The organism is Armatimonadia bacterium (genome assembly GCA_039679385.1).
Classification (GTDB): domain Bacteria; phylum Armatimonadota; class Zipacnadia; order Zipacnadales; family JABUFB01; genus JAJFTQ01.
Map to the genome: position 1 here is coordinate 1 of JBDKVB010000173.1, position 45,662 is coordinate 45,662.

Consider the following 45,662-nt stretch of genomic DNA (forward strand, 5'->3'; position numbering starts at 1 on the left):
CCAAGATCGTCAAGACGATCGACGAGATCGCCTTCCAGACAAACCTCCTGGCTCTCAACGCAGCCGTCGAAGCCGCTCGCGCCGGAGACGCAGGCAAGGGCTTCGCCGTTGTCGCCGAGGAGGTGCGCAACCTCGCGATGCGCAGTGCCGAGGCGGCCAAGAACACCGCGAACCTCATCGAGGAGTCCGTCGCGCATGCCGAGAGCGGCGTTGCGATGAACCGCGAGGTCTTCAGCCAGCTCCAGGAGATCAACGAGCAGATCCGCAAGGTCGGCGAGGTCATGGCCGAGATCACTGCGGCCTCCGAGCAGCAGAGCCAGGGCGTGGAGCAGATCAACGTGGCTGTCGAGCAGATGGATCAGGTCACCCAGCAGAACGCTGCCAACTCGGAGGAGTCAGCGAGCGCCGCCGAGGAGCTCTCGAGTCAGGCGGAAGAGCTGCGCAGCATGGTCGGCCGCTTCCAGATGACGGACAGCCAGGGCGGTGCCGCCAGGCCGCAGGCACGTCCTGCCGCTGCCGCACCCGCAAGCAGCAGAAAGACCGAGCCTGGTGCGGCCTCCCGCACGCGCCCGGCCCCCGCGAGGTCTGGACGCGAAGCCACAGCACAGATCCCGTTGCCCGACGACGCCGCCGGTCGACGCGACGGACTGACGCTGCAGGACTTCTAGAGCCTCTCAGGCATGGGGCTCGGAAGGGTACCGGGTCCCATGCCGATACAGCAAACCCGAACGGGTGAGAAGGCCGCACCAGTCTGAGCGCAAGGATGTAGACTCCCTGTGACCATAGTGCAGTCACCCAAAGGACTAACCCGGGAGCAGTTCGGTGCCATCTGCCGCCTCACTCACGAGGTCTGCGGCATCAATCTGCATGAGGGCAAGGAGAGACTCGTCGAGGCTCGACTGGCACGGCGTCTTCGCGCTCTGGAGCTCGTCGACGTTGACCAGTACCTGGACTACCTGCGCGGCCCCTCCGGAGACACCGAGATCCTCCATATGGTCGATGCCCTCACGACCAACAAGACCAGCTTCTTCCGCGAGCCGCAGCACTTCGATTTCCTGGCTGAGAGGGTGATCCCCGAAGCGACTGCTCGCGGCTCGCAGTTACGCCTCTGGAGCGCCGGCTGCTCCTCCGGAGAGGAACCCTTCACCATCGCCATGGTGGCGCTGGAGACTCTCGGAACCAACCGGGCAGCCTCCGTGCGCATCCTGGCAACGGACATCTCCGCCGAGATGCTCGACAAGGCCTCTGAGGGCGTCTACACCGAGGCCGCACTCGCCGAGGTGCCGCGCCCGCTCCTGACCCGCTACTTCGAGCCGATCAAGGGTTCGGCGCCCCGCTCCTGGCGGGTTGGTTCGCTCTTGCGCCGGACGGTGACCTTCGCCCAGCTCAACCTCATGGAGAAGTGGCCGATGAGGGGACCCTTCGACGCGATCTTCTGTCGCAACGTCATGATCTACTTCGACCGCGAGACGCGAGATCACCTGGTCGAACGCTTCCGTCGGTTGCTGCACCCGGAGGGTTACCTGCTCGTAGGCCATTCGGAGAGCCTTACGGGAGCCGAGACCGGCCTGAGCTACGTCCAGCCCGCGGTCTATGCGCGATGAGACCGACCGCCGCAGAGGTGCGCAAGTGAAACACATCGTCGGCGTGGCAGATATGTGTGTGTCCTCAACCTCCGGGGATGTCATCGTCACCTATGCCCTGGGTAGTTGCCTCGGCCTGACGGTCCACGACCCTGTGGCGGGTGTCGGTGGGATGCTGCATGTCATGCTCCCGCTCTCGACAATCGACGCGGACCGCGCCCGCGAAAACCCCTGCATGTTCGTCGATACAGGAGTTCCACGCCTGTTCCTCGAGTGCTACAAGGCCGGCGCCGAGAAGCGTCGACTCCGGGTGAAGGTCGCAGGCGGAGCCTGGGTCCACCAGGGCGATGAGAGCGGAGACTTCTTCCAGATCGGCAAGCGCAATGTGCTCGTGCTGCGCAAGCTGCTGTGGCGTAATGGAGTGCTTCTGGAGGCGGAAGACGTGGAGGGAACGTGCTCACGGACGATGTCGCTGGAGATCGGCTCCGGCCAGGTGCTGATACGGTCGGAGGGGCAGCAGCGGGACCTGTAAGGGTCGCATCAAGCGGTCTGCGTACTCGCAGGTTCAGTCTCGGCTGGCCCTGCGTCCCCGGGTGAGGCGATAGGCACGATGCAACTGAATGTGATGATCGTCGACGACAGCATGGTGATGCGCAGCATGATCCGGCGCACCTTGCAGCTCAGTGGGCTGCCACTGGGCGACCTTCACGAGGCGGCTAACGGGGCCGAGGGGCTCGAGACGCTCGAAAACCACCCCATCGACCTGATCCTTGCCGACCTGAATATGCCGGTTATGGACGGCGAGACCATGATCGAGCACATCCGCGCCGATGCCGCCTTCTCGCACCTGCCGATCCTCATCGTATCCACCGAAGGCAGCTTCCGGCGCATCAGTCTTCTTCGCAGCAAGGGTGCCGAGTTCGTGCACAAGCCCTTCACGCCCGAGGCGATCCGCGAGGCCGTCTCGGACCTCACAGGAGTCGACTATGACCAACTCACTGGACCTGAGGCTGTATCGGGCAGCGGCCCAGACTTTTGAGGAGCTCGCCTTCCTCTTTGCCTATCCCCAGCAGGCGGAGGCTCAGAGCGCTGCGCCCACCGACGTCATAGCAAGCGCTTCCTTCCGCGGCCCGCTGCAGGGCCGTGTTACAGTGGCCTGCCCGCGCTCGATGCTGCCGGCGATCGCCCGCAACATGCTCGGAGAGGCAGAGGACCCGCCAGAGCTGCAGCAACTCGATGCCCTCAGCGAGATGGCCAACGTCGTGTGTGGCAATCTGCTGCCGACGCTTGCCCCTGAGGGGTCGGTCTTCCACATGGAGGCCCCGCAGGTCTTCGAGGGCGACCTCCTCCGCGCCGAGGACACCCCGGCCGCTCGCACCCGCCTAGAGTTCGACGAGGGCTGGGCAGAAGTGGGGTTGCACTTGCAGGACACCCGTACCGCCGACGGAGGGTGCCGATGATCAGGGTTCTGGTGGTCGATGACTCCGCTATCGTGCGGCGGGTCCTCAGCGAGCAACTGAACGCCCTCGACGACGTAGAGGTCGTCGGGACAGCCGTGGATCCCTACGTGGCCCGCGACCGGATCATGCAGCTCAAGCCTGATGTGATGACCCTTGACGTTGAGATGCCACGCCTGGACGGCCTGTCCTTTCTGGCGACGCTGATGCGACACCACCCGATCCCGGTCGTGATCGTCAGCTCGCTGACGCCGCGCAACAGCGACACGGCCTTACGTGCCCTGGCGCTGGGGGCGGTGGAGGTCGTGCCTAAGCCTGGGTCCTCCTACTCAGTGCCCGACGTCGGTCGCGAGTTGGCTCGGGCGGTTCGGGTCGCGGCTCGAGCCAAGCTGCGTCCACAAGCAGAAACGGAAGCAGGCCCAGAGCTCCTCCCGAGCACGGGCCTGCTCACTACCCACAAGGTCATCGCCATAGGCGCATCAACTGGTGGGACTACAGCCATCGAGGACGTGCTGAGGCGGCTTCCTCGCACAACCCCGGGCATCGTCATCGTCCAGCACATGCCCGAGTACTTCACAGGCCCCTTCGCAAAGCGTCTCAACCAGTTCTGCGAGATGGAGATCCGCGAAGGCGAAGACGGCGACCCGGTTGTTCCCGGGGTGGCAATCGTCGCCCGCGGAGCCCGGCACATGGTTCTGCAGCGCAGCGGGGCCAAGTACGTCGTGCGCATCAAGGACGGCCCGCCGGTGCATCACCAGAAGCCGGCCGTCGATCCGCTCTTCGAGTCCGTGGCCCAGGCCTGTGGCCCCAACGCTGTCGGAGCGCTTCTCACCGGCATGGGAGCCGACGGTGCACGAGGTCTACTGAGTATGCGCGAGGCCGGAGCGCAGACGATTGCCCAGGATGAGGCTACCTGTGTCGTCTTCGGGATGCCCAGGGAAGCGATCAAGCTCGGGGCGGCCCAGGAGGTCGTGCCACTGCCCAATATTGCCCAGCGCATCCTGACCTCTCTGGGCAGCGAGGCCGGCAAGCCCGCAGCAAAACACTGAACTCCCAGCGCCCCTCAGGGCTGCTTCTTCAGCTCCGCGATGCGGTCCCGAGCCTGCTGGATCACCGCTGCGTAGCTGCCCGGGGCGTTGTCCACGAAGCCCTGGTAGGCCTCGATGGCCTCCGGAAAGCGCTTGAGTTCCTCGCACACGAGGGCCTTGTTGTAGTACGCCTCTGCGAAGCTGGGCTTAAGCTGCAGAGCGCGATCATAGTCGACGAGAGCCGCCGGGTACTGCTTGAGGCCCTGGTGCGCAGCCCCGCGAGCATTGTAGTAGCGGGCGTCGTTGGCCTTCAGTGCCAGGGCGCGGTTGAAGTCCGCGAGAGCCTGCTCGTTGTGGCCATCGGCACTGTAGGCGCTTCCGCGGCCGTAGAGGGCCTCCGCATGGGACGGGTTCAGCAGCAGCGCCTTGTCGAAGTCCTTGATTGCTCCCGCGTAGTCTTGCTTCCCCTCTGAACGAGCGATGCCGCGATCTGCGTACAGGTCTGGGGCCGACGGGTACAGCTCGATCGCCTTGTCATAGTCGGCGATGGCGCGGTCGAAGTCCTGGGCGCTCTCAACATACGCCAGGCCCCGGTGATGGTAGGCCTGGTAGTTCGACGGGTCGCGGCTGATCGCCTCGGTGAAGTCGGCGATGGCGCCGGTGAGGTTCTGCGTCGCCATACGGGCATTGCCGCGACAGTGGTACGCGTAGGCAAGTCCGGGGTTGAGTGCGAGGGCACGGTCGTAGTCGGCCAGCGCTTCACCATAGCTGCCCAGCGCATAGTGAGTGTTGCCGCGGCTGACAAGCGTCCAGGCACTGTCCGGCTGCAACTGGATCGCACGATCGTAGTCAGCCAGGCACCCCTGGTACTCGCCGCGGGCATACCGGGCAGTGGCTCTCGCTGTATAGGTCGTCGGGTCCTTCGGGTCAGCAGTGATCGAGGCGTCGTAGTCCGCGATGGCGCGCATGTAGTCGGCCTTCGCGTAGTAGGCGTTCCCCCGGTTGCGCAGAACTCGCGGTGACTTCGGGTCGATCGCAAGGGCCCTCGTGTAGTCGATCAGGGCGGCGTCCATCTTGCCCTGCCGGTAGTACAAGTCACCACGGCGTGCCACAGCCCCCGACTTGGGGTCAAGCTCGATCGCCCGGTTGTAGTCGGCCAGGGCTTGCGGGAGCTGGTTCATCGCGGCATACACGTTCCCGCGTGCCAGGTAGATGGCCGCCAGGGACGGGTCCAGCCCTGCTGCCCTGTCGAGGTCGCCCATGGCCTTCTCATAGTCCCCTGCATCGTAGAAGGCGACCGCTCGATTGGTGTATTCCTGGGCCGTCTGGGGAGCCTGCTGGGTCTGGGCAAAGCCTGGACCCAGACACAGGGCCAGGCCTGCCGCAACCAGGATCGAGCACAAAGCCTTCGTCTTCAGCATCAACTATCACCTGCACAGTAGTGAACCGGGTCCTGCCCGTTTCTCCCCCGCCTCCGCAGAGACCTGCGGGCTGAAGGTAACGGCTGTCCCTCGGGCGAAGGACACCCCAGCCGTCTACTGCCCGGGTATCCCACGAAGGGTTAGGTGGTCAAGATGCTCTCTCGAGCCGTCCTCGCCACACTTCTCCTGCTGTCGATTGGAGGTGCTGCGATGGCCGCCGACGCGCAGTCCATGGCGCTGTATGTCTCCCCCACGGGTAACGACGCCTGGTCCGGCAGGTACCCAACGCCTCGCGATGGAGACGGGCCACTGGCGACCCTCACCGGTGCCCGTGACGCCCTTCGCCGCCTCAAGGCAGCCTCAGCCTTCCCGGTAGGCGGCATCAGCGTCGCAGTCCAGCCCGGTACCTACGAGCTATCGTCCCCTCTGGAGCTCACCGATGCCGACTCGGGCCTTGCGCAGGGCGACGTCATCTACCGCGCCTGGCCGGAGCGCCAGGTTCACCTCGTCGGCGGGAAGGTCGTCCGCAACTGGACGCCGGTTACCGATCCGACTGTGCTTTCAAGACTCGACCCATCGGCACGCGGCAAGGTCATGCAGGCCGACCTGCGGGCTGCCGGCGTCACCGACCTCGGTGAAGTCGTCTCCGAGGGCAGGCGACTTGAGTTCTTCTTCAAGGACGAGCCCATGACCCTCTCCCGCTGGCCGAACGAGGGCTTCGTCAAGATCGTCGACGTGCTCAACCTGAACCCGGTGGATGTGCGAGGCACCAAGGGCGACCGCGGCGGCAAGTTCGTCTACGACGGCGACCGCCCCAAGCGCTGGACCACAGAGAGCGACCCCTGGCTGCACGGCTACTGGTTCTGGGACTGGGCGGACCAGCGCATGAAGGTCGAGTCCATCGACACCGACAAGCGCATCATCTCTCTTGCGCCGCCGCAGCACAGCTACGGGTACCGCAAGGGCCAGTGGTACTACGCCCTGAATCTGCTGTGCGAACTGGACAGCCCGGGCGAGTGGTACCTCGATCGCCAGACCGGGATACTCTACTTCTGGCCACCTTCACCGATCACCGACGGCTCCGCCGTGGTCTCAGTGCTCGGCGACATGGTCAAGCTGAGCAACGCCTCCAACGTGATCTTCGAGGGCTTCACCTTCGAGGGCTCACGCGGGTCTGGAATCGTGATGAGCGGCGGCGAGCACAACCAGGTGCTCGGCTGCACCTTCCGCAACCTCGGCTCCTGGGCTGTGAAGGTCTCCGGCGGCGCTGCCAACTCGGTGATCGGCTGCGACGTCTACAACGTCGGTAACGGCGGCATCTCCCTCAGCGGGGGCGACCGCAACACCATCACTCCGGCAGGGCATCTGGCTGAGAACAACCACATCCACCACTACGGCCGCTGGAACCGCATGTACCAACCGGCCATCTCCCTGTCCGGCGTCGGGAATCGCGCTGCTCACAACCTGATCCACAACGCTCCACACGAGGCGATCGCCTTTAGCGGCAATGAGCACGTGATCGAGTACAACGAGATCCATAGTGTGTGCTACGAGTCCAATGATGCCGGCGCCATCTACGCGGGCCGCAACTGGACCATGCGCGGGACGACCATCCGCTACAACTACCTGCACGACATCAGCGGCTTCGAGGGACGAGGCTGCGTCGGCGTGTACCTTGATGACATGTACTGCGGCACCGCCATCAACAACAACCTGTTCTATCGCGTGACCCGGGCTGCCTTCATCGGCGGCGGACGGGACAACTCCATCGAGAACAACGTCTTCGTGGACTGCCGTCCGGCGGTGCATGTTGATGCTCGGGCCATGGGCTGGGCCAAACCCGGGGCCGAGAGCTGGGTCAAGGAATCCAGCGAGAAGGGCACGCACCTGGGTCTGCCCTACCTCAAGCCGCCCTACAGCGAGCGGTACCCGCAGTTGCTGAACATCGTCTCCACCGACCCCTTCGCGCCCATGGGGAACCGCATCGACCGCAACATATGTGTGGGTGGTCGTTGGGACGAGATCGAGGGTAAGGGGCGGCCCTTCCTCACAATCGGGGACAACCTCCTCGACCAGGATCCGCTCTTTGTGGACGCCGAGCACCTCAACTTCCAGCTCAAGCCGCAGTCCCCGGCGTACCAGATCGGCTTCGAGCGTCTGCCCATCGAGAAGATGGGACTGTACAAGGACCCGCGACGGGCTTCCTGGCCGGTCACCCACAGCGTTCGACCTGCCCAGATTCCGCCGGCACCGGCTCCGCGGGCCGCACGCACCAACCCCGTGGTCTTTCGCGTTCCTGCTCGAACTCAGGCAGTGAAGGTGGATGGGACGCTGAACGCCGAGGAGTGGTTCGGCCTGGACACCACTCGTGGGATCACGGTGGAGCAGGGCATCAACGGCGAGAAGCTCGCCCGCAAGAGTCAGGCATGGCTGGCCTATGATGCGCAATACCTGTACCTTGCGATTGACAACGCTGTGGACCCGCTCCAGGCTCTTCGTCCCGGTGATACCTGGGGCCAGGACGATGCGGTCGAGGTCTCGCTCCAGAACTCCGCAGCCGGCAAGACCGCACCGATCCTCGTGCTCCGAGGCTTCCCTTCCGGTCACTTCGTGGGTTCGGACGAACCCGGGACACCGAAGGCCGTCGTCGATACGGCTGCACAGGGCGTGCTCTATGCTGCCCGTGCGGTCAACGCTGCCCGCTGGACTGCGGAGTGGCGGATTCCCTGGGCATCCCTCGGGATCGACCCGTCAACCCAGACACGCTTCGCCTTCAACCTCTGTGTGCGTAAGTCGGCTGAGCCCCTGTGGGTCGAGTGGCAGGGAACCGGCACCTACACCTGGGAAGTGAGCCAGGCTGGCGTGATCGAACTGGTCAGATAGCCTTCGTGTAGAGGGCCCCGGACACAGCCGTGCCGGGGCCCTCTTTCCCTGTGCGACCAAGCGTCTCATACCGACCTCAGACCTCCACCGAGTACACGGTCCCGTCCTCCACCTCCAGCCGCAGCGCGAGGGTGTCGTAGCGGAACTCCTCGCCCGTCTTGCCACCTTCCCAGGTCAGCACGTGACACGAGCTGTCACCGTGAACCGGCACGGCACTGTTGAGCTCATACCCCGGTAGTGGACGCCCAAAGGGATCACGCAGCTCAGCCCGCAGCACTCCTCGCACCTCGGCGTTCACAACGAAGTGCTCGCCGACGTGATTGAAGGGCTTCAGCAGCAGACGGCCTATCATGCGCTCCGTGCTCTTCAGTCCTGCGAACCGCCCCTTCGGGACCTGTGCCGTCATGATCTCGCTGTGGGCCGCTGCGACGCCTTCCGGCAGCTTCCCGTTGTGCATCGAGTTCACGCCCTGGTACAGGACGATCCAGTTGTCCCCGCCGTCGATCAGGCGGTTTGTGGCGTAGGCCCCCATGCAGTCAGGCTCCGGTACCGGACCCCTTGGTATCCACCCGCCGCGCAAGGGGCGGAGCCAGTGATGGGTGTCGCGGCTGAAGCACAGCTCGATGTCCATTGTCTGCTCCCAGCAGCGGTAGTGGCCCAGGAACCCCAGATTCCACTCACCCTCCGGCTGGACGGCCAGGTAGTAGAACTGCTGGTGGAGCGGGTCGTTCTCATCAGCGAGGATCAGCATCTCGGGATCCGACCACTCGATCCCGTCGCGGCTTTCGCGCCGGTGGATGGTTCGCAGAACCCGGGGTGCGTTGTCATGGGGTGTCATGCGTCGGGTCTCGGCGTCGATCGGCAGCAGCCACACCGAGTACATCTCCAGCATCCGGGTGCGCTCGTTGTAGTACACATAGGTCGCATCGTTGCTGCGCAGTCTCTTCGCTGCCCACCAGTCCATGGTTCTCTCGGCGGCGAATCGGTTCTTCGGGTCGGCGGCCGTCAGCCCGGCGACGAGTGCATTCTGCCCGAGCTCCAGGTCCGCCGGGTGCATGATGTGGGGCATCTTGAGGTCGATGATCCGCCAGCGGATCCCGTCCTCGCTCTCGGCCACGAGGTAGCGCATCCGGCCGATGTGGTGGCCGTGCCACCAGAACCACATCAGCCAGCGCCCATCGGGGCACTGAACCACCTGCGGCTGCACGATGCTCTCACCGGCCGGCATCCCCTCCGGCCAGATCCAGTTGGTCTCGAGGCCCTCGTGCTGCACCTGTCCCAGGTCGGGCTTCTCCCAGCGCAGGCCGTCCCGGGACTCGGCCAGAGCCAGGTTGTACGAACGGGGCTCGGCTCTCCGCGTGGCCGAGTAGTACAGCCGGTACGTGCCGTCCGGCATCGGCACGACACTCCCGGCGAAGCACAGGGCCCGCTCCAGATCGCTGGGACGCAGATCCATGTCGGCGACCCCACACTTCTCCACCGGTCCAGGGGTCAAGTGTAGGTTCCAGCGTGCGGCAACGTCGCGGTCATCGAAGAAGTAGAGCCTGCGAGACATCCTGACACCTCACTGCGTGGATTGTGTGAAGCGACCAGCCACTCGCCCTATACTACACTTTTCCCGACGCCCCTGGGCCCCCGAAAAAGGTCACCCTCAGAGGGTTGACGGGTGCCGATTCGTCTGCTATACTCGCACCCGTTCTGTGGGGCAGTGGCGCAGGGGGAGCGCGTCTCCTTGGCATGGAGAAGGTCGGGGGTTCGAATCCCCCCTGCTCCACCACATGAGTCTTTCAAAAGGTTAGCGCAGGCATCTCCCAGCTTGCGCTACTTTTGTATGTGCTGAAGGTTTGCTGGTAACATGAAGGTAATTCCCCGGGCATGTCGAATAGTCCTCGCGCTATGCTGGATGCCGGCACTCGCAGTCCCCGTGTGGGCAGCGCCGGCAAAGGACGCTTCTGCCGACGCGCGAGACGATGTGGTCGTCGTGGTCTTCTCCGACGCCGGTGGCCACCGGGGCACGGTGACCCTCTCGTACCCTGAGGGCGTCTCGCAGTCGCAGGTGCAGCAGGATCTGGTCGCGATGCAGACCGTTTCGGACTGGCGCTTCTCCCCTGCCGGCGTGAAGAGCGGGGCGCAGGAGAGCCAGGCAACGGCCGTCATGCGGCCCGCCGCCCATATCGGAGCCTACGGAGAGCCGGTCTGGCCTGCAGTCTGGGCTCTGCGTCGCTTCAACCGCGTCACCGTGGTGGTCATGGGAAGCAACTACCAGGGGCGGACCGGCAACCTGGAGAACAAGTATGTGCGGCTGGTGCGGAGTGGCGGCGGGATGCTGTGGTCGTACGACGCAACGGTCCTGGACCGCACCTTCGCAACCATGGCCGACCTTTGCACCGCGAGACCGGAGGCCACCACTCCTGAACCGGCAGCGCCGACCGCACCGCAGCCCAGACGGAACCTGTGGCCGCTGGCGCTGATAGCGCTCGCCGTCGGTGGTGTGGCCTACTTTGTGACAGCGCGTGCCGGCCGTGGCAAGGGTATTACCCAGTCCGAAGCGAAGCACCGGGCGACTCTGCGGTCACGTCGGGCACGGAATATGCGTTAACAAATGAGGGTACCTAACCCCACCGGGGTGGGTGCTGCGGTGGAAGAGCGGAGACGAGAGGGCGGTCCAGCCCTTGACGGGAGTCTGGGGCCTTGCCCCGAGGACTTCCCAACCCAGGCCAAGCAACTGTGCCCTAGCAGGTGTGAGTAAGGAGGCCCTTGCGTTGAGTGAATGGAAGCTCGAGATGTGGCAGGACGTGATCCGGGCGGCTGCGGCGGTCAAGGCTTCGGACGTCTTCTGGAAGCCCGGCACCCCTCCCCACGCGAAGATGAAAGGCGTCGTTGAGATGGCGCCCGAGGGCGACAGTGGCCCCTGGCCCGTGATGAGGCAGGAGGACACTGAGGCTATCGCCCGCAGCCTCATGAGTGATCGCGCCTGGGAGCGTTTCCTCGAGTTCCCCGAGAAGGACATAGGTCTCAGCATCGAGGGCGTCTGCCGCCTTCGTATCAACATCTACCGCGAGCGGGGCAACGTCTGCGGGGTCATGCGTATCATCCCCCTGGACATCCTCACGATTGACGATCTGGACATGCCGCCGGTCCTCAAAGACATCTCCATGAGCCCGCAGGGGCTTGTCCTCGTTACCGGGCCCACCGGCTGCGGGAAGTCCACCACCCTGGCGGCGATGATCGACCACGTCAACCGCAACCGCAAGGCCAACATCATCACCGTCGAAGACCCAATCGAGTACGTTCACAGGGACCGGAACTCGATTGTCAGCCAGCGCGAGGTCGGCATCGACACCGAGGACTTCCAGCCTGCCCTGAAGTACGCCATGCGCCAGGCTCCCGACGTGATCCTCATCGGCGAGATGCGCGACACGATCACCATGAGCGTCGCCATGCAGGCAGCCGAAACCGGCCACCTGGTCTTCTCAACAGTTCACACCACGAGTGCTGCCGAGACCCTCGAGCGTATCGTCAACATGTTCCCGCCCCACGAGAAGCAGCAGATCTGCATGCGCTTGAGCCGCACACTGCGCGCCGTCATCTCCCAGTCACTGGTTGCCCGCAAGGAGAGCCAGGGACGGGTAGCTGCCATGGAGATCATGGTGGTCACGCCGACGATCCAGAAGTTCATCGAAGATGGCAAGCCTTCCGAAATGTACGAGGCCATTGTGGAAGGCGGCCACTGGGGTATGATGACCAAGAACCAGTCGCTGTTGTATCTGTACCGCGACGGGTTCATCAGCGCCGACCAGGCCCTGTTCTGGGCCGGCAACCGCACCGAGATGCGCCAGATGATCCGGCGCCTCGATGGGGAACGCTCCGATGCCGCCAGGAAGGCTGCCGAGGCTGCTGAGGCCGAGGAGCGGCTGCGACGGACACGGCAACGGGCTGCGCAGCAGCAGGCCGCTGCCCAGGCCGCCCAGGCCGCTCAGGAAGCCCAGGGCAACGGTTCCGCTCCTCCTCCGCCCCCCGCGGGCGAGAACGGGTAGCAGACCTGTTGTGACCTGGCGCACGGGCTTCAGAGACATGCGCCGAGCCCGCAGCGCGGACGACACAGTGCCTGGTCGACCAAGCTAACAGTGGCGCCCAATCAGGAGGTAGCTAAGATGGCGAGTTTTGCCTTGCCGGACCTGCTGAGGCTCATGCCGGACATGAATGCGTCCGACCTCCATATCCGCGCTGAGGAGCCTCCGGTCATGCGCGTGAATGGCAAGCTTGGACGGCTCACGGACTTCCCGGTCATGACCGCTGACGACACCCGTGAGCTCATGACGGCGATCATGACGCCAAGCCAGGAAGAGCGCTTCGAAGAGACGCGGGTCCTTGACATGGCCTACGAGATGGAGGGCGTCGCCCGCTTCCGGGTCAACGTCTTCCACCAGCAGCACGCCGTCGGCGCCGTCATGCGAATGATCCCCATCAAGATCAAGAGCGTCGAAGAGCTCGGCCTGCCGCCCATCCTCAAGGAGTTCGCCATGCTCCCCCGTGGTCTCGTTCTCGTTACCGGGCCGACCGGTTCCGGCAAATCGACCACGCTGGCTGCCATGATCCACCATATCAACGCCACTCGAGCGGCTCACATCATCACCATTGAGGACCCGATCGAGTTCGTGCACGAAGACGTCAAGTGCGTTATTGAGCAGCGCGAGGTCGGCCAGGATACCCACACCTTCAATGACGCCCTGCGCCACGTTATGCGCCAGACGCCTGATGTCATCCTCGTCGGCGAAATGCGTGACCTTGAGACGATCCAGCTTGCGATCACTGCAGCTGAAACCGGCCACCTTGTTTTCGGAACCCTGCACACTACCGACGCGATGCAGACTGTCGACCGCGCCGTCGACGTCTTCCCACCGGCGCAGCAGCAGCAGATCCGCATGCAGTTGTCGGTTACCCTTGCAGCCGTAGTCTGCCAGGCCCTCCTGCCTATCAAGGACCGTGCCGGGCGCGTACCTTCCTTCGAGATCATGAAGGGCTCTCCAGCCATCCGCGCCGTCATCCGCGAGGGCAAGACCCACATGCTCTACAACCTGATCCAGTCCGGCGCCGAAGAGGGTATGATCGTTCTGGACCAGTACCTCGCAGAGATGGTGCGTCGCGAGGAGATCGCCTACGAGGCAGCGCTGTCCAAGTCTTCCTATCCCGGGGAATTCGCCAAGCGCTGCGGCGAGTTCGCCGTCCTGCCCGAGGATGAAGAGGCACCACTAGTCCTTGGCCATGCAGACGCGCCTCCACAGGAAGCGCCTGGCGGCTATGTCCATGGTCAGGCCCAGAGCGGCCAGCAGTAGCCCCGCAGGGCAAGGAGCGAGGTCGGCGCGTCGCCGACTATCCGTTGCGTACTAAGGGGGATCCCCCATGGCGAAGATGGACATCAACAAGCTCCTTGAGTTCGGCGTGAAGCAGGAGGCCTCGGACCTTATTCTCAAGGCCGGGCAGCCCCCGATCTTCCGCATCCACGGTGACCTCGTCCGGATGAAGACCGAGGTCGTGACCAACGCCGAAGCTCGCGAGACTGCCTTCCCGATCCTCAACAAAGGGCAGATCGAGAAGTTCGAGGAGGACCTCGAGCTCGACTGGGCCCACGAAATCCCCGGTCTGGCTCGCTTCCGCGGTAACATGATGATCCAGCGTGGGCGCCTGACGTGCACCTACCGGACCATTCCCATCACCATCAAGACGATGGCCGACCTGGGACTTCCGGAGATCTGCCGCAGACTCTCCGACTACCCGCGTGGCCTCGTCCTGGTCACCGGGCCCACGGGATCGGGCAAGACTACCACCCTGGCCGCGATGATCGACTACATCAATGAGTCGCGCCCAGAGCACATCCTCACCGTCGAAGACCCAATCGAGTATGTGCACCCATGCAAGAAAGCCCTCATCAACCAGCGTGAAGTCGGAGTGGACACGCCCGACTTCGCCGCTGCGCTTAAGTATGCTCTGCGACAGGACCCCGACGTCATCCTCATCGGGGAAATGCGCGACCTTGAGACTATCAGTCTTGCGATCACCGCAGCGGAAACCGGTCACTTGGTCTTCGGCACCCTGCACACCACCGACGCCGTCCAGACTGTCGACCGCGTCATTGACGTGTTCCCTCCCCACCAGCAGCAACAGGTGCGTATGCAGATGTCCGTTAACCTTGTCGGAGTGCTTTCGCAGGCTCTGGTGAAGACGCGTGACGGCCACGGACGTGTCGCCGCCTTCGAAAGCATGGAGGCCGTCCCGGCTGTCCGCAACCTCATCCGTGAGGGCAAGACCCACCAGATCGGTTCGCAGATTCAGACCGGCTCCAAGCGCGGGATGTACACCCTCGACCAGTCCCTTGCGACGCTCGTCAAGCGTGGTATCGCCGATGAGGACAGCGCCAGGTCCAAGTGCATGAGTATCGAGGAGTTCGACGAGTTGCTCGAGCAGGACATCGTCATGGAGGGTGCGACTACCGTCCAGGACGGCGGACCGCGCACGGCAACGGCCGAGGCTCGCGAGACGGCACACCGCCAGGAGTTCCAGCGGCGCCTGCAACAGCGTCGCGCAGGTGGCGGACACGGTGGACACGGTGGTGGCGCAGGCGCCGGCGGCGGAGCGGGAGATGGTGGCGGGCAGTAGTCTCCACCGCCCACCGCGGTGGCCACAATAGACAGCTCCGCGCGCGATACCGGCTCAGGGGGTATCGTCCAGGGTCAGGTCGTCAAGGAGCCTCGCCGCGCGCAGCAAGAAGACGGCAGCAGGCAGCGCAGGGGCTCGTGTCCTGGGAACTACTTGCTGCCGTTGCTGCTAGTTCAGACAGTATCCGCCGGCACACATTCTCTGTTCCGGGTAAGGGACACGATGAGGACCCAATCGCGGCCACACCCACCAAGGCACGAGGCAGCATCCATCGACGTTGGCGACCTCCTGACGCGGTACGGGGCTGTCCTGGTTAGGCTCGGCGGCCTCGGCTTCCTCGTCTGCGTCGGCTACTTCATCTACGCGATCTATGGGGGCGTCCTGCAGGGCGCGGACCCGCAACGGGCCCATTTCCTCATCAGTAGCTTTGGGAAGGGCCTGGTAGTCTCCTCCATCGTCCTCGCCCTTGGCATGGTCACCGTCACCATCGATGAGGTCGCCTATTCGGTGCTGGTTGGCCTCGGTGGCGTGGCGCTTATGCTCGGTGTCCCCTATCTCGTTGCCAGCAACCTGTCCTCGCAACTCACCGCTGAGTACCAGAACGTCACACGCACCCTGTCGAGCTCGGGCACCAATGCCGGCCTTGGAGTACTCGTCGTCGTCGCTCTGCGCATCCTCTACGAGCTGTACATACAGATCCTCGAGGCGCCCGAGCGACGTCGCGTCAAGCTCGAGAAGGAAACCACGGAGGGTGTCGTCAAGAAGGGCAGCAAGTCCTTCGTCGGTGGCAACATCACCAGTCGGTGCTGGCAGATGCCCTTCTGCCACGAGCGCATCAAGGAGATCTGCCCGGCCTTCAAGGCGCGCAAGACCTGCTGGCGCTACGGCATCGGCTGCAACTGCGACCCCAAGCTCATCGAGACCCTCATCCGCATGGGGGCACCGGGTAGCGGGAAGCAATCGAACGAGATGCGCGTGCGCCAGGGCGACTACATACGGTCCGACCTCCAGGCCGACGCCAAGCTGACGGACAGGCAGGACCGCACCATCGCCTGCTCCAAGTGCCCGATCTACAACGAACACCAGCGCCTCAAGTTCAAGTTCGTTAACCCGGTCATGATCCTCGGGACCGTCGTCGCCCTCGGGGCGCTGTACCAGCCCATCACGGGCGCCTGGGCCGCCGTCGCGGGGGGTATCGTGCGCGTCGCCCACAACATCACCCTGAGGTCCGAGTTCGATGCCGGTGAGTGGTTCAGCTACCTGCAGGACGACGTGATCCGGGTCTTCTTCTTCCTGATCGTCAGCCTCATCGTCCTGGCCTATGTGCTCAAGTTCACTGAGTGGCTGATCCTCCAGAAGAAGTGGTAGGCGCAGCTCCGCGCCACTGTCCGCGAACAGGCAACGAGGCACCACACTCTGTGGTGCCTCGTTCCGCGTCCCATGGTGGTCGGTCCCTTCCCGAAAGGAAGTGGCCTGCCTTCCCGCGAAAGGACGGTCACTCGCCTCTGAACTGAGCGGAGGGCCACCATGCACGCTCTGAGCAGCCTACTTCTGACCGTCTCCCTTGCCGTCGCCGCCGCAGCCGACGTGCCGACTCCCAGCTTCTACCTGCCGCTCGATGGGGATGCCGAAGCCCGGGTGGCGGTCGGGTCACCTACGCCGCAGACCCGCGGGGCAGCCGACGACATCCTCGCGTACCTGAGTCTGCAGCGTTCCCTCTATGGCCCCGGCAAGGTTGGTCTGGCTTACGACGCCAAGGACACGCCGCTGGTGTACCAGTGCGCCGGGAACTTCCGCGCCGAGGAGGGCAGCGCGAGCTTCTGGCTGAGCCCGCACTTTGAGGGCTCCGACCACGGGATCTACTGCACCTTCTTCGGCGCCGCCAACTGGGGGATGGTCTACAAGTATCTGGACCAGTCCACCGTCACCTTCGCCACGGCCCGCCCAGACAAGGACCTCTACTATGACTGCGGCTCCCACGACATCAGCTCCTGGAAGCCCGGCCAGTGGCACCATGTCGGCCTCACGTGGTCGCGCGCCGGCAACTTCCGGCGGCTCTACCTCGACGGCAAGCTCCAGGGCAGCGGCGCCTTCCCCTTCTCTCGCGAGGTCAAGGAAGGGCCGCTCTTCGTCGGAGCGGGCTGCACGCTCTACCCGACCCCGGTTGCGCACGCCCAGTTCGACGAGGTCGCACTGTGGGATCGGCCGCTAAGCGACGAGCAGATGGCCGAAGTCTACGATCGCGGTCGCCAGTCGCTTCCCCTGGTGGCTGCGGCAGAGCTTCCGGTTCGTCCTGCACCCTCCTCCGCAGGGGCCGTGCAGCCGGTTACTCCTCGTGCGGTCGAGCAGCCGCCTGCCCCGGTCAACAGCACGCCCTCACGTCGCTCTGTGTCGCTGGAGGGTTGGTGGGCGTTCCTTCCGGTCCAGGCACCCGTCTCGCAGCTCCCCACGCAGGGCTGGGGTCTCGCTCGCGTGCCCGGCTACTGGACGGCACCGGGTGAGGCACTGGATGCTGCGGGGAAGTCACTGGGGAACCGTTGGCTCGGCAGGCCCCTCACCGACTACCGCCTGGCCTACCACCAACGCACCTTCACCCCGCCGGCTGACTGGAAGGGCAAGCCGGTCTTCCTTGCCTTCGAGGGTGTCGACGGCCTGGCGCAGATACTGCTGAACGGTCAGCCTCTCGCCTGGCTCCTGGGATGGGAGTACGAGTCCTACAACGTGTCCGACCGCCTCAAGTGGGGCGAGACAAACACCCTCACCCTGGTCCTGCACACCCGGGGAGACAGCCCGAACGCGGGTATCTACGGCAGCGTAAGCCTGCAGGCCATGCCCGACAGCTTCACCGACCACCTCACCGTGCAGTCGGTGGTGGATAGCCGCCAGATCCGCTTCTCCTGTGACCTCTGGCACCGAGGTACCGCCGAACCGGCGAAGCTGCAGTTCACTGTTACTCCGCACAGGGGCGATGGCGGCGAGAAGCGCTTCCTTCAGGACCTCCGACTGGATCCCGTCGACCGCTCGCAGCCGGCCTTCTCCCAACAGTGTCGCCGCGTCGAGGCCACCTTCGACTGGCCCGAGGCGCATCTGTGGAACGTGGACGACCCTTACTTGTATGACGTCCGCGTGCAGCTCTTGCAGGGCGATAGGCTGGTGGACGAAGCACCACCGGTTCGCTTCGGCTACCGCGAGTTCACCCGGCGAGGCTCCGACTTCTACCTCAATGGCAAGCCGGTCCACCTGCGTGGGCACCAGATCGATCTGGCCTGGGCCTCACAGATGGGGCACGTCAAGGAACTCAAAGCGGCCGGCATGAACGCCTTCGAGCTTTCCGGACCGATCAGCCATAGCTGGTATGCCGGCACGAAGTACCAGCGCGACCTCTTCGAGCAGGTGCTGGACTACGCCGACGAGACCGGCCTCCTGGCGATCCCGATCCTGCCCGACGCCATGGTGCTGCGCGACCGCCTCTTCGACCCTGAGGTCTCGCCCCTTTACCGCCACCGCGTCGAGAACCACCTCCGCCAGTACGGCAACCACGCCTCCATCGGCTTGTGGTTCATGCACTTCAACCTGGCCGGCTACCAGTGGTACGTTGCGCCCAGCAAGATCGACGGCAGCCACAAGCCGGCCGACGCAGGCTTCCAGGCGAAGGAGCGTTTCGCGCTCGAGGCCGAGAGGATTGCCGAGAGCCTCGACCCACGTCCTCTGTACCACCATGCCTGCGGCAACTTCGGCGACATCTTCACAGCGAACGTCTACCTCGGGCCGAACCAGCCTCTGCAGGAGCGCGAGGAATGGCCGCTGCGCTGGGCCGAGAAGCGGCCCTTCCCGCTGGTCGCCTGCGAGCACTGCTGCTACCTGATCCCCTACTGGTTCCGTCCGCGGCAGTTCCCTCTGTCCGTCGTCTACGCGGGCGAGCCGATCTTCGACGAGATCTCGGCGCAGGTCCTCGGCCCACGTGCCTACCGCATGGTCACGCCTGAGCTCTTCGACCTGTACGATATCGGGCGCACTCCCCGGGGGACGAGGCTCCAGGACCTGATCCGCAACCATCCGGGCTACCAGGAGGTCAAGTCCCTGGTTGCCCGGCGCTCGCTGCGTTCCTGGCGCGCCTTCGGCATCTCCGGCATCATCTTCAACGCCATCAACTGGGACTTCAAGGACGCGCAGGGCAAGGACCTGCCCGTCATGAAGGCACTTGCGCGGTACTTCGGCGACACCGATCTGTTCATCGCCGGGCCGCCGGGGGACTGGCCCTCCAAGGACCACGCCTTCATGTCGGGAGAGACCGTCCGCAAGCAGTTCGTGCTGCTGAACGACCTCAACCACGACATCCCTGTGACGCTCAACTGGCGGCTTGCTGATGCTGCCGGGGCCGGCTCTCGCCAGGGCACTGTCACTGCGCTTGCCAGGGCCGGGGAGACCACCTTCTGCCCCATCGAGTTCGAGGCTCCCCGCGTGGCTGAGCGGACCGAGTACCGCCTGCGAGTGGAGCCCGCTGCTCAGCCTGCGACGCCCTTCCTTGCCGAGAGCATGACGCTGCAGGTCTTCCCGGAGCCACAGCCGCCCAGGCTGACCGGCCAGGTTGCCCTCTACGACGAATCCGGAAAGACCCGGGAGGCTCTGGCGCGTCTGGGGGTGACCGCCAGACCCCTCGACGAGTCCACAGACCTCAGTGGTGTCTCGCTGCTGGTGGTTGGACGCGAGTCCTGGAGCGACCGCTTCCTGACCCTCGCGCGGAAGGTCGGCGTCGAACAGGCCGTCCAGCGTGGCATGAACCTGCTGGTCCTTGAGCAGTCCGGTGGCAGTCCCTGCGGGCTGCCGCTGGAGGAGACCTCGACCCGCGACGCCTTTGTCACGGTTCCCGGCCATCCCTTCCTCAGCGGGCTGACGGAGCAGGACCTTGCCGACCTGCGGGGCGAATCCGACCTGATTGCTCCCTATCCTGACGCTCGCCCTGAGACCGAGCGGTCCTGGCCAGAGCGCTTCCACAAGTGGGGAAACCGCGGCGTCCTGGCCACCTTCGTCTACCCGCGACCGCACTACGCACCCTTTGTGCCGGTGCTCTCCTGCGGGTTCGACCTGGCCCAGTCACCGCTGCTGGAGGGGCGCTTTGGTGCCGGTCGCGTCACCCTGAGCCAGATTGACGTGACCGTTCGCGCCGGAGTGGATCCCGTCTCGACCAGACTGCTGTCCAACCTCCTGCAGTCCCTGAGCACTCGCGGGACCGTGCCGGACCGAAGCTGCTGGTACGTCGGCGAGTCGGCCCGCACGCTGCTCAAGTCCTTCGGGATCGCGGCGCAGCCTGGCACAGCGGCCTCGCGTGGAGTGGTCGTTCTCGGTACCGAGCCCTGTCCGCCCGAGGTGTTGGGAGGCCTTCAGCAGGCCTTGCGCGAAGGCACCCAGGTCGTGATGATGCCGGGGTCGCCGGCCGCTGCGTCCCTTGGGCCACAGGTCCATGTGGAGCGGGTCTTCGCAGCCCGCAGCACGGGCAGCTTGCCTCCCGGCCTTCAGGACGGCGACCTGTTCCTCAAGACCTGGGTGAGCCTGGACACCTGTCGCCCACAGACGGACTGGACGCCGCTGACTGAGCCGGGTATCCTTGCTGAGCGCAAGGTCGGAGCGGGACGTCTGCTCACCTGCAGCCTCGACCCTTCGCGCCTCGGGGCCACTCGCGAGCGCATCAAGGCCCTGCGGATCTGGAACCTGCTGCTGGCCGACCTCGGCGCTCACCGCACGGGCTTCGAGGGCTTCCTGAGCCCGCAGGTGCCGACCTGGGAGCCCAACACCTGGGAGACGATTCCGCCCTACATGAACTGGTAACCTGCGTCTGGAGCCCTCTTCCGCATCACTTAGGGGAGCCTGAGCCATGACCTCCAAAGAACGTGTCCTGACTGCCTGCCAACACCGTGAGCCAGACCGCGTGCCGATCCAGGTCTACCTCACGCCGGAGATCCACGCAGGGCTTGTCGCCCACTTCCGCGAGCGCAACCTGCTGGAGGCTCTGGGCGTGGACTTCCGACACGTCGGTGCGCCGTACCGGGGTCAGTGCAAGCCCGGGACCGGCATGCCCGGACGAGCCGACCGCTACGACGAATGGGGTGTAGGCTACTCGCGCATCGAGTATGCGACCGGCGCCTACTACGAGGCCTCCGAGTTGGCTCTCGGCGCCCTCCAGACGATGAAAGAGGTCGAGGCTTACCCCTGGCCCTCCCCGGACGACTACGACTACAGCAACCTGGAAGCCCACTGCGACGCTTTGCACGACTACGCAGTGTGCTTCGGCAGCGCAGGGATGCCGGATGTCCTTAATGGCGTATCACGAGGTCGAGGCATGGAGCAGGTGATGATCGATATCGTCACCGAGGATCCCGTGGGGATGGCGATCATCGACCACCGCGTCGACCACTACTACGAGGTCTGCCGCCGGGCACTGGAGGCTGGGAAGGGTAAGATCGACATCCTCTGCCTCGGTGAGGACTGCGGTAACCAGAACGGCAGGATGTTCTCGCCGGCGACCTTCGAGCGCATCTTCCTCCCGCGCCTGCGCAAGTTCTACGACCTTGCCCACGAGTACGGGGCGCTGGCGATGATGCACTCCTGCGGCGACACTCACGACATCATGCCCACTTTCATCGAGATGGGGCTCGATATCCTCGATGCCATGCAGCCCGAACCCGTCGGCATGAACCCGGAGCAGATCAAGCACCTCTACGGAGACAAGCTCACCTTCTGCGGGCTTGTCAGCACCCAGCAGACGCTGCCCCACGGGACGCCCGAGCAGGTCCGCGCTGAGGTCAGGCATCGGATCGCGGTCGTCGGCAAGGGTGGCGGGTACATCCTCAGCCCGGCTCACTGCATCCAGCCCGACACGCCGCTGGAGAACGTGCTGGCGCTCTACTCCGAGGCACTGAGCGTGGCAGAACTCTGATCTTCGCGAGAGTATACGTCAGGAGCACCGATGCGAGGTAAGGACCAGTCCCGGCTTTCCAAGGACCTTCCGGAGATCCGCAAACAGCTCTCCAGCCTGAGTCGTGACTCCGGCAAGCCGAAGCCGCAAGAGCCCAGGACTCCAGAGGCCGGGGCACAGCCTTCCACACCCGGGCCGGAGGCGACTGACCAGAAGCCTACAGAATCGGCGCCGGCGCCGAGCGGTGCCCTGGGACGCCTCCGCCGACGCGTGCTGTCCACTCCCAGAGACGCCGGTTCTGTTGCGCCGTCGTCGGCAGAGCAGCCGGTTCGCCTTGAGGACGCTCTGCCGGGCCTCACGGAATCCACGGTAGACGGCCGCTGCGCCTACCATATCCACCGAACCGTGCGCCAGGCCTGTCCCGAGGTCGCCTCGACGGAGACCGACTTCGCTCACCTCGTGAGGCAGACGCGGTTGGAGCGGTTCCTAGGCTCCAAGACCCCCGAGGTCCTGTCGCCCGAGCAGATCCTCTTCCTCGACCTGGAGACCACCGGCCTCGACGTCACTCCCCTCTTCCTCATCGGGACCATGGCCTGGGAAGGCGACGGTCTCGTGGTCCGCCAGTTCTTCGCCCGCGACTATGATGAGGAGCCCGCTGTACTCTCGCTGTTCCTGGAGCGCTACGAGAAGCAGCCCGTCCTGGTCACCTTCAATGGCCGCAGCTACGACCTGCCCTATGTGCGGATGCGAGCGCGAGCCACAAAGGTGCCCTTCCACTTCAGCCCCGCACACCTCGACCTGCTGATCGAGGCCCGCAAGGTGTGGCGTGGCGTTCTCCCCGACTGTCGTCTGCAGACTCTCGAGCGCCTGGTGCTGGGGCGCGACCGTAAGGACGACATCCCCGGCAGCGCGATCCCGCGGGCCTACCACGACTTCGTCCAGAGCGGCGATGCCCGACAGATGGTCTCGGTTCTCGAGCACAACCTCCTGGACCTTGTCACGATGGCCCAACTCCTGGTGCACTTGTCCCGCCGACGGGACTAACTGACCTCTCGACCAGTCTCTCACGACGCAGGTACGAAGCGTGTCCGCGCGGAAGTTCCGCGCGCGTAGTTGTGTTGTGAGGCGTGCCGTGTGGCAGAGACGCTCCTGGGATCCCCGGACGAGGTGAGGCCCGTGTTCTGCAACCAGTGCGGTGCAAAGAACGACGACGTGGCTCGCTTCTGCAGCTCCTGTGGTGCTCCACTTTCCGGCCAGACACCCTCGACCGAGCCGACCAGCCCTCAGCCCAGAGCGACGAACCCGGCTCTGCCCTGGATCATCGCCAGCGCTGTCTTGGCCGCACTCGTCCTCGGCGGTCTGATATGGGTGCTGGCGTGGTTCGTCCCCGCGCAGGTTCATCAGCCGATCGCGCCGGCGGGAGTCTCCTCGCCGGGTGGAACCTCTGCTGCCGAGTCCGAGACGCCGGGTGGTGGCCCCGCAGGCACGACCACACAACCCGCGGAGGACCTGAAGCCAGAGCCTTCACCACAGCCTGAGGTCCCGCCTGAGCCTTCGGAGGACCCGGTGGCTCAGGCTACCGTGGTGCTGGAGAGGTACCTTGCGGCTGACCTGGGGAACGACGGCGAGGAGATGGCCAAGTACCTCGGCGGCAGTGCCGCTGCGCAGTTCCGGCCGGAGGTAGTGGGCCAGGAGGACCTCACGGTACACAGCAAGATCGTCACCGGCCATACTGTCGTCGGCCCCAACCAGATCAACTTCGAGGTGACCGTCAAGTGGTCACCGAGCGACAGCGACGAGGTGAAGACCGACCTTGAGGACTACGTCCTCAAGCGCACCGATAGGGGCTGGAAGATCACCTCAACGCCTGCGTACCACTAGGAGAGGCCGTTCCCCGGGAGAGAGCAATGGACCGCAGGAAGATGCTTCAGACCGTGGCCCTGGCCACTGGCGGCGCCACCTTGGGTGGTGTTGCCTTCCCTGCCGACAATCACTCTCTCCCGACTGCCGCTAACAGACAGGAGCGAACCATGCCCGAGATTCTGACCATCACGGAACCCGCACGAGACCTTCCCGTCCGCGCAAAAGTTGATGTCCTGGTGTGCGGAGGGGGTCTGGGTGGCGTATCAGCAGCCGTTGCGGCTGCCCGCGCCGGCGGCAAAACCATGCTGGTAGAGCGCAATGGCTTCCCCGGAGGTGTAGCCACCGCCGGGATGTGCTGCTCGGTTTTCAACTACCTGTACACCCCGAAGCACGAGCCCCTCGTGAAGGGCAACAGCCTCGAGTTCATCGACCGCCTCGCGGCTGCTGAGGGTTACGGCGCCAAGTGGCGCGACCACAAGGGCCACATCATCTTCGACGTTGAGCGCGGCAAGCTCGTACTGACCGAGCTGCTCGAAGAGGCGGGGGTGCAGTACCTGTGGGACACGACCGTCTGTGGCGCCCTCATGGGCACGGACGGCACGACGCTCCAGGGGGTGGCAGTTGAGAGCAAGTCGGGCCGCGAGGCGATCCTGGCGAACGTCGTCGTTGATGCGACGGGTGACGCCGATGTCGCTGCCCTGGCCGGTGCGCCGGTGCACACCCTCCGGGACATTCCCGGCGCCAAGCACAGCTTCGTCTTCCGCATCGGCAACGTCGATGTCGATGCCTTCGTGCAGTACTTCATCGACCACCGCGACCAGTACCCCGAACACATGGACGTCGACTGGTCGCTGGGAGAGGCAGTCGAGCAGTACCGACAGGTCGGGACCTTCCTGTTCCCGCACGGCGGCGGGATGCAGATGGACATCATCAAGCAGGGCGTGGAGCGCGGCGAGTACCCCACCAAGATCGGCGTCCATGACACGCTGGATGCACTTCAGATGCACGCGATCCGCGACCTCGGTGTGGTTCATGTCATCACCGGGTTCCTGAAGCTCGCCGACCTCGACATCGCCGCGATCACCCGAGGGATGGCCGATGGGAGGCGCATGGCCTTTCAGGTCACGGACTTCTTCCGGCGGTACATGCCCGGCTTCTCGCGGGCGGCGGTGATGAACACTGCCGACGATCTGGGCATTCGCGCCTCGCGGTGGCTCGACGGCGACTTCGTCTTCACCAAGGAGATGCGGGGCACACCCGTGCGCTTCCCCGATGCCATTGGCCGCGGCGTGGTTGAGGAGTTCCGCGTCAAGCATCCGGGACCGCGCGCCTGGGCCACCGAGGTGCTCGCAGGCGAGTGCTTCGACATTCCCTACCGCTGCCTCCTCCCGCGCAAGGTCGATGGGCTGGTGATGGGCGCCGGACGTAGCGTCAGCGCCCAGGACCCGCACCTGCTTCGGATCATGGCCGTCACCATGATCGTCGGCCAGGGCGCGGGCGTCGCAGCGGCTATGAGTGCCCGTGCCGGATGCGCGCCGCGCGAGGTCCAGATCGGGGCCGTGCAGGAGGAGCTTCGCCGCCAGGGGGTCGCCCTTGGGTAGTTCCGAGCACCACGGCGACCAACCTCACCGGGAAGCACAGGTGCAGGCCCAGACCCAGCCCTCGCGAGCCCTGGTGGCTTTCGATCTTGACGGTACTCTCATGCCGGTCGACGAGACTGCTGCTCCCGAGACGCGCGAGGCCCTGCAGGCGCTGCGGCATGCTGGTGCGCATCTTGTCCTGGCCTCCGGGAAGCCTTGCGCCTACCTCTCGGGTGTGGCGCGGGCTCTCGGAATCCTGGATTCCTCGCTGATCGGTGAGAATGGCGCTGAGGTCTGGATCCGCAGTACGATGCCGACTCCTCGCTGGCGGGTCACGCCCTCCAGCGAGGAGAAGCTGGCCCTCGATCGGCTGCGCGAGGAGCTTCGCATCCGCTATGGTGACGAGGTCTTCCTCCAGCCGAACACCGTCGGCGTGACCGCCTTTCCTGCCGCAGAGCACCTTACCTCCGCTCGCCTTGCCGCCGAAGTGATCCCAGAGCTCCCCGCTGGAATCACCCGCTACGTGCACAGCGATAGCGTCGACTGGACCCTTGGGCGCTGCAGCAAGGGTGCGGCACTCATGCAACTGGCGCACGACCTGGGGTTCGGACGGGAGCGCCTTGTGGCCGTCGGGGACGGGCCGAATGACCTGGCGATGCTGACAGAGGCACACCTTGGGCTGTGGCTGGGGAGCCCGGAGCAGGTGAAGGGAACGGGGATCACGGCGGTTCCAGGTCTTGCCGAAACGATGGGGATTGTCTTGCGCTTCGTCCGGTCGGTTCGCTGAGCGCAGCCAGGCTACCCTCGGCCGAAGGCTCGGACCAGCAGGGCTTGGCCCCGGCTACGCCGCACACAGTCAAACAGCCGCAACTCGCCCTGCGACTGCAACCTCAGGACGCCCTGCTTCTGGAGTGTATCGAGGGCCGCCCTCGTGCCGCTGCCCACGGTGAAGGCCTCTGCGGTGCAGGTCAGCGGGATGCCGCTTCCAGACCTCCGGCTGACGCCCGGTAGGCTGACAGCTCGTGACAGGGCGATCGCGAACTCGTAGGCGAGAATCGCCTCCTCCGCCCCATCCTCGCCCCCGGCAAAACCCTTGACGACCTGGTGCGCCTGCAGCCAGGACAGGGCGCTCGCAGTGTCCTGCGCCCCTGTGCTGTGGCCAGTCACCGAGGCCGGCAGAGCCTGGTACAAGAGCGTGAGCGCTTCCTTGCGCAGCAAGATCGGGTCATCGTTAGCATCGGCGGCCCGGGCCTGAAGCAGGCTGCCCTGGGGCCTTCCACCGTCCTGGTTCAGTGGCGTGAACTTCCCACTGTGAGCAGCCCAGCGCATCGCGGTGAAGGCCTCGGAACCCGGAAGCAGGCCGTAGGAGAAGGGCTTCGGCGCGTGGGCACGCTGGTCGGCGTCGAGGCTGAAGTAGTTCACGAAGCGCAGAGCCGGGTAGGTGTCGAGCTTCCACTGCAAGAAGGAGAGCAGGCGAGTGCCCGTTCCCTCCTGCCGACGATTGCAGCCGACCTCGGTGATCCCCAGCGGCTTCCCCGGCCAGCGCCCAGAGGCCCAGTCCAGACACGTCTGCAGGTCTCCCCACGCCGACGAGTTCCCGTTGTCGTAGCTGGTGAAGGCGACCCAGTCGACCCAGGCATCACCCGGGTAGTACAAGGCAGAGCACATGGGCTCGCGCACGACCCCCGGCACTGCCAGCGAGAACACCATCTCCACGCGCGGGGCCAGACGTCGCATGACTGTCGCGACGGTCCGGTACCGGGCGCGGTACTCGGAGTAGCCGACGGGGTAGCCGTCCTGGTTCATGTTGGGTTCAGAGCCGAAGACCAGCAAGACCGGCGTGGGTACCCGGGAGAGGGTGCCTGCCCAGCGGCGGAGGTACTCGTCCTCAGACACCTGTGACAGAGGCTTGCCGTACTCCCAGGGCTCCCAGAACAGCAGCAGGCCACGCCCACGGGAGACCATCTTGTCTGCCCAGGTGCTTGGGAAGGGTTTGCCGTAGGCGCGGTAGGTGGCGTAGAGGGAGAGCGGGGCTCCGAGGGCCTGTTCGAAGGCACCCACGTCGCCCTTGAAGTGGCTATCGGACTGGATGAAGGCACTGAGGTACCGCGTCGGCGCCGCCCAGACACCCAGGGCGCTGATCGTTAGCAGCAGCCCGATTGCGGAAGAACGCGTCACGCGGGCAGGCAAGCCGCTCGGCACCTAATGGAGACCTCGGATCTCGTCACGCAGGGATCGGCACACCGTAGGCAGCAGGCTCGGAGCCTGGTGTTCCTCGCAGAGCTCCTCGAGCCCGGCAATCTGCTCGCGCAGCAGGTGCTGCCCACAGTCCTCATGGATGAACCCGGCGACGGTTACCAGACCGTCGGCGCTGTTCGGCCTGGCGATCTCTTCCATGAGCTCCTCGCAGAAGACCCGCATGCGTGCCGACCGCTGCCGGGCGACCTCCTTGCCCGACCGGGTCAGCAGCAGTGCGAGGAGCTGGTCCTTCTTCGGGAGCCACTCCCTCATGGCCGCCACGGTCTCAGGCAGCGAGGCTTTGTGACCTGAGCGGATCGTGATGAAGCGCCAGGTTGCCACGAGCCCAAAGTTTGAGTCGATGAGATCGGCATCACCCAGGCAGCGATTCTCAACCGGGCCGTCAGGGGTGTTTTTGCCGGAATGGGTGGCGATAGCGTTGCAGACACGCTCGCGAAGCTCACCCGTTACCCCCAGGGAGGCCAGAATCCCGGCGGCCTCCTGGGCGCCCGTCTCAGCATGGCCCCTGCCGGAATCCTTGCGGATGTCATGCAGCAAAGCGGCCAGGTGAACGACGTCCGTGTCGGCGCTCTCGCGACGCGCGATCTCCAGGGCAAGATCGCATACACGCAAGCTGTGCTCGTAGGTGTACCCGGGCCAATGGTAACCCTCCCAGGAGGAGGGCCATGAGCCCAGCCGCTCACGAAGCAGCACTTCCAAAGTTGACACAACAGAGGTTATCTCTTGCGGCATGAGGGGGCTTCCTGTCGATGACTTCCGGTTCCCGATTGTGGCCGGCTCCCCCCGACCCTACGGAGACCAGATATGTAGTCTACATCACGTTTTCCTCATGTCAAGGCTTGGCGGCTCCCTGACTTTGCCGGGTCCTTGGGTCTGGGCTCAGTCCTGACGTCTCGGTCAAGGCCTGTAGTTGGGAACCCTCAACACCTTGCCGGCGGCGATCGCCTCGGCTGCCATGATGGTGGCGGCCGCACTGTTCGCGCCGCTGAAGGCATCGCTCCTTGTGGGCTTGTCCTCGAGGATACTCTCGACGAAGCTGTGCAGTTGTGGATCGTAGGGGTGCCCCTGCATCTCGAGGTGACCCAGATCAGTCACCGCCACGTCGTGTCCCTCTCCCAGCATCAGCTTACCTGCCCGGAAGGTGCCCTTCGTCCCGTATATGGCCAGGTTCCCATGAGGCGGCCGATCGCCCACCGGGCCATACAGCGCGCTCACTTTGCCGACCGCGCCCGAGGCGAACTGAAACAGCGCCGCCATACAGTCAGGGTTCCGCATGGCTGGGAAGGCGATCGAGTTGCCGAAGCCGCACACAGACTCCACGTCGCTGTCGGCAAACCAGCGCAGCAGATCAAGCTGATGGGCGCCGCCTCCCACGATGGGGATCTCCTTCTCCAGGTACCAGTTCATGTTCCCCAACTGCGGGTTGGTCCGTGCCGGGCCGGCCTGGACCAGCAGGTTGTGAATGTAGTCGGCCTCCAGGTAGAACAGCTCACCGAGGGCGCCCTGCGCGCACTGTTGCTTGACTTCTGCGAAGAGCGGGTTGAACCGCAGTATGTGCCCGACTTGCGTCTTGCGGTCGCTGCTGCGAGCCGCCTCGGTCATACGGTCCAGGTCCTCGATGGTGTTCCCCATCGGTTTCTCCACCAAGACGTGACAGCCGGCCTCCAGTCCCTTGACGAAAGGGTCAGCGTGGAGGTGGTCCGGCGTGTGCACCGAGAGCACCTCCGGTCGCTCGCGGTCAAGAAGCTCGTCCAGATTGGAGAACCCTCTGGCCTGCGGGGCAAGAGCCAAGGCTGCTTCTAGACGGTCCGGACACAGGTCACAGAGGGCGACCACCTGCGTCTGCTCGCAGCTCTCGTAGGCCCGCACCCAGGCATCTCCGTTGTGGCCCAACCCGACGACGGCGACCCGAAGTGGCATATCCTGCGCCTCCCTGGCGACGTATATCAAGTCCAAATTCGTCGCGACAGGAGGTTTGGCCTCCTGCTCGCGCCGTGCCCTCTTGCACGCCCTCAAGCAGTCAACGGGCGACGTCTGACACAGACGCTCTCGGTACACAGATGTGATGAGCCTATCCTTACTGGTCGGAACCAGAAGGAATATCATCGGAAGATATTGGCGGATAACTTAGCCCCCAAGGCTGTTTTCGGTCCGTACATCCTTTCTATGTGGCGGCCAGACTTGAGAAGGCCATAGTATTCCAAAACCAACAGCTTGACGGATACCACGCAATGCCATAGATTAAAGTGGATCGCCAGTCAATGCAAGAGGTTGCAAGCCAATGTCTGATGAGATACTCACCGCAAAAGAAGCAGCGGACTACCTCAAGATGCATGCGGAGACCCTCAAGGTCAAGGCAAGGCGGGGTGAGGTACCGGCTGCCAAGGTCGGGCGTGCCTGGCGATTCCGCAAGCCGGAGCTGGATGCTTGGCTTGCCGACGGCGGTACCCTCGGACATCCTACAAACGGAGCGTCGGACGGCCAATAGCACCCTCAGGAGACGCACACAAACGGCCTCTGGGCCCTGGACGGAATGCCCAAGGCACTCGGGGCGCAGTACGCAACACAGATCGCCCTACGGAACGGAGAACTCACAATGCAGCAGCGGACGATGCACAGTTTGCGTGCCCTTGCCGTATCTGCCGTCCTGTCGGTATGCAGCCTGCTCCCAGCCTGGAGTCAAGGTGTTGGCCCCAATGTGTACAGCTTCGTTCACCCCTTTGGCCTTTGCACCTCGACGACCACCCGCGCCTTCGGAATGGGCGGCCCGGTCTCTTGTATGAACGACCCGGGCTTTGCCAACCCAGCCTATGCCGCAGACCAGCCCACCTCCGATGCTGGTATCCGCTACTCGGCCACCAGCTTTGACGCAGGCCTTGACCTCACCTCCGTGCAGATGCACTACGGCCAGCCTCTGCGCCCGGGGATCAGCGGTTTCCAGGTTACCGCTTTCTCGCTCGATACGGGGACTGCGACCCTGGCTCTACCGGGCCTCGGCGCCGCGACCGTCGATATGTCCGAGCGCGACGTATCGATCCACTACGGTCACCGGCTCAGCCCGCGGCTTCTCGCGGGAGTCGGTGTGTCGCCCTACATGCGGGTCCAGTTCAACGTCGGAGTTCCCGGTGGTCCCGCACTCATGAATCTCACGAGCAAGGCCGATATTGGTGCTCGTCTCGGTCTGGCTTACGAGTGGGCTCCGGATGACTACCTGGGGATCGTGTACGACTACTACCAGGAGACGGTGACCGCAGCCGGCCTGGCCGTCGGAGCGCGCAGCGAATTCGTTTTCCACACTGACTACCTGGCTCTTGGTGCCTCACGACACCTGAGGCCGGACCTGGTGGTGGCGGCGGAATTCCAGCGCGGCACTTCCTCCAGGGGCGACCTTGAGGACGCGACCAACGGCTGGCACTTCGGCACGGAGTGGCGGCCGGCAATGCTGTGGGCCCTCCGCGCCGGTCTCAACGACAGCCATCCCACCTATGGTGTCGGGTATGAGAGAGAGGGCTGGCGTTTCGACTATGCCTACGCAAGCGACTGGAACGATGACCTGGCGCGACCCTTCTTCGGGGGATCCAGCACTCACCAGCTAATGGCTACCTATCGCTGGTAAGAAGGCATGTGAGCGAAGTTGCGCATCGACGACCTGGCAAGACGCGTGGTGATCACCGGCCTGGGAGCGGTCTCCTGCTGCGGAATCGGCAAGGAGGCCTTCTGGGCGTCGGTCCGCGACGGCGTGTCGGGCATCTCGCGACTCGACCTGTTCGACACGACCGGACTGTCCTGCAAGATCGGCGGCCAGATCCGCGGCTTCGATCCCCTGGACCACATTGAGGCCAAGGAAGCCAGACACCAGGGACGGTTCGTCCACTACGCCATCGCCGCTGCGCGAGAGGCCTATGAGGACTCCGGGCTGGCGAGCTCCAAGACCGACCCTTACGACACCGGCGTGGCCTTCGGCAGCAGTGGTGCAGGCTACGGGAACCTTGGCGACGACGTGAATCGCCAGTTCGTCGAAGACGGGCTCAGGGCCGTGGATCCCTACGCGATCGTAGAGGTCCCGGCGCATGCAACAACCAGTCACATCGCTATCGACCTGGGGCTCAAGGGTCCGAACATGACCTCCTCCACAGGCTGCGCAACGGCCATCATCACGATGTCGCAGGGCGTCGCAGCCCTGCAGAGCGGCCGTGCGCAGGCGATGATTGTGGGGGCAAGTGAGGCGAGCCTTGGGCCCCTGGTCTTCGGGCTTCTCACCCGTTTGCGGGTCATGTCCACCCGCAACGACGATCCGACCCATGCTTTCCGTCCCTATGACAAGAACCGCGATGGGCTCGTACTGAGCGACGGGTCGGGGGCCGTGGTGCTCGAGACAGCGGCGCACGCAATGAACCGGGGAGCCCACATCTACGCCGAGGTGCGCGGCTACGGGATCACCTCGGAGGCCTACCATATGGTCATTGCTCTGCCGACCGGCGAGGAGCTGGCACGAGCTATCGGTACCGCCCTGGCGACCGGCCGCATGGGTCCCAGTGAGATCGACTACGCCTGCGCCCATGGCGTTGCCAGCAAGCAGTACGACATGGCGGACACGCTCGGGCTCAAGAAGGCACTTGGGGACCATGCGTACCACATACCGGTCAGCTCCATCAAGCCTGTGATGGGGCAGCCCTTCTCTGCGTCCGCAGCGCTGCAGACGGTTGCAACCTGCATGGCGATGGCGACGGACACGATCCCACCCACCGTCAACCTCGAGGCGCCCGATGAGGAGTGCGACCTCGACTTTGTACCCGGAACCGCCCGTCGTGGCCGGATCGATGCCGCCGTCCTGAACGCGCACAGCTTCGGTGGGACGCACGGTGCGGTGGTTCTGCGCCGCTTCGATGAGCGTTTTTAGGTGCCTTGGATGCGAGACTTGCTCCCCGGGGGACCGCGCGGTAGCGCCATCGACGCCATACGACACGCGCTAGTGCCGAGGAGACGCTGATGGACATCAACATAGTCTCTCTCCTTGGAACGGCCTGCATCACGCTATGCCTGGGCCTTGTCGCCTATCTGCGGGCCCCCGACCGGCCCTCGAACCGGCTGTTCGGGGTCCACGCCGCCGTCGTCGCTGCCTGGGTGTTGCTCACCTGCGGAGTCATGGTAGCGGAGCTCGAGGCGCTCTCCGCCCTGATGCGTGCGCTCCACATCGCTTCCCTCTTCGTCGTGGCCACCTTCGTCGACTTCGTCTGGGTCTTTCCTGACAGGCTGCGGATGTTCCCCTGGAAGCGGCGGGCGCCCCTGTACATCCTCGCCCTGCTCTTCAGCCTGGTTGCTGCGCTGCCCTCTCTGGTTCGCTCGGTGAAGCTGACTTCCTTTGGCCCGTGTGTCGAGTTTGGCTGGCCCCTGGCGGTCTTCGCAATCTACCCGCTGACCTTGGTCATCCACGCGAACCTGGTTCTCCTCCACAAGCTCAGGACACTCAGGGGCGTCGCCCGCGTCCAGACGGTCTATGTCTTCTTTGGCACCCTCGTCTGCGAGCTCATCATCCTCACGACCAACGTCTTGCTGCCGATGGTCACCGGGATGACGGCGTACAGCCGGTGGGGCGCCGTCGGCTACCTGATCGTCATCGCTGCGATGGCTATCTCGATTGCCAAGTACCGGCTCTGGGACCTGGACGGCCTCACCCGAAAAGCGGCGGCTGGGATGCTCGCGCTGGCCGGCCTGGTTCCGGTCGCGGGAAGCGTTATCTGGACGCTGGGCAACCAGACGCATCTCTGGGAAGGAAACCCTTCGCAGGTTGCGGTTCTGTGGATGTCCATCGGAGCGATACTCGGGCTGTTTCTGATCCCGACCTACCACACCTTCCACGGTCTTGTGGTGCGTCCTCTGCGTGCCGAGCGTGACCGGATTGGGCACCTCATCAGCGCCCTGGGTGCGGCAGTGGTGCGCGCACCGGCCGATGGATCCGCCTTGCTACCGATCCTGGCCGAGACCCAACGGTTCTTCAATTGCACCCTGGTATCCGCCTACCTGCGCGGTCTCGATGGGGCCCTGCGATGCGCCGCGTCAGTGCTGCCTGACGAGCAGCCCACAGCGCCCTCCTACGCGGTCGTCGGCCGTCGACTCCCGCTCAATGTTGTGCGCGCGCTCAACGCAGATCAGCTCACCAGAACTCTGGACGCAGGGGAGATCGCTCGCTTTGGCGCCCTTGAGGAGAGCGCCCGGACCCTCGCCGCGATGTCCGATATCGGCGCGAGCGTCGTCACTCCGCTGCGCTGGGAAGGCCAGACCATCGGCCTCCTGGCCCTCGGCGAGAAGGTGTCGAGGGACATGTACTATGGGACTGACCTCGACGTGCTCGAGAGCGTGGCCAACCACGCAACCATCGCCGTCAAGAGCTCTGAGCTGAAGGGCCAGATACTCTCCGAGAAAGAGCGCACAGAGAAGGTGCTCGCGCAGATGGAGAGCGGCGTGGTGGCCGTCGACTCGCGCAAGACCATCCTCTTGGTGAATGCGGCGGCCTGCAATCTGCTCGGGCGTCAGGAGTCGGAACTGCTAGGGCAAAGCGTTCGTGTCCTGCCTCGCCCCTTGCGCGATGCCCTGCACCGCGCCCTCGATGCCGGTGTCACGAGCTCGGGTGAGAAGGCAAACCTGGCCCAACCCGCGGGCAGTGCGGAGCGAGTGCGACGGCTGCGGGTGAGCTGTAGCACCTTCCTGCTCCGTGGTCCGAATGGCGCCACAGAGGGTGGCGGCGTCGTCTTCCGCGACCTCAGCACTGAGGACGCCCTACGCCGCACTGAGCAGGAAGCCGAGAGGCTGCGCTTCATCCGGGCCGTCTCCGCCGGTATGGCGCATGAGATTCGCAACCCCCTGGTCGCGATCCGCACCTTCGCCGAACTCCTGCCGACACGGTTGGATGACCCCGAGTTCCGCGAGTCCTTCCTGCAGGTCGCGCGGTCCGAGATCAACCGGCTGGAGGAGCTCGTGGTGCAGTTCATGACCCTGGCGAAGCCGACGCGCCTTGTGCGTCAGCCCGTGGATCTGCCCGCCTTCGCACAGGGCGTCGTGACGGTCCTGACGGCGAGCTTCGAGGCTCGCAAGGTTCGGCTGACGACGAATGTGGCACCCTCCCTACCTGTCTTCCGGGCCGACGAGAACCGGCTGCATCAGGCGGTACTCAATCTCCTGATGAATGCTCTGGACGCGACTCCGGAGGGTGGAGAGATAGAGCTCACGGTGGCCTTCGCCCCCGGACCAGGGGGCGATGAGCCCGGTGATGAGCAGGAGACGGCCGACAGGTCCGGCGAGGTTGTGCTGCGTGTGTGGAACTCCGACAGTTACATCGCGCCCGAAGACCGCGAGCACGTCTTCGAGCCCTTCTGGACCAGGAAGGCAACGGGTACAGGCCTTGGCCTTGCCATCTGCCAGACGATTGCCGATGAACACGGGGGAACGATCGCGGTGGAATCCAACAGCGAGACAGGAACTGCCTTCACTCTGCGTCTGCCACTGGTAGTCCGGGCAGGCGCGGACTCCACCGAGGCTTTCGAAATGGCGGTATCATCATGATCACAGCGGTGCTTATCACCGGGCGTGCGACCGCCTTGGGCCCCAAGGATGCGATTGACCGGCTGCGCGACATCCTGCGCAAGAGCGCAGCGGTTGTCGAGCTGGACAGCGAAGTGTTCCCGGGCACGACACTCGGGAGCATGGTTGTCGACATGATCGTGCTCGAGGCGCAGCACCTCACGCACCAGACAGTGGAGCTACTCGATCAGGTTCGCACCATGTACCCTGAGAGCACCACAGTCTGCGCGGCGTCCGAGGAGGTCGCTGAACGGGCACGTGTCGAGGGTGCTCTCTCCCCCGACTTCTGGGTCCTTCTCTCGGCCTCAGACCTCCAGATGCGCACGCAGGTTGAGGCCATCATGGCCTACCTCAACGCCAGCCCACGGCGCTGTGGAGCACCGTCTGCCAACCACCTGGCACCGTCGCTCAGCTCGCCCGCGGGCACGGCTCTTGCAGCTGTCGCGCAGGGCAGCGTCCACTCGATGCAGCGGACAGAGAGCGCTCTGTATCGCATGGTCGGTCGTGTGACCGGAAGCTGCGATACGGAAGACCTGCTGGGCGCCTACTGCGATGCCGTCCACGAGATGACCCAGTGCGTGAACTACTGCCTGCTGTGGCAGGATGCGAACGCACGCGAGTTCCGGATCGCACGCTCGGAGGGCATGCCGCCGGTCGTCGAGGAAATGTGCCACATGAGCCTCACCGATCCTCTGCCGACCTGGCTGCTGCGCAACCGCGGAGTCCTGACCCGTGACGCTCTGGCCCAGGCTCCCGAGGGCACGGCGATACAGCGTGATCTCGACATGCTCGGCGGGGTCGTCGCAATCCCCTTGTTCTCCCAGAGCGTGTTGCGGGGGTTCTTGGCCGTCGGCCCCAAGGTCCTGGGCACTCCCTACCAGCCATCCGAAGCCGAGGCGCTGTTCGTCCTTTCTGCGAACGCGGCGGCCGGAGCACGACAGACAGAGCTGCACCGGGAGCTCGAGGCCCGCAACAACTACATCGACCAAGTGCTGTGGACGATGGAGAGCGGAATCGTCACAATAAACCTCGAAGCCAAGGTCTGCGTGTGCAATCCCAATGCGGCGCGGGTACTGCGGCTCAAACAGGAAGGTGCGATCGGGCGCGACCTGCGTGTTCTGCCTTCGCCTCTGGGGGACTACCTGTATTCGTGTCTGACCTACGGCGAAGAGCGCAACCACGAGGAACTCGCCGTCCTCGGTGGTCAGGTGCTGATCCGTGTATCGACCCGTCGTCTCCTCGCGCCGCAGGGAGCCCTGATGGGAGCCATGCTCCTCGTCGAGGACACAGCCGCTGAGCGGGCGCTCGCCCGAGAGAGACGCAAGGCGGAGCGCAACGAGGTCATCGGCCAGATGGTAGCGCGCTTTGCACACGAGTTGAAGAACCCGCTGGCCACCATCCACACCTTCGCGGAACTGCTGCCGACCCGCATGGACGACCCGGAGTTCCAGCATTTCTGGTCGCAGCAGGTCATGCACGACGTCCACCGGCTGGATGACTTGGTGGCCAAGCTCGTGTCCCTGTCCGAGCCACCTCCCTCCAGGCGCCAGACAGTCAACTTGGTTGACGTGGTGAGGATGGCGGTAGACCGCGTCGTGCTGCTGGATCCCGAAGCCACGCAGCATATCATCACCAGCATCGACGGGGGCCTGCCCTCCGTCCAGGTCGACGCCGACGTCATGGCGACCGCGCTCTCACACCTTCTGCGTTACGGGCTCGGCCGAGAGCGACGAGCGGTCGTCGTCGATGCGCGGCTGCAGGATGGTCCGAAGGGTGAGCAGCCCGTCGCGATCTATGTGCGCGCTGATGGACGTGGTGCGCCGACCGGCGAGCCACTCCGGCTTCTCGACCCCTCCTATGTTCTGGATCACCCGGACATCGACCTGGGCCCCTCGGCCAGTCAGCGCCTCATCGAGAGCCAGGGAGGGGCCCTCGAGGCCTACTGTGAAGCTGAGGACATCGTCTTTCGCGTCTCCCTTATCCCCGTTCACGAACTTGATGATGAGCGGGCTGAGGTAGACCGACGCCGTTGAGGACTATGCGTTAGTTGCGCTGTCAGGGGGTCTTTTGGGTCATGCGAGGCAACATACTGGTTGTTGACGACGAGGGAGGACCGCGCGAGTCGCTGCGGATGATCCTCAAGATGGATCATGACGTTCGCACGGCAGAGAGTGGCCCGATTGCCCTCGCGGAGATAGCACGGCAGAAGCCGGACCTTGTCTTCCTGGACATAAGCATGCCCGACATGCCCGGGACCGAGGTCCTGCGACAGGTCAAAGAGCAGTGGCCGGATGTTGAGGTCGCCATCATCACTGCTCACGCCGCGGTCGATTCCGCTCGGCTTGCCGTGCGCTTCGGCGCGCTGGACTACCTCACCAAACCCTACTCCATCGCCGACGTGACGCGCATCGTGGACCGCGCACTGAGCGCACGGCGACAGCAGCACGACTCTGACGTGCTGTCGGCGCAGCTTGCGAAGATGGCTGAGACCCTCGGGGGATGGGCTCGCTCCCTGGACGCCGACCGCTCGGACGGAATCGCCCATGCCGTGGACAGCCTTCGCTCCGTTCAGTCCTCCCTCCCCGAAGACCTCGAGTCAATGCGCAAGCTCAGTGAGTTGGGTGAGGTGACCGCCGAGGTCACCCACGACATCAACAACCTGCTCACCGTGATCCTGACCAACTCACAATTCCTGCTCATGCAGTTGGAGGGCCAGGTAGAGGCAGAGGTCTCTCCTAAGGACCCGCCGGCTGTGGCATCGCGGGTGTCACGAATCGTCCGGGCCGCCGAGGACTGCTCCATGATCATCCGGCGCGTGAAGGACTTCGTGCGCGCTAACGTCAGTCATCCCGCGGTGACTCTCAATGTCAACGATCTCGTCTCCTCCGCGGTCGATCTGAAGCGTGACGTCAACGGCGAGAGCGACCGCCAGGTGGAATATGTCATGCGTCTGCGCCCCGTCCCGAAGATCCAGGGCGACGAGATTGCCCTGCGGACGGTCATCGTCAACCTTATCGAGAACAGCCTCGACGCGGTTGGCAAGGAGGGGACCATCGAGCTCAGCACCGAGTTGAGGGACGGGTTTGTGCGCATTCAGATCCGAGATGACGGATGCGGCATGAGCCCTGAGGTGCTTGAGAACGCCAAGGGCGCCTTCTTCTCGGCAAACAAGCCCCAGGGCACCGGCCTGGGGCTGAGCACTGCCGACCGAGTGGCAAGGGCCCACCAGGGACGTCTCGAGATTGACAGCGCCGAAGGCGTCGGCACAACCATCTGCCTCCTGATTCCACCGGTGAACGCCCAGCCCGAGGCCGCACCGACGATGGACACTGCAGAGACACGGCCCGAGGGATCGCAGGCAGTGACAGCTCCGGCCGCCACCCCAGAGAACCCCAAGGGAATCATCCTGCTGGTCGACGACGAAGAGGGCATCCGCGAGTTGATGGCAGCCGTGCTGGAGACGGACGGCTACCGCGTGCTTCAGGCACCCGACGGGAGGCAGGGCTGGGAGATGTTCCAGCGCGAGCACCATCGCGCCGATGACCTGCCCCTTGTGGTCGTTACGGACCACGAGATGCCACAACTCACCGGGCGCGAACTCTCGCTGCTCGTTAAGCGCCTGGACCCAACGGTACCCGTCTTGATCGTCAGCGGGTACATCACCGAGCACACCGGGCCGGAGGATGCCGTCTTGGGCAAGCCTTTTGACCTCCAGGAGTTCCTGGAGTGCGTTCGCGGTCTACGTGCCGCTGACACCGTCGACGACTGACCGGCGGTCCGCATCCCATACCCCGCTATGCAAAGAGGGTCCCGTGAACTGCGCGGGACCCTCTCACTGTTTGGGCTCGAGCTCCTGGGCTACGCCTCAGACAGCGGTCGCCCCACGGTTGTGCGCCTGAACGAACTGCTCCATAGCCGTGACGTTGCCCGTCAGGCACCAGGCGCGGGCCAGGTCCCGGAACTGCCGTGGCTCTATGCCAGCCAGGCGCGCCATCAGGAGGTTGTCATCGGGGATGCCCGTCACCAGGCCGCTCTGCTCCACCATCGCCACAAACCGCGCGGTCAGCGCAGAGAACTCCTTGAAGGTGCGTCCATTCAGCTTATAGGGCAGCGCCTGCCAGAACGCGGGCGGGAACAGCAGCTTGATCTTGTAGTCGAGGTTCTCCAGCAGGTACTGCTCGCGGTCGACCTCGAAGCCATACTTCTCGGGCTCCAGGAACCAGGGCGTGCCGGGAAGCAGGCCGGGGAACTGCACCAGCACGGAGTCAGGTCGCAGCGACTGCAGCACTCGCAGGCTCTCCTGCATCGTCTCTTCAGTCTCGAAGGGCATGGGGACGATGAGGCTGCAGGCGACGGCGATTCCGGCCTCCTGGGCCGCTCGCACCGTGCCGCCGATCTCCTCGATCTTGATTGGCTTCCCTGCGGACCGGCGCAGCAGTTCCGGTGAGCCGCTCTCGAGGCCGAAGAACATCGCTACGAGACCGGACTTGCGCATGAGCTCGAAATGGTCTGGCGAGGCGCTGGCGAAATGTGCGAAGCTGGCGTACTGGACCGAGAGATCCCGTCGCGTGATCTCCCCGGCGATCTCCGCCATCAGCGGTCCCGGCGTCGAGGACCCGGCGAACCGGAAGGCGTGGATCCCGAGGCTTTGCACAACCTGCTCCATGTCGTCCACGATCAGCTTGGCCGATCGTGTCCGCAGTCGCGTGCCGCTCTCGACCGGGTGCGTGCAGAAGGCGCAGCAGTAGGGGCACCCGCGGCTCTCATCCAGGATGATGAGCTTCAGCTTCTGGTCGCCCTGCATCGACGGGTAGACATCCTCGGAGTACAGGGCGGAAGGGATGTCATCCAGGTTCACCGAGTTGGTGGGTGTGGCCGGGGCGTCCGCCGAGGTCGTCACCCCAGGCATCCCGGTGAAGCCGTTCCCCTTCAGTGCCCGGTCCATCAGCGGCAGGATCTTGTCCTCACCCTCTCCCACGACGATGGCATCGAAGGCTTCTGTGCGCCGGTAGATGCGGTGCCCCATCCATGAGGCGTGTGGTCCACCCGCGAAGATACCAAGCTTACCCTTCGGGAACCGTCGGCGCAGCGTTTCGGCGATGGTGACGGAGCCCGAGAAACCGTCGCCGTTCCACAGCTTCAGCCCGACGAGAGCAGGCTCCAGATCGGCGACCTCCTGCGTGATCTCCTCCGCCAGCGCCTGGGTCTCGCGAGCCTGGTGCTGCTCGAGGCGGTCATTCACCTCCGCCAGTTGCTGCAGGAGCGAGGCGCTAAGAGACGGCCCGGCCTGCGCGAGTTCCTGGAGGATCGGTCCGGCCTTCCGGGCGATCTCTTCCGGGTATAGCCGTCGCATGTTGTCAACGGTGCCAAAGTCCAGGATGCGCACCTTGTGGCCCGCGCCCTGGAGAACTGCGGCCAAGTTCGCCAGCCCGTTATCAGGACACAGACTGCTCGGCGTGAAGGGGTACCCCGCGAAAGTGATCAGCACAGCGTTTGCCACGTAAACACCTGCATTTCTGCGTGCCTGGCATCCGGACAGGACGCTTCACGGCCGCACAGTAGGCACCGAGGCACCGCGCCTCGTTGGCCTCGACGCAATGCGCCGGTCACTTGTGTTAGGGCTTGGCGCCGGCAAGGCGCACTTCGCCGTCACCCACCGAGTACACCTGGAGAACCTTGCCGTCTGCACCGCGGCGCACCGCGGCCACAGCCGCCTGAGACACCAGATCGCCGGCTCGTATCTCGGCAGCCTCCGGCGACTTCCAGGCGATGAGGTCTTGGCCCACCTGAAGCGCGAGACCACCCTCGGCGCTCAGAAGCTTGCAGGCCGGTAGCGCAGCCTCGCCACCTTCGCGGTAAGGCGTCAGCACCGTCAGGATCCGCACAGTGGACGCCGGGGCCGACGTCGTGGCCGTGAAGTGGTACTGGTTCGGGGAGTCTGCCTTGTCCGGCGCAACGGTGAACTTGTCGTCCTGGGTAAACGCCAGCCCTTCCGGGGTCAGGAACTGCACTCTCAGACGCGCCTGCCCCTGCGAGATGGTCACCTGTTGCTGGGCTTGGGCCAGAGCCATCGGACTCTTCGCGTGCAGCAGCCACTGGAAGGTCGAGGGCTTGGCGCTCTCGAGTTCATCCAGGATCACGAAGTAGTCGGGCCGACAGAACAGCACGTGCCGCTGAAACTTGGTCAGGCGTCCACCATAGGCCGCCGTCGCATCCCCTGTCGCGTAGCAGAAGCCATCGTTGTTCTGGAACTCGGCGATGCGTCCCTTCGAGGCGAAACTGCGCGGAACCTGTCCCTCGCCGTCCACCAGGATCGAGTTGTGAGCCTTGGTCTGCCAGGTCCACTCCATGTGGTGAGGGCTGCCGTAACGCTGGTAGTAGCCGCTGCTGATGGCGAGCGCCTCGCCGAAGGCCTCAATCACAAAGGCATTCTGATTGGCGTGGTTGTGGCTGGTCGATCCATAGGGGCTGCTGTGCAGCAGCAACAGGACGTCAGAGGAGGGATCGGCCATGTTGCTATGCATTGCCACCCAGCCGGCGCGCGGGAAGCTACGAGCCTGTGGAAGGTCGGAGGGAGCCTTTGCCTTGAGGTCCGGTCGGTAGAGGGTGAAGGCAAGGGGTCCGCCCGCCGAGGCGCCACGGGTCTTCTCAGCGTACCACCGGAAGTAGGGGTTGTCGTAGACACTCGACAGAGCATAGAGCAAGGCGCCCTGGCCGGAGCCGATAGCACCCTCCTGGCCGTCACCGAAGCCCATGCTCTTGCGTCCCGGCGAGGCGCAGTAGAGGCCGAAGTAGCCGGTGTTCTGCAGGAAGGGCTTGTCCTTCCAGGCGATCCCGAGGCGGTCGAGTTCCGCGATGACGTTGGTCATCATGCCCAGGTATGCCGTCCAGTAGCTGATGCCCTCGTGCCATCCTCCGTCGTCGCTACCCCAGGCCGGGTACACCGACCACAGCAGCCGCAGGTAGTAGTCGAGCCAGGTCGTCGCCTCCGGTGCTTCATGGGCGAAGACGATGGTGCCCTCGACCATGAACCCGATCATGCGGCCGGGATGGCTCGAGTAGGGACGACTGTCGAAGGGCATATCGCGATGGAGCCGGTTTACCTGCGCCAGACGCTTGCACAGGAAGTCGGTGCAGGTTTTGCGGTCAGCCTCCGAGAGCGTGTCGTAGATCCAGTCGAAGGTTCGCGGACCGCGCATGACGATGTCCATGGCGGCTTCATCGTCGTGACGCACGCCGCTGGGTCCCTCGATCTCCCAGGTGGAGAAGTGCATCAGCCGGCGTCTGGCTTCCTCGGCGAAGCGCCGGTCACCAGTGATGATGTAGGCCAGCGCACAGGTCTCCATCCCGGCCGTGAAGGGTCGCATCGTCTGGAAGGACAGCAGGTATGCCTTGCTGCGCTCCTGAGGGTCCTTCGGCAACCACTTCGGCTCTGGGTACAGGGGCATGCCAATCTGCTTCTCGGCTGTGCGAACCACCGGATCTGCAAGGGACTTGAGCGTCCCCTTGGCCTCGGCCCGAATCTGCGCGACCGACTCCGGCGTGAAGTAGATGCGCGGCCGAACAGCGGGGATCTTCGCCAGCACCGCTTCCATCGTCGGACGCGGGTAAGGCACGGCATCCGTCGGGACAAGGAAGCTGCGAGACTTGCTGGTTACCGCGGTGCCACCTGCATCGAAGCCGTAGCGCCAGTACCACTTCCCGGGTCGAATGAGCTCGGTCGGGGTGTAGACGGACAGCGCGAGATCGCGCACCGTGGTCGTTGCCTCGGCGGCGAAGGTCGGGTCCTGGGAGTACTGCACGAAGTACGTCTTCACACCCGGCGCCGGCACCCACGTGAAGGCCGGTGGGCTCACGGAAACCGTGTCACCCTCTTCCGGGCGATACGGAATCTCGTCGTCCGTAGGGGTCTGGTCAAGTCGGTCCGACATGGCCTGAATCACCTCGGCATCAGTTGCAGGGCGCACAAGCAGGTCGTCCCACCACACGGTCCCGGGTACGAAGAAGTTGAGCAGCTCGACGACGAGGCTCTTCGCCCCGGCTGGGGTCGGGAAGATTGCGTGGAAGGGTGTCCAGTTCTCTGCGGGCGGCAGGAAGTGCCGCAGGTCGCCCAGGAAGTCGTAGGTCTGCGTACTGCGCAGATAGGTCATCCGCAGACAGGCGCCTGCCCCGGAACGAGCGGCGAGACCCTCAGTGCGGTACCAGCCGGAGACGTACATCGAGCCACGGTCCGAGATGGTCAGGCGCTGGGACCATGCACCGCGCTGTTGGTCAGTGGCGACACGAACGCCGACGCTCGCAGTTCCGCTACGACCGGCCTTCTGGTCGTAGACCGAGGTGCCTCCGGTCTTGAAGTCCACATAGTACCACCCCTCGGGCGACTTGGTGCCCTTGTCGAATCCAGGGTTGGTGAGGAGGTTTGCCTCTTGCGCGAGACATTGGGAGACCGCGCAGATCGCGGCGAGAAGGGCGAGATGTCGCATGTTGGCCTCTCGATCTCAGAACTGTGGTCGAAGCCTATTCCCCGGAGCGACCGGCGATCCCTCCCGGCAGGTCCTCGAGCGCAGGACGCCGAAATCAGATTGGTCTCTTAGTCTACATGAGGGTGAGCAGAATGCGTAGTTTCCTGGCCGTCGTCGCCCTCGGTGCGGCGTTGGTCCTTCTGGGTTGCCGAGGTCCCGGAGTTTCGGCGCTACGAGGAGAGGTTGCCAGCCCAGAAGTGCCGGCGAAGGACACAGAGCCACCCAGCGGCACATCGGCACTCGCCGGCGATGCCGCCACAGCGCCGGGCAAGGCCCGGGTACCGAGTCCCCTGGCCTTCATCCGCGGCGGCAACGTCTGTCTCCTGGTCCCTGACAACCCCGAGGCCATCCCCATCACTACCCAGGGGAACTGCCGCACTCCCGCCTGGAGCCGAGATGGGCGGCGGCTCGCCTACCTCCATGACCTCGCGGCAACCGTTGAGGATGTGAGGGGCGAAGACAGGCCGGTGAGTGAGGTCTGGGTGACTGACGCGTCGGGTGAATCCAGGCGCAGAGTCCCGCTTGGCGAGCGAACGACGATAGTGCAGATGGTCTGGACGCCGCAGGGCGACTCCTTGATGGTCACGACCCCGCATGCGGCAACCTCGGACGGCGCCTGGCGGCTTGGTCTCGACGGCCAGTCCCACGGTGAGCCGGTCGGGTGCAACCGCCTCCAGGCTTGTGACAGGGCCGAATCGCCCTACATCCTCGAGGAGCACAACTACACCCGCGGCTGGGGTGCTGAGGAGGTCTTCCTCGTTGGCCCGGACCTGAAGCACACGGCCTACGCCACCGACATGACCGACCTGATGCCAACCATCTCTCCGCGTCTCGACTGGGCAGGCCTTGTGCAACCCGACGACCCCGACCGCCCGTGGAGCGACCAGAGCGATCGCCTGTATCTTGCCGCGACCCCCAGGTTCGAGGCCCCCGACTGGCTCAGCAAGAACGTCGGCAAGGGCCCCGAGGAGAGCCCGGCATCGATGAACGCGCAGGTGCCGTCGGGGTCGCTGCTGATGTTTGAGAGCGCAAGGTCGCTTCACAGCCTGGCCTTCTCCTGGGACGGGAAGTACCTGGCCTTTGTTGCCGAGGAGCGCTCGGCGAAGGGCGGCACGGTGCAGTGCAAGCTGTACGTGCTCTCGGTGCCTGACGGCGCAGTGAAGCTGATCGTGGAGGACGCACGCGACCCGGCCTGGAAGCCTACTCGGTCCGCGGGCGTTAGCGGTTAGCCCCCGGTGGACCTATCAGGGGCGTCGATCGGGCAACGCCACCGCTCCGCTGTCGAAGGTCGGCGAAGTCGAAACACTGTATTGCCGCAGAGGTTTGGAGTGCCCTCGGGAGGGACAAGCATGCGCACCGGCACCTTTGTCGTAGCCACACTCCTCGCACTGGCCACAGCGGCGAGCGCTGCCACTTTGCAGGTTGGCGATCTGCAGGTCGAGGTGATTGGACGGGACTTCCGCCTGGTCCAGCAGTCCCTTGGGGTCTTTGTGGAGGGGTCACTCGGCGGAGCGCGCCCTGGGCGTCTGCCGCAGGTGACCATCGACCAGGCAGCCCGGAGGCTGACTGTAGGGAACGCGCAGGGAGGACGCTGGGTCTTCGCCGTCAGCGAGGACCTCGGCACCGTGACCCTCACGGGCGGCGGTCGTCAGGGCGCTGGTCTGAGGATCAGGACCGTGCGCTGGGGCAAGTCCCCTCTCCCCTGTCGTCTTGACCCGGGCGGCGAGGACTCAGTGGTCCACACCCAGGTCGGGGTTGCCGGCCATCCCGTCTGCGATAGCCTCTTCGATGCCGCGAGCGATAGCGCGCTGACCTTCACTCCCGGCGGGCCGCAGAGTGGCGTCCTGTTCACCGCCCGTATCCGCCGCGACTTCATGAAGAAGGAACGCGGCCTCAAGTACTACGAGCCCATCGACAA

Annotated in this window: 32 protein-coding genes, 1 tRNA gene and 1 pseudogene; 27 read left to right on the forward strand and 7 right to left on the reverse strand. The window is 64.8% G+C overall.

Annotated elements, in window-relative coordinates:
* From ABFE16_19770 to ABFE16_19795, 6 genes are all read left to right on the forward strand, one after another.
* Nucleotides 1–668 (forward strand): methyl-accepting chemotaxis protein (locus ABFE16_19770; protein ID MEN6347539.1); only part of this gene is annotated, 668 nt, incomplete at its 5' end.
* A gap of 108 nt (nucleotides 669–776) precedes the next feature.
* Nucleotides 777–1,604, forward strand: coding sequence for a protein-glutamate O-methyltransferase (locus ABFE16_19775; protein ID MEN6347540.1), 828 nt, complete (start codon nucleotides 777–779; stop codon nucleotides 1,602–1,604).
* A gap of 25 nt (nucleotides 1,605–1,629) precedes the next feature.
* On the forward strand, nucleotides 1,630–2,115 hold the full coding sequence (locus ABFE16_19780; protein MEN6347541.1) for a chemotaxis protein CheD: 486 nt from the start codon (nucleotides 1,630–1,632) through the stop codon (nucleotides 2,113–2,115).
* 78 nt (nucleotides 2,116–2,193) lie between these two features.
* Nucleotides 2,194–2,622 (forward strand): response regulator, encoded by a 429-nt coding sequence (locus ABFE16_19785; protein ID MEN6347542.1) that lies wholly within the window; start codon nucleotides 2,194–2,196, stop codon nucleotides 2,620–2,622.
* On the forward strand, nucleotides 2,570–3,043 hold the full coding sequence (locus tag ABFE16_19790) for a chemotaxis protein CheX (GenBank protein MEN6347543.1): 474 nt from the start codon (nucleotides 2,570–2,572) through the stop codon (nucleotides 3,041–3,043). The genes ABFE16_19785 and ABFE16_19790 overlap by 53 nt, the downstream gene beginning before the upstream one ends.
* A complete protein-coding gene (locus ABFE16_19795) occupies nucleotides 3,040–4,089 on the forward strand; it encodes a chemotaxis response regulator protein-glutamate methylesterase (GenBank protein ID MEN6347544.1) in 1,050 nt (349 codons plus the stop codon). The genes ABFE16_19790 and ABFE16_19795 overlap by 4 nt, the downstream gene beginning before the upstream one ends.
* A gap of 14 nt (nucleotides 4,090–4,103) precedes the next feature.
* On the opposite strand, the gene ABFE16_19800 is transcribed toward ABFE16_19795, so the two are convergent.
* Nucleotides 4,104–5,489: a tetratricopeptide repeat protein gene (locus ABFE16_19800; protein MEN6347545.1), complete on the reverse strand. Its 1,386-nt coding sequence runs from the start codon at nucleotides 5,487–5,489 to the stop codon at nucleotides 4,104–4,106.
* 153 nt (nucleotides 5,490–5,642) lie between these two features.
* Here ABFE16_19800 and ABFE16_19805 point away from each other — a divergent pair, with 153 nt between their 5' ends.
* Nucleotides 5,643–8,372 (forward strand): right-handed parallel beta-helix repeat-containing protein, encoded by a 2,730-nt coding sequence (locus ABFE16_19805; GenBank protein ID MEN6347546.1) that lies wholly within the window; start codon nucleotides 5,643–5,645, stop codon nucleotides 8,370–8,372.
* 76 nt (nucleotides 8,373–8,448) lie between these two features.
* Here ABFE16_19805 and ABFE16_19810 read toward each other — a convergent pair whose 3' ends face one another.
* A complete protein-coding gene (locus tag ABFE16_19810; GenBank protein MEN6347547.1) occupies nucleotides 8,449–9,927 on the reverse strand; it encodes a hypothetical protein in 1,479 nt (492 codons plus the stop codon).
* A gap of 147 nt (nucleotides 9,928–10,074) precedes the next feature.
* On the opposite strand from ABFE16_19810, the gene ABFE16_19815 reads away from it, so the two are divergent.
* From ABFE16_19815 to ABFE16_19870, 12 genes and pseudogenes are all read left to right on the forward strand, one after another.
* Nucleotides 10,075–10,149: transfer RNA gene (locus tag ABFE16_19815), tRNA-Ala, on the forward strand.
* 78 nt (nucleotides 10,150–10,227) lie between these two features.
* The gene (locus ABFE16_19820) at nucleotides 10,228–10,971 is read left to right on the forward strand and encodes a hypothetical protein (protein MEN6347548.1); all 744 of its coding nucleotides are present in this window, start codon (nucleotides 10,228–10,230) and stop codon (nucleotides 10,969–10,971) included.
* Nucleotides 10,972–11,134: 163 nt separating this feature from the next.
* Nucleotides 11,135–12,409, forward strand: a complete 1,275-nt coding sequence (locus ABFE16_19825) for a PilT/PilU family type 4a pilus ATPase (GenBank protein ID MEN6347549.1) — start codon at nucleotides 11,135–11,137, stop codon at nucleotides 12,407–12,409.
* A 117-nt stretch (nucleotides 12,410–12,526) separates the two neighbouring features.
* On the forward strand, nucleotides 12,527–13,708 hold the full coding sequence (locus tag ABFE16_19830; protein MEN6347550.1) for a type IV pilus twitching motility protein PilT: 1,182 nt from the start codon (nucleotides 12,527–12,529) through the stop codon (nucleotides 13,706–13,708).
* A gap of 76 nt (nucleotides 13,709–13,784) precedes the next feature.
* Nucleotides 13,785–14,798: pseudogene (locus ABFE16_19835) on the forward strand (type IV pilus twitching motility protein PilT).
* A gap of 453 nt (nucleotides 14,799–15,251) precedes the next feature.
* Nucleotides 15,252–16,397, forward strand: a complete 1,146-nt coding sequence (locus ABFE16_19840; protein MEN6347551.1) for a hypothetical protein — start codon at nucleotides 15,252–15,254, stop codon at nucleotides 16,395–16,397.
* 159 nt (nucleotides 16,398–16,556) lie between these two features.
* The gene (locus ABFE16_19845) at nucleotides 16,557–20,855 is read left to right on the forward strand and encodes a LamG-like jellyroll fold domain-containing protein (protein ID MEN6347552.1); all 4,299 of its coding nucleotides are present in this window, start codon (nucleotides 16,557–16,559) and stop codon (nucleotides 20,853–20,855) included.
* Nucleotides 20,856–20,901: 46 nt separating this feature from the next.
* Complete coding sequence (locus ABFE16_19850; GenBank protein ID MEN6347553.1) at nucleotides 20,902–21,963, forward strand: uroporphyrinogen decarboxylase family protein; 1,062 nt, start codon at nucleotides 20,902–20,904, stop codon at nucleotides 21,961–21,963.
* Between the two features lie 30 nt (nucleotides 21,964–21,993).
* Nucleotides 21,994–22,986, forward strand: coding sequence for a ribonuclease H-like domain-containing protein (locus tag ABFE16_19855; GenBank protein MEN6347554.1), 993 nt, complete (start codon nucleotides 21,994–21,996; stop codon nucleotides 22,984–22,986).
* Between the two features lie 90 nt (nucleotides 22,987–23,076).
* Nucleotides 23,077–23,823 (forward strand): zinc-ribbon domain-containing protein, encoded by a 747-nt coding sequence (locus ABFE16_19860; GenBank protein ID MEN6347555.1) that lies wholly within the window; start codon nucleotides 23,077–23,079, stop codon nucleotides 23,821–23,823.
* 26 nt (nucleotides 23,824–23,849) lie between these two features.
* Nucleotides 23,850–25,406 (forward strand): FAD-dependent oxidoreductase, encoded by a 1,557-nt coding sequence (locus ABFE16_19865; protein ID MEN6347556.1) that lies wholly within the window; start codon nucleotides 23,850–23,852, stop codon nucleotides 25,404–25,406.
* Nucleotides 25,399–26,172: an HAD family hydrolase gene (locus ABFE16_19870; protein ID MEN6347557.1), complete on the forward strand. Its 774-nt coding sequence runs from the start codon at nucleotides 25,399–25,401 to the stop codon at nucleotides 26,170–26,172. The genes ABFE16_19865 and ABFE16_19870 overlap by 8 nt, the downstream gene beginning before the upstream one ends.
* Before the next feature lie 11 nt (nucleotides 26,173–26,183).
* On the opposite strand, the gene ABFE16_19875 is transcribed toward ABFE16_19870, so the two are convergent.
* From ABFE16_19875 to ABFE16_19885, 3 genes are all read right to left on the reverse strand, one after another.
* Nucleotides 26,184–27,575 carry a hypothetical protein gene (locus tag ABFE16_19875; GenBank protein ID MEN6347558.1) on the reverse strand — a complete coding sequence of 464 codons (1,392 nt, stop codon included), beginning with the start codon at nucleotides 27,573–27,575 and terminating at the stop codon, nucleotides 26,184–26,186.
* Between the two features lie 12 nt (nucleotides 27,576–27,587).
* Complete coding sequence (locus ABFE16_19880) at nucleotides 27,588–28,352, reverse strand: HD domain-containing protein (protein ID MEN6347559.1); 765 nt, start codon at nucleotides 28,350–28,352, stop codon at nucleotides 27,588–27,590.
* A gap of 189 nt (nucleotides 28,353–28,541) precedes the next feature.
* Nucleotides 28,542–29,564 carry a Gfo/Idh/MocA family oxidoreductase gene (locus ABFE16_19885; GenBank protein MEN6347560.1) on the reverse strand — a complete coding sequence of 341 codons (1,023 nt, stop codon included), beginning with the start codon at nucleotides 29,562–29,564 and terminating at the stop codon, nucleotides 28,542–28,544.
* 361 nt (nucleotides 29,565–29,925) lie between these two features.
* Here ABFE16_19885 and ABFE16_19890 point away from each other — a divergent pair, with 361 nt between their 5' ends.
* From ABFE16_19890 to ABFE16_19915, 6 genes are all read left to right on the forward strand, one after another.
* Complete coding sequence (locus ABFE16_19890; protein MEN6347561.1) at nucleotides 29,926–30,132, forward strand: helix-turn-helix domain-containing protein; 207 nt, start codon at nucleotides 29,926–29,928, stop codon at nucleotides 30,130–30,132.
* Nucleotides 30,133–30,240: 108 nt separating this feature from the next.
* Nucleotides 30,241–31,260 carry a hypothetical protein gene (locus ABFE16_19895; GenBank protein MEN6347562.1) on the forward strand — a complete coding sequence of 340 codons (1,020 nt, stop codon included), beginning with the start codon at nucleotides 30,241–30,243 and terminating at the stop codon, nucleotides 31,258–31,260.
* Nucleotides 31,261–31,278: 18 nt separating this feature from the next.
* Nucleotides 31,279–32,544 carry a beta-ketoacyl-ACP synthase II gene (locus ABFE16_19900; GenBank protein ID MEN6347563.1) on the forward strand — a complete coding sequence of 422 codons (1,266 nt, stop codon included), beginning with the start codon at nucleotides 31,279–31,281 and terminating at the stop codon, nucleotides 32,542–32,544.
* An 89-nt stretch (nucleotides 32,545–32,633) separates the two neighbouring features.
* Entirely contained in the window at nucleotides 32,634–35,204 is a 2,571-nt protein-coding gene (locus tag ABFE16_19905; GenBank protein ID MEN6347564.1) for an ATP-binding protein, read from the forward strand.
* Nucleotides 35,201–37,255 (forward strand): histidine kinase dimerization/phospho-acceptor domain-containing protein, encoded by a 2,055-nt coding sequence (locus ABFE16_19910; protein ID MEN6347565.1) that lies wholly within the window; start codon nucleotides 35,201–35,203, stop codon nucleotides 37,253–37,255. The genes ABFE16_19905 and ABFE16_19910 overlap by 4 nt, the downstream gene beginning before the upstream one ends.
* A gap of 41 nt (nucleotides 37,256–37,296) precedes the next feature.
* Entirely contained in the window at nucleotides 37,297–38,991 is a 1,695-nt protein-coding gene (locus tag ABFE16_19915) for a response regulator (GenBank protein ID MEN6347566.1), read from the forward strand.
* Nucleotides 38,992–39,087: 96 nt separating this feature from the next.
* Here the strand turns inward: ABFE16_19915 and ABFE16_19920 are convergent, their stop codons facing one another.
* Complete coding sequence (locus ABFE16_19920) at nucleotides 39,088–40,710, reverse strand: radical SAM protein (protein ID MEN6347567.1); 1,623 nt, start codon at nucleotides 40,708–40,710, stop codon at nucleotides 39,088–39,090.
* 127 nt (nucleotides 40,711–40,837) lie between these two features.
* Nucleotides 40,838–43,705 (reverse strand): DUF4962 domain-containing protein, encoded by a 2,868-nt coding sequence (locus tag ABFE16_19925; protein MEN6347568.1) that lies wholly within the window; start codon nucleotides 43,703–43,705, stop codon nucleotides 40,838–40,840.
* A gap of 131 nt (nucleotides 43,706–43,836) precedes the next feature.
* Here ABFE16_19925 and ABFE16_19930 point away from each other — a divergent pair, with 131 nt between their 5' ends.
* A complete protein-coding gene (locus ABFE16_19930) occupies nucleotides 43,837–44,973 on the forward strand; it encodes a hypothetical protein (GenBank protein ID MEN6347569.1) in 1,137 nt (378 codons plus the stop codon).
* A 120-nt stretch (nucleotides 44,974–45,093) separates the two neighbouring features.
* Nucleotides 45,094–45,662 (forward strand): hypothetical protein (locus ABFE16_19935; GenBank protein ID MEN6347570.1); only part of this gene is annotated, 569 nt, incomplete at its 3' end.

Coding starts and splice junctions, on each gene's coding strand:
- ABFE16_19785 (MEN6347542.1), top strand. CDS start 2,194: ATGCAACTGAATGTGATGATCGTCGACGACAGCATGGTGATGCGCAGC.
- ABFE16_19790 (MEN6347543.1), top strand. CDS start 2,570: ATGACCAACTCACTGGACCTGAGGCTGTATCGGGCAGCGGCCCAGACT.
- ABFE16_19795 (MEN6347544.1), top strand. CDS start 3,040: ATGATCAGGGTTCTGGTGGTCGATGACTCCGCTATCGTGCGGCGGGTC.
- ABFE16_19800 (MEN6347545.1), bottom strand. CDS start 5,489: ATGCTGAAGACGAAGGCTTTGTGCTCGATCCTGGTTGCGGCAGGCCTG.
- ABFE16_19805 (MEN6347546.1), top strand. CDS start 5,643: ATGCTCTCTCGAGCCGTCCTCGCCACACTTCTCCTGCTGTCGATTGGA.
- ABFE16_19810 (MEN6347547.1), bottom strand. CDS start 9,927: ATGTCTCGCAGGCTCTACTTCTTCGATGACCGCGACGTTGCCGCACGC.
- ABFE16_19820 (MEN6347548.1), top strand. CDS start 10,228: ATGAAGGTAATTCCCCGGGCATGTCGAATAGTCCTCGCGCTATGCTGG.
- ABFE16_19830 (MEN6347550.1), top strand. CDS start 12,527: ATGGCGAGTTTTGCCTTGCCGGACCTGCTGAGGCTCATGCCGGACATG.
- ABFE16_19840 (MEN6347551.1), top strand. CDS start 15,252: ATGAGGACCCAATCGCGGCCACACCCACCAAGGCACGAGGCAGCATCC.
- ABFE16_19845 (MEN6347552.1), top strand. CDS start 16,557: ATGCACGCTCTGAGCAGCCTACTTCTGACCGTCTCCCTTGCCGTCGCC.
- ABFE16_19850 (MEN6347553.1), top strand. CDS start 20,902: ATGACCTCCAAAGAACGTGTCCTGACTGCCTGCCAACACCGTGAGCCA.
- ABFE16_19855 (MEN6347554.1), top strand. CDS start 21,994: ATGCGAGGTAAGGACCAGTCCCGGCTTTCCAAGGACCTTCCGGAGATC.
- ABFE16_19865 (MEN6347556.1), top strand. CDS start 23,850: ATGGACCGCAGGAAGATGCTTCAGACCGTGGCCCTGGCCACTGGCGGC.
- ABFE16_19885 (MEN6347560.1), bottom strand. CDS start 29,564: ATGCCACTTCGGGTCGCCGTCGTCGGGTTGGGCCACAACGGAGATGCC.
- ABFE16_19890 (MEN6347561.1), top strand. CDS start 29,926: ATGTCTGATGAGATACTCACCGCAAAAGAAGCAGCGGACTACCTCAAG.
- ABFE16_19895 (MEN6347562.1), top strand. CDS start 30,241: ATGCAGCAGCGGACGATGCACAGTTTGCGTGCCCTTGCCGTATCTGCC.
- ABFE16_19905 (MEN6347564.1), top strand. CDS start 32,634: ATGGACATCAACATAGTCTCTCTCCTTGGAACGGCCTGCATCACGCTA.
- ABFE16_19910 (MEN6347565.1), top strand. CDS start 35,201: ATGATCACAGCGGTGCTTATCACCGGGCGTGCGACCGCCTTGGGCCCC.
- ABFE16_19915 (MEN6347566.1), top strand. CDS start 37,297: ATGCGAGGCAACATACTGGTTGTTGACGACGAGGGAGGACCGCGCGAG.
- ABFE16_19925 (MEN6347568.1), bottom strand. CDS start 43,705: ATGCGACATCTCGCCCTTCTCGCCGCGATCTGCGCGGTCTCCCAATGT.
- ABFE16_19930 (MEN6347569.1), top strand. CDS start 43,837: ATGCGTAGTTTCCTGGCCGTCGTCGCCCTCGGTGCGGCGTTGGTCCTT.